The sequence below is a fragment of the Pantoea phytobeneficialis genome (assembly GCF_009728735.1).
GTDB classification, from domain to species: domain Bacteria; phylum Pseudomonadota; class Gammaproteobacteria; order Enterobacterales; family Enterobacteriaceae; genus Pantoea; species Pantoea phytobeneficialis.
Genome location: NZ_CP024636.1, coordinates 1,160,805 through 1,218,475, shown reverse-complemented (window position 1 = coordinate 1,218,475; position 57,671 = coordinate 1,160,805). Strand labels below are relative to the sequence as shown.

Annotated in this window: 55 protein-coding genes and 3 pseudogenes (1 of these 58 only partly in view); 34 read left to right on the top strand and 24 right to left on the bottom strand. The window is 52.9% G+C overall.

Going from position 1 to position 57,671, the window contains the following annotated elements; all coding sequences use genetic code 11:
* From lnt to CTZ24_RS05505, 5 genes are all read left to right on the top strand, one after another.
* Positions 1-878, top strand: partial view of an apolipoprotein N-acyltransferase gene (gene lnt / locus CTZ24_RS05525; protein WP_208725011.1) — the 3' portion only. The gene continues 649 nt to the left of window position 1, outside the view; the window shows 878 of its 1,527 coding nt (coding positions 650-1,527); the start codon falls outside the window, past its left edge; its stop codon occupies positions 876-878.
* A 435-nt stretch (positions 879-1,313) separates the two neighbouring features.
* Positions 1,314-2,240, top strand: coding sequence for a glutamate/aspartate ABC transporter substrate-binding protein (locus CTZ24_RS05520; RefSeq protein ID WP_021182377.1), 927 nt, complete (start codon positions 1,314-1,316; stop codon positions 2,238-2,240).
* Positions 2,241-2,413: 173 nt separating this feature from the next.
* Entirely contained in the window at positions 2,414-3,154 is a 741-nt protein-coding gene (locus tag CTZ24_RS05515) for an amino acid ABC transporter permease (RefSeq protein WP_021182376.1), read from the top strand.
* Complete coding sequence (gene gltK / locus CTZ24_RS05510) at positions 3,154-3,831, top strand: glutamate/aspartate ABC transporter permease GltK (RefSeq protein WP_021182375.1); 678 nt, start codon at positions 3,154-3,156, stop codon at positions 3,829-3,831. The genes CTZ24_RS05515 and gltK overlap by 1 nt, the downstream gene beginning before the upstream one ends.
* Complete coding sequence (locus tag CTZ24_RS05505; protein WP_013508259.1) at positions 3,832-4,557, top strand: amino acid ABC transporter ATP-binding protein; 726 nt, start codon at positions 3,832-3,834, stop codon at positions 4,555-4,557.
* Positions 4,558-4,604: 47 nt separating this feature from the next.
* Here the strand turns inward: CTZ24_RS05505 and CTZ24_RS05500 are convergent, their stop codons facing one another.
* Entirely contained in the window at positions 4,605-5,087 is a 483-nt protein-coding gene (locus tag CTZ24_RS05500) for a zinc ribbon-containing protein (protein ID WP_208725010.1), read from the bottom strand.
* 214 nt (positions 5,088-5,301) lie between these two features.
* Between CTZ24_RS05500 and leuS the strand changes: the two genes are divergently transcribed.
* The 13 genes from leuS (at position 5,302) to lipA (ending at position 18,875) form a co-directional block, all read left to right on the top strand.
* Complete coding sequence (leuS, locus tag CTZ24_RS05495) at positions 5,302-7,884, top strand: leucine--tRNA ligase (RefSeq protein WP_208725009.1); 2,583 nt, start codon at positions 5,302-5,304, stop codon at positions 7,882-7,884.
* 14 nt (positions 7,885-7,898) lie between these two features.
* Complete coding sequence (gene lptE, locus CTZ24_RS05490; protein WP_021182372.1) at positions 7,899-8,495, top strand: LPS assembly lipoprotein LptE; 597 nt, start codon at positions 7,899-7,901, stop codon at positions 8,493-8,495.
* Positions 8,492-9,523 (top strand): DNA polymerase III subunit delta, encoded by a 1,032-nt coding sequence (gene holA / locus CTZ24_RS05485; RefSeq protein WP_208725008.1) that lies wholly within the window; start codon positions 8,492-8,494, stop codon positions 9,521-9,523. The genes lptE and holA overlap by 4 nt, the downstream gene beginning before the upstream one ends.
* Positions 9,516-10,160, top strand: coding sequence for a nicotinate-nucleotide adenylyltransferase (gene nadD / locus CTZ24_RS05480; protein ID WP_208725007.1), 645 nt, complete (start codon positions 9,516-9,518; stop codon positions 10,158-10,160). The genes holA and nadD overlap by 8 nt, the downstream gene beginning before the upstream one ends.
* A gap of 201 nt (positions 10,161-10,361) precedes the next feature.
* Complete coding sequence (gene rsfS / locus CTZ24_RS05475; protein WP_036624423.1) at positions 10,362-10,679, top strand: ribosome silencing factor; 318 nt, start codon at positions 10,362-10,364, stop codon at positions 10,677-10,679.
* 3 nt (positions 10,680-10,682) lie between these two features.
* Complete coding sequence (gene rlmH / locus CTZ24_RS05470) at positions 10,683-11,153, top strand: 23S rRNA (pseudouridine(1915)-N(3))-methyltransferase RlmH (protein ID WP_013508252.1); 471 nt, start codon at positions 10,683-10,685, stop codon at positions 11,151-11,153.
* Positions 11,154-11,186: 33 nt separating this feature from the next.
* Positions 11,187-13,091, top strand: a complete 1,905-nt coding sequence (gene mrdA, locus CTZ24_RS05465) for a peptidoglycan DD-transpeptidase MrdA (RefSeq protein ID WP_021182367.1) — start codon at positions 11,187-11,189, stop codon at positions 13,089-13,091.
* Positions 13,092-13,099: 8 nt separating this feature from the next.
* Entirely contained in the window at positions 13,100-14,212 is a 1,113-nt protein-coding gene (gene mrdB / locus CTZ24_RS05460) for a peptidoglycan glycosyltransferase MrdB (protein ID WP_036624753.1), read from the top strand.
* A 10-nt stretch (positions 14,213-14,222) separates the two neighbouring features.
* The gene (gene rlpA, locus CTZ24_RS05455) at positions 14,223-15,314 is read left to right on the top strand and encodes an endolytic peptidoglycan transglycosylase RlpA (protein ID WP_021182365.1); all 1,092 of its coding nucleotides are present in this window, start codon (positions 14,223-14,225) and stop codon (positions 15,312-15,314) included.
* Positions 15,315-15,441: 127 nt separating this feature from the next.
* Entirely contained in the window at positions 15,442-16,653 is a 1,212-nt protein-coding gene (gene dacA, locus CTZ24_RS05450) for a D-alanyl-D-alanine carboxypeptidase DacA (RefSeq protein WP_021182364.1), read from the top strand.
* Between the two features lie 93 nt (positions 16,654-16,746).
* Positions 16,747-17,010: a DUF493 family protein YbeD gene (gene ybeD, locus CTZ24_RS05445; RefSeq protein ID WP_013508247.1), complete on the top strand. Its 264-nt coding sequence runs from the start codon at positions 16,747-16,749 to the stop codon at positions 17,008-17,010.
* A 69-nt stretch (positions 17,011-17,079) separates the two neighbouring features.
* Entirely contained in the window at positions 17,080-17,733 is a 654-nt protein-coding gene (gene lipB / locus CTZ24_RS05440; RefSeq protein ID WP_021182363.1) for a lipoyl(octanoyl) transferase LipB, read from the top strand.
* A 176-nt stretch (positions 17,734-17,909) separates the two neighbouring features.
* Positions 17,910-18,875, top strand: coding sequence for a lipoyl synthase (lipA, locus tag CTZ24_RS05435; protein WP_021182362.1), 966 nt, complete (start codon positions 17,910-17,912; stop codon positions 18,873-18,875).
* A 101-nt stretch (positions 18,876-18,976) separates the two neighbouring features.
* On the opposite strand, the gene tatE is transcribed toward lipA, so the two are convergent.
* From tatE to CTZ24_RS05405, 6 genes are all read right to left on the bottom strand, one after another.
* Complete coding sequence (gene tatE, locus CTZ24_RS05430; RefSeq protein ID WP_021182361.1) at positions 18,977-19,180, bottom strand: twin-arginine translocase subunit TatE; 204 nt, start codon at positions 19,178-19,180, stop codon at positions 18,977-18,979.
* A gap of 194 nt (positions 19,181-19,374) precedes the next feature.
* Positions 19,375-20,145 carry an amino acid ABC transporter ATP-binding protein gene (locus tag CTZ24_RS05425; RefSeq protein WP_021182360.1) on the bottom strand — a complete coding sequence of 257 codons (771 nt, stop codon included), beginning with the start codon at positions 20,143-20,145 and terminating at the stop codon, positions 19,375-19,377.
* Entirely contained in the window at positions 20,142-21,101 is a 960-nt protein-coding gene (locus CTZ24_RS05420) for an amino acid ABC transporter permease (protein WP_036624417.1), read from the bottom strand. The genes CTZ24_RS05425 and CTZ24_RS05420 overlap by 4 nt, the downstream gene beginning before the upstream one ends.
* The gene (locus tag CTZ24_RS05415) at positions 21,098-21,985 is read right to left on the bottom strand and encodes an ABC transporter substrate-binding protein (RefSeq protein ID WP_021182358.1); all 888 of its coding nucleotides are present in this window, start codon (positions 21,983-21,985) and stop codon (positions 21,098-21,100) included. Before CTZ24_RS05415 ends, CTZ24_RS05420 begins: the two co-directional genes overlap by 4 nt.
* Positions 21,986-22,005: 20 nt before the next feature.
* Entirely contained in the window at positions 22,006-22,800 is a 795-nt protein-coding gene (locus tag CTZ24_RS05410) for a deaminated glutathione amidase (RefSeq protein ID WP_208725498.1), read from the bottom strand.
* Positions 22,801-22,802: 2 nt separating this feature from the next.
* Positions 22,803-23,762, bottom strand: a complete 960-nt coding sequence (locus tag CTZ24_RS05405; RefSeq protein ID WP_021182357.1) for an ABC transporter substrate-binding protein — start codon at positions 23,760-23,762, stop codon at positions 22,803-22,805.
* 128 nt (positions 23,763-23,890) lie between these two features.
* Here CTZ24_RS05405 and CTZ24_RS05400 point away from each other — a divergent pair, with 128 nt between their 5' ends.
* A complete protein-coding gene (locus CTZ24_RS05400; protein WP_021182356.1) occupies positions 23,891-25,246 on the top strand; it encodes an aminotransferase-like domain-containing protein in 1,356 nt (451 codons plus the stop codon).
* On the opposite strand, the gene CTZ24_RS05395 is transcribed toward CTZ24_RS05400, so the two are convergent.
* The 4 genes from CTZ24_RS05395 to CTZ24_RS26965 form a co-directional block, all read right to left on the bottom strand.
* A complete protein-coding gene (locus CTZ24_RS05395) occupies positions 25,230-25,655 on the bottom strand; it encodes a GNAT family N-acetyltransferase (RefSeq protein WP_021182355.1) in 426 nt (141 codons plus the stop codon). The genes CTZ24_RS05400 and CTZ24_RS05395 overlap by 17 nt on opposite strands.
* A 348-nt stretch (positions 25,656-26,003) precedes the next feature.
* Entirely contained in the window at positions 26,004-26,213 is a 210-nt protein-coding gene (gene cspE, locus CTZ24_RS05390) for a transcription antiterminator/RNA stability regulator CspE (RefSeq protein WP_006118399.1), read from the bottom strand.
* 150 nt (positions 26,214-26,363) lie between these two features.
* Positions 26,364-26,936: a lipid IV(A) palmitoyltransferase PagP gene (pagP, locus tag CTZ24_RS05385; protein ID WP_369758259.1), complete on the bottom strand. Its 573-nt coding sequence runs from the start codon at positions 26,934-26,936 to the stop codon at positions 26,364-26,366.
* Positions 26,937-27,563: 627 nt separating this feature from the next.
* Positions 27,564-27,647 carry a small membrane protein YohP gene (locus CTZ24_RS26965; RefSeq protein ID WP_017346848.1) on the bottom strand — a complete coding sequence of 28 codons (84 nt, stop codon included), beginning with the start codon at positions 27,645-27,647 and terminating at the stop codon, positions 27,564-27,566.
* 259 nt (positions 27,648-27,906) lie between these two features.
* Here CTZ24_RS26965 and CTZ24_RS05380 point away from each other — a divergent pair, with 259 nt between their 5' ends.
* Positions 27,907-28,152, top strand: coding sequence for a hypothetical protein (locus tag CTZ24_RS05380; protein ID WP_021182353.1), 246 nt, complete (start codon positions 27,907-27,909; stop codon positions 28,150-28,152).
* A gap of 106 nt (positions 28,153-28,258) precedes the next feature.
* Positions 28,259-29,341 carry a malate/lactate/ureidoglycolate dehydrogenase gene (locus CTZ24_RS05375; RefSeq protein ID WP_208725006.1) on the top strand — a complete coding sequence of 361 codons (1,083 nt, stop codon included), beginning with the start codon at positions 28,259-28,261 and terminating at the stop codon, positions 29,339-29,341.
* A gap of 40 nt (positions 29,342-29,381) precedes the next feature.
* Here CTZ24_RS05375 and gntT read toward each other — a convergent pair whose 3' ends face one another.
* Positions 29,382-30,698 (bottom strand): gluconate transporter, encoded by a 1,317-nt coding sequence (gntT, locus tag CTZ24_RS05370; RefSeq protein WP_021182351.1) that lies wholly within the window; start codon positions 30,696-30,698, stop codon positions 29,382-29,384.
* Between the two features lie 271 nt (positions 30,699-30,969).
* Here gntT and CTZ24_RS05365 point away from each other — a divergent pair, with 271 nt between their 5' ends.
* Positions 30,970-32,133: an iron-containing alcohol dehydrogenase gene (locus CTZ24_RS05365; protein WP_437180272.1), complete on the top strand. Its 1,164-nt coding sequence runs from the start codon at positions 30,970-30,972 to the stop codon at positions 32,131-32,133.
* Between the two features lie 46 nt (positions 32,134-32,179).
* Here the strand turns inward: CTZ24_RS05365 and CTZ24_RS05360 are convergent, their stop codons facing one another.
* The 3 genes from CTZ24_RS05360 to CTZ24_RS05350 all read right to left on the bottom strand — a co-directional run bounded on the left by CTZ24_RS05360 (position 32,180) and on the right by CTZ24_RS05350 (position 34,653).
* Positions 32,180-33,007, bottom strand: coding sequence for a Cof-type HAD-IIB family hydrolase (locus CTZ24_RS05360; RefSeq protein WP_208725497.1), 828 nt, complete (start codon positions 33,005-33,007; stop codon positions 32,180-32,182).
* Positions 33,008-33,115: 108 nt separating this feature from the next.
* Positions 33,116-33,604 (bottom strand): RcnB family protein, encoded by a 489-nt coding sequence (locus tag CTZ24_RS05355; RefSeq protein WP_021182348.1) that lies wholly within the window; start codon positions 33,602-33,604, stop codon positions 33,116-33,118.
* A gap of 818 nt (positions 33,605-34,422) precedes the next feature.
* Positions 34,423-34,653, bottom strand: a complete 231-nt coding sequence (locus CTZ24_RS05350; protein ID WP_208725004.1) for a DUF1272 domain-containing protein — start codon at positions 34,651-34,653, stop codon at positions 34,423-34,425.
* Positions 34,654-34,855: 202 nt separating this feature from the next.
* Here CTZ24_RS05350 and CTZ24_RS05345 point away from each other — a divergent pair, with 202 nt between their 5' ends.
* A complete protein-coding gene (locus CTZ24_RS05345; RefSeq protein ID WP_208725003.1) occupies positions 34,856-35,959 on the top strand; it encodes an AI-2E family transporter in 1,104 nt (367 codons plus the stop codon).
* 32 nt (positions 35,960-35,991) lie between these two features.
* Here the strand turns inward: CTZ24_RS05345 and CTZ24_RS05340 are convergent, their stop codons facing one another.
* Entirely contained in the window at positions 35,992-38,724 is a 2,733-nt protein-coding gene (locus CTZ24_RS05340; protein WP_208725002.1) for a cation-transporting P-type ATPase, read from the bottom strand.
* A 491-nt stretch (positions 38,725-39,215) separates the two neighbouring features.
* Here CTZ24_RS05340 and CTZ24_RS05335 point away from each other — a divergent pair, with 491 nt between their 5' ends.
* The 5 genes from CTZ24_RS05335 (at position 39,216) to CTZ24_RS05315 (ending at position 44,170) form a co-directional block, all read left to right on the top strand.
* Complete coding sequence (locus CTZ24_RS05335) at positions 39,216-39,563, top strand: hypothetical protein (protein ID WP_208725001.1); 348 nt, start codon at positions 39,216-39,218, stop codon at positions 39,561-39,563.
* Positions 39,564-39,890: 327 nt separating this feature from the next.
* A complete protein-coding gene (locus CTZ24_RS05330; protein ID WP_208725000.1) occupies positions 39,891-41,408 on the top strand; it encodes a BglG family transcription antiterminator in 1,518 nt (505 codons plus the stop codon).
* Entirely contained in the window at positions 41,398-41,871 is a 474-nt protein-coding gene (locus CTZ24_RS05325) for a PTS sugar transporter subunit IIA (protein ID WP_021182341.1), read from the top strand. Before CTZ24_RS05330 ends, CTZ24_RS05325 begins: the two co-directional genes overlap by 11 nt.
* A 22-nt stretch (positions 41,872-41,893) precedes the next feature.
* Positions 41,894-43,306, top strand: a complete 1,413-nt coding sequence (locus tag CTZ24_RS05320; protein WP_021182340.1) for a PTS fructose transporter subunit IIC — start codon at positions 41,894-41,896, stop codon at positions 43,304-43,306.
* A gap of 3 nt (positions 43,307-43,309) precedes the next feature.
* Positions 43,310-44,170: a ketose-bisphosphate aldolase gene (locus tag CTZ24_RS05315; RefSeq protein WP_208724999.1), complete on the top strand. Its 861-nt coding sequence runs from the start codon at positions 43,310-43,312 to the stop codon at positions 44,168-44,170.
* A 90-nt stretch (positions 44,171-44,260) separates the two neighbouring features.
* On the opposite strand, the gene CTZ24_RS05310 is transcribed toward CTZ24_RS05315, so the two are convergent.
* Positions 44,261-44,662: a nuclear transport factor 2 family protein gene (locus CTZ24_RS05310; RefSeq protein ID WP_021182338.1), complete on the bottom strand. Its 402-nt coding sequence runs from the start codon at positions 44,660-44,662 to the stop codon at positions 44,261-44,263.
* 167 nt (positions 44,663-44,829) lie between these two features.
* Between CTZ24_RS05310 and CTZ24_RS05305 the strand changes: the two genes are divergently transcribed.
* Genes CTZ24_RS05305 through CTZ24_RS05290 form a run of 4 tightly spaced genes read left to right on the top strand, consistent with a single transcriptional unit; the run spans position 44,830 to position 50,559 of the window.
* Positions 44,830-46,008 carry an ABC transporter substrate-binding protein gene (locus CTZ24_RS05305; protein ID WP_208724998.1) on the top strand — a complete coding sequence of 393 codons (1,179 nt, stop codon included), beginning with the start codon at positions 44,830-44,832 and terminating at the stop codon, positions 46,006-46,008.
* 11 nt (positions 46,009-46,019) lie between these two features.
* Positions 46,020-46,883: a branched-chain amino acid ABC transporter permease gene (locus tag CTZ24_RS05300; protein ID WP_208724997.1), complete on the top strand. Its 864-nt coding sequence runs from the start codon at positions 46,020-46,022 to the stop codon at positions 46,881-46,883.
* A complete protein-coding gene (locus tag CTZ24_RS05295) occupies positions 46,880-49,348 on the top strand; it encodes a branched-chain amino acid ABC transporter ATP-binding protein/permease (protein WP_208724996.1) in 2,469 nt (822 codons plus the stop codon). The genes CTZ24_RS05300 and CTZ24_RS05295 overlap by 4 nt, the downstream gene beginning before the upstream one ends.
* Positions 49,345-50,559 carry an amidohydrolase family protein gene (locus CTZ24_RS05290; RefSeq protein ID WP_208724995.1) on the top strand — a complete coding sequence of 405 codons (1,215 nt, stop codon included), beginning with the start codon at positions 49,345-49,347 and terminating at the stop codon, positions 50,557-50,559. The genes CTZ24_RS05295 and CTZ24_RS05290 overlap by 4 nt, the downstream gene beginning before the upstream one ends.
* Positions 50,560-50,635: 76 nt before the next feature.
* Here CTZ24_RS05290 and CTZ24_RS05285 read toward each other — a convergent pair whose 3' ends face one another.
* A complete protein-coding gene (locus tag CTZ24_RS05285) occupies positions 50,636-51,322 on the bottom strand; it encodes a GntR family transcriptional regulator (protein ID WP_021182333.1) in 687 nt (228 codons plus the stop codon).
* Between the two features lie 228 nt (positions 51,323-51,550).
* Between CTZ24_RS05285 and CTZ24_RS05280 the strand changes: the two genes are divergently transcribed.
* Positions 51,551-52,984: an MFS transporter gene (locus CTZ24_RS05280; protein WP_208724994.1), complete on the top strand. Its 1,434-nt coding sequence runs from the start codon at positions 51,551-51,553 to the stop codon at positions 52,982-52,984.
* 32 nt (positions 52,985-53,016) lie between these two features.
* On the opposite strand, the gene proX is transcribed toward CTZ24_RS05280, so the two are convergent.
* Complete coding sequence (gene proX, locus CTZ24_RS05275) at positions 53,017-54,015, bottom strand: glycine betaine/L-proline ABC transporter substrate-binding protein ProX (protein WP_208724993.1); 999 nt, start codon at positions 54,013-54,015, stop codon at positions 53,017-53,019.
* Between the two features lie 826 nt (positions 54,016-54,841).
* On the opposite strand from proX, the pseudogene CTZ24_RS26920 reads away from it, so the two are divergent.
* Positions 54,842-54,931, top strand: a pseudogene (locus CTZ24_RS26920) (Rha family phage regulatory protein); the annotation flags it as partial.
* 504 nt (positions 54,932-55,435) lie between these two features.
* Here CTZ24_RS26920 and CTZ24_RS05265 read toward each other — a convergent pair.
* The 5 genes and pseudogenes from CTZ24_RS05265 to CTZ24_RS05245 all read right to left on the bottom strand — a co-directional run.
* Positions 55,436-56,061, bottom strand: a pseudogene (locus CTZ24_RS05265) (Vat family streptogramin A O-acetyltransferase).
* A 66-nt stretch (positions 56,062-56,127) separates the two neighbouring features.
* Positions 56,128-56,247, bottom strand: a pseudogene (locus CTZ24_RS05260) (helix-turn-helix domain-containing protein); the annotation flags it as partial.
* 311 nt (positions 56,248-56,558) lie between these two features.
* Positions 56,559-56,705, bottom strand: a complete 147-nt coding sequence (locus tag CTZ24_RS05255) for a hypothetical protein (protein ID WP_208724992.1) — start codon at positions 56,703-56,705, stop codon at positions 56,559-56,561.
* Positions 56,674-57,246 carry a hypothetical protein gene (locus CTZ24_RS05250; protein WP_208724991.1) on the bottom strand — a complete coding sequence of 191 codons (573 nt, stop codon included), beginning with the start codon at positions 57,244-57,246 and terminating at the stop codon, positions 56,674-56,676. Before CTZ24_RS05250 ends, CTZ24_RS05255 begins: the two co-directional genes overlap by 32 nt.
* Positions 57,247-57,411: 165 nt before the next feature.
* On the bottom strand, positions 57,412-57,671 hold a 260-nt coding region (locus tag CTZ24_RS05245), incomplete at its 5' end, for an integrase core domain-containing protein (RefSeq protein ID WP_208724453.1).

The following is a 57,671-nucleotide window of genomic DNA, read 5'->3' as shown; positions in this document are numbered from 1 at the left end:
TGCCGGAACGCAGTGTCAATGTCGCGATGGTACAGGGCAACATCCCGCAATCGATGAAGTGGGATCCCCAGCAACTGCTGAATACCCTGCGGGTCTACACCTCTTACAGCCAGCCGTGGATGGGCAAAGCGCCGATTATTATCTGGCCGGAATCGGCGATTACCGATCTGGAAAGTAATCAGCAACCGTTCCTGCGCGCGCTGGATGACGAACTGCGCGCACGCGGTAGCTCACTCATCACTGGCATCGTCGATTCACGTCTGGAAGGCGACAACCGTTACCACGATTACAACTCGGTGATTGTGTTGGGTGGCGAACAACCTTACAGCTATCAAAGCCAAAACCGTTACCAGAAAAACCATCTGGTGCCGTTTGGTGAGTTTGTCCCGCTGGAAGAATTGCTACGACCGCTGGCTCCGTTTTTCGATTTGCCGATGTCGTCATTCAGCCGTGGCGCTTATATCCAGCCTGCGCTGAAAGTGGCGGGTTATAACCTGACCACCGCCATCTGCTATGAAATCGTATTGGGTGAACAGGTTCGCGCCAATTTCCATCAGGACACTAACTTCCTGCTTACCGTCTCGAATGATGCCTGGTTTGGTCACTCCATCGGCCCATGGCAGCATTTCCAGATGGCGAGAATGCGGGCGCTGGAACTGGGTCGTCCGTTACTACGTGATACCAATAATGGCGTCACGGCGGTGGTTAACGCCAACGGAGAGGTTGAGAAGATGCTGCCGCAGTTCACGCGTGATGTGCTGACCGCCAAAGTGACTCCGACCACCGGTGAAACCCCCTATGCCAAAGCCGGTATTTGGCCGGTGTGGGTACTGACATTACTGGGCGTAGTGCTGGCGCTGTTACGACGTCGTCACTAACCTCCCACGTTTTACCAAGGCGAAGCTCATCCTTCGCCTTTTTTTATCGCATTTTTCCGCTCCCGTCCCGTGGCTTTACCACATTCTCTGCTGGCTTTTTACACTCATTAATCGCTTTGGCACGATCATTGCTATTTATTTCAGTGTTTTTCGCAAACATCAGCTTTTGTCAGCGTAATGCTCGCCATGAAGCACCGTAATAAGGCAATGATGCGCACCATTGTGGCGCACAGGTCAAATTTTGCTTTTTATTGGTGCGGAGCGGCTCGCAAAAAAGAAACTTTTCTGTTTCATTGCGTTAACAATTCGCTATGTTAAGCACTATCCTGCGCGCGGTTGCGCTACGGGATAATCAGAAAAGCAGCGAAAAATACACACAACATCACAATCTGCGCAGTTTATCTGCTGTGCACCAGCAATACGAAGGAGTTGGAGATGAAATTACGGAAACTGGGCCTTTGCCTGGCTCTGGCTGGCCTCGCCTCCGTGGCTCATGCGGAAGATGCTAAACCGGCAGCCGCAGCACCAGCCGACCAGCAAGTCAGCACGCTGGATAAAATCAGCAAAAATGGCGTGATTGTCGTCGGGCATCGCGAATCGTCTGTTCCCTTCTCTTACTACGACAATGAGCAAAAAGTCGTCGGCTATTCGCAGGATTACTCCAACGCGATTGTTGAAGCCATTAAGAAAAAGCTGAACAAACCGGATTTGCAGGTCAAAATGCTGCCAATCACCTCGCAGAACCGTATTCCATTGCTGCAAAACGGCACCTTTGATTTCGAATGTGGTTCCACCACCAACAACCTGGAACGTCAGCAACAGGCAGCCTTCTCTGACACCATCTTCGTGGTAGGTACACGTCTGCTGGTGAAAAAAGGCGGCCCGATTAAAGATTTCGCTGATCTGAAAGGTAAAACCGTGGTTGTCACCTCCGGCACCACCTCAGAAATTCTGCTGAACAAGCTGAATGATTCACAAAAAATGGGCATGCGTATTATCAGCGCCAAAGATCACGGTGACTCCTTCCGTACGCTGGAAACCGGTCGTGCCGTGGCCTTTATGATGGATGACGCCCTGCTGGCCGGTGAACGCGCCAAAGCGAAGAAACCGGATAACTGGGAAATCCTCGGCACGCCGCAATCGCATGAAGCTTACGGCTGTATGCTGCGCAAAAACGATCCTGAGTTTAAAAAGCTGATGGATGACACCATTGCCCAGGCGCAGACCTCTGGCGAAGCGGCCAAATGGTTTGATAAGTGGTTCAAAAATCCGATCCCGCCAAAAGGCATGAACATCAATTTTGATCTCTCGGATGATATGAAAGCGCTGTTCAAAGCACCAAACGACAAGGCAATGAACTAACAATCACAATAAGGGCGGCCCTGCTGCCCTCTCGATTGCTGAAAACACGGTGCGGACAGACAGACTCTCACAGGTCGTTCCCCTGAGAAGAGTAAGCAAGACACCGTTCATCAATCTTCCGGGTAACTTGTACCCTACAGGTATAAGTTACCCTTTTTTTACCGGAGCTCGTTATGGGTATCGACTGGAACTGGGGCATCTTTTTACAACCGGCCCCGTTCGGCAACACGACCTACCTCGGCTGGCTGTGGTCCGGATTTCAGGTGACCATTGCCGTCTCCTGCTGCGCCTGGATTATCGCTTTCTTTGTAGGTTCCTTCTTTGGCATTCTGCGAACCGTGCCTAATCGCCTGTTATCAACGATTGGTACTTGTTACGTGGAGTTGTTCCGCAATATTCCACTGATTGTGCAGTTCTTCTTCTGGTATCTGGTCGCGCCGGAACTGGTGGGGGAGAACCTTGGCATGTGGTTTAAATCGGAACTGGACCCGAACATTCAATTCTTCTCTTCATCGGTGATTTGCCTTGGGCTATTCACCGGTGCGCGCGTCAGTGAGCAGGTGCGTGCCGCAATTCAGTCGTTGCCGCGCGGCCAGAAAAATGCGGGGCTGGCGATGGGCCTGACGCTGCCGCAAACTTATCGCTACGTGCTGCTGCCAAATGCGTATCGCGTGATTGTGCCGCCGATGACCTCGGAAATGCTTAACCTGGTGAAGAACTCCGCCATCGCCTCAACCATCGGTTTGGTAGATATGGCCGCGCAGGCGGGTAAGTTGCTGGATTACTCAGCACACGCCTACGAATCTTTCACCGCCATCACCCTGGCTTACATTGGTATTAACCTGGTGATTATGCTGCTGATGAGTCTGGTGGAGCGCAAAGTGCGACTGCCCGGCAATATGGGAGGGAAATAATGTACGATTTTGACTGGAGTTCAATTCCTCCCAGCCTGCCCTACCTGCTAAACGGTATGGTGATTACCCTCAAAATCACGCTGACTGCGGTGGTGTTCGGTATCATTTGGGGCACCATCCTCGCGGTGATGCGCCTGTCGCCCTTCACGCCGGTCCGCTGGTTTGCCAAGTTGTACGTCAACCTGTTCCGCTCCGTACCGCTGGTGATGGTGCTGCTGTGGTTTTATCTGGTGGTGCCGAGTTTCCTGCAACAGGTACTGGGCTTGTCGCCGAAGACCGATATTCGCCTGATCTCCGCGATGGTAGCCTTTTCGCTGTTTGAAGCCGCTTACTACTCGGAGATTATCCGAGCCGGCATCATCAGTATCGCCCGTGGGCAATCCAGTGCCGCACTGGCGCTGGGCATGACCCACTGGCAATCGATGCAACTGGTGATCCTGCCGCAGGCGTTTCGTGCGATGGTGCCACTGTTACTGACCCAGGGGATTGTGCTGTTTCAGGATACCTCGCTGGTGTACGTACTCAGCCTGGCAGACTTCTTCCGCACCGCGTCCACCATTGGTGAGCGTGACGGTACCCAGGTAGAAATGATTTTGTTTGCCGGACTGGTCTACTTTGTGATCAGCCTGAGCGCTTCGCTGTTGGTTAGTTATCTGAAAAGAAAAAGGACGGTTTAAATGATTAGCCTGAAAAATGTATCTAAGTGGTATGGGCACTTTCAGGTGCTGACCGACTGCTCCACCGAAGTGAAAACCGGTGAAGTGGTGGTGGTATGCGGTCCGTCCGGCTCTGGCAAATCAACGTTGATCAAAACGGTGAACGGTCTGGAACCTATCCAGCAGGGCAGCATTCAGGTCACCGGCATCGAAGTCAACGACAAGAAAACCAACCTCGCACAGCTACGTAGCAAAGTCGGTATGGTGTTCCAGCATTTCGAACTGTTCCCGCACCTGAGCATCGTCGACAACCTGACGCTGGCGCAGGTCAAAGTGCTGAAGCGCGATAAGAAGGCGGCGCGCGAAAAAGGGCTGAAGCTGTTGGCGCGTGTCGGCTTATCCGCGCATGCTGACAAGTTTCCCGGCCAGCTCTCCGGCGGCCAGCAGCAGCGTGTCGCGATCGCCCGTGCGCTGTGCATGGATCCGGTGGCCATGTTGTTCGATGAGCCAACTTCAGCGCTCGACCCGGAAATGATCAATGAAGTGCTTGACGTGATGGTGGAACTGGCGCAGGAAGGGATGACCATGATGGTGGTTACCCACGAAATGGGCTTTGCCCGCAAAGTCGCCAATCGCGTGATCTTTATGGACGAAGGCAAAATTGTTGAAGACACCAACAAGGATGATTTCTTTAACAATCCGCAATCAGATCGCGCCAAAGACTTCCTGGCGAAGATCCTGCACTAACGCATAACCCGTCGTGGCGCGATAAATCGCGCCGCGACGAAATAGGATCAGGGTTCAAATGGCTGGCGCTGGAACTGATCGTGGCCGCATTCCGGGCAACGGGTTAAGGTCTCCGGGGTATAAATGGCGCGGGTGAAATGACACTTCTCGCATACCAGATTCCCCAGCCCCACCACTTCGCCGCTTTGATAGACGCCATGATGACGCAGATCCTGAAACACTTCGCGCCACTCCAGTTGGCTCTTATCGGTGATATCAGCCAATTCCTTCCAGATGCTCTCACGGATAACACGCATAAAGACCGAGTCACCCACTGCATCGGATGACTCCTCATAGCTGAGTGCGAACTCCTGGAGATCCCGCCGTACTGCACGCATCACTTCATCGACCTCTGCCGACGTCAAATCCTGCTGCGCCAGCAGACGCAGACGTGCACTGGCAACCAGCGCCTCAATATCACGCTCGCCACGCTCCAGCCGTTGGGTTAATGCCGCTACCGTCGCACGATAGACCTGCGCCACGTTATTCATTTTGTTCTCCTTTCTGCTGCGAATGCCCTGATTAAGTTTAGTCACTGGCAAGTCCACGCGTTGAGGAAATCACAAAAGGGTGAATGTGGCGGCGCATTCAGTAGAAATCGCGCGGGCAAAGGCGCGAAGTGTTGTTGAGGGGCAGCCTTATGGGTATGCTATGCGGATCTAAAAGTACGCTTAGAGCGATATTCATTAAGGACCACAGGCAGCCATGCAAGAGCAATACCGCCCGGAAGAGATAGAATCCCGCGTCCAGCAGCACTGGGACGAAAATGAAACCTTTAAAGTGACCGAGCAGGAAGGCAAAGAGAAATACTACTGCCTCTCTATGCTGCCCTATCCTTCCGGCCGCCTGCACATGGGCCATGTGCGTAACTACACCATCGGTGATGTGATTGCCCGTTATCAGCGTATGCTGGGCAAAAACGTGCTGCAACCCATTGGCTGGGATGCATTTGGTCTGCCCGCCGAAGGTGCGGCAGTCAAAAATAACACCGCCCCTGCCCCCTGGACGTACGACAACATCCAGTACATGAAAAACCAGCTCAAACTGCTGGGTTTTGGTTATGACTGGAGCCGTGAACTGGCAACCTGCCAGCCGGAATATTATCGCTGGGAACAATGGTTCTTCACCAAGCTGTACGAAAAAGGCCTGGTTTATAAGAAGACCTCGGCGGTCAACTGGTGCCCAAATGACCAGACCGTTCTGGCGAACGAGCAGGTCATTGACGGCTGCTGCTGGCGCTGTGACACCAAAGTGGAGCGTAAAGAGATTCCACAATGGTTTGTCAAAATCACTGACTACGCTGAAGAACTGCTGAACGACCTCGACAAGCTGGAAGATTGGCCGGAACAGGTCAAAACCATGCAGCGCAACTGGATTGGCCGCTCTGAAGGCGTGGAGATCACTTTCAACGTTGCCAACAGCGACGAAAAAGTGACGGTCTACACCACCCGCCCTGACACTTTTATGGGGGCGACTTACGTAGCCGTTGCCGCAGGACATCCTTTGGCGCAGCAGGCTGCAACCAGCAACCCGGCGCTGGTGGACTTCATTGACGAATGCCGCAACACCAAAGTGGCAGAAGCCGATATGGCGACGATGGAGAAAAAAGGTATGGCCACCGGCCTGCATGCCATCCATCCGCTGACCGGCGAAGAGATCCCGGTGTGGGTCGCCAACTTCGTCCTGATGGAGTACGGCACCGGTGCGGTGATGGCAGTTCCGGGTCATGACCAGCGCGACTGGGAATTTGCCACCAAATATGACCTGTCAATCAAACCGGTCATTCTGAACCTCGATGGTACGGCACCCGACCTGAGTGCAGCCGCGATGACCGAAAAAGGCACGCTGTTTAACTCCGGCGAATATGACGGGCTCGACCATCAGGCAGGCTTCAACGCCATCGCTGATGCGCTGACCGCCAAAGGCGTTGGCGTGCGCAAAGTTAACTACCGTCTGCGCGACTGGGGTGTTTCCCGTCAGCGTTACTGGGGTGCGCCGATCCCGATGGTCACGCTGGAAGATGGCACCGTGATGCCAACCCCGGAAGATCAATTGCCGGTGATCCTGCCAGAAGACGTAGTGATGGACGGCATTACCAGCCCAATCAAAGCGGATCCTGAGTGGGCGAAAACCACCGTAAACGGCCAACCTGCGCTGCGTGAAACCGATACTTTTGACACCTTCATGGAGTCATCCTGGTACTACGCGCGTTACACCTGTGCCAACTACAACGAAGGTATGCTGGACCCGGCTGCTGCGAACTACTGGCTGCCGGTCGATCAGTATGTTGGCGGTATCGAACACGCCATCATGCACCTGATGTACTTCCGCTTCTATCACAAGCTGCTGCGTGATGCGGGCCTGGTGAACTCTGACGAGCCAGCCAAACGCCTGCTGTGTCAGGGCATGGTGCTGGCAGATGCCTTCTACTACGTGGGTGCCAACGGCGAGCGTAACTGGGTTTCTCCGGTTGACGTCAACGTCGAGCGCGATGAGAAAGGTCGCATCGTAAAAGCTATCGACAATCAGGGCCGCGAAGTGATTTACGCTGGCATGAGCAAAATGTCGAAGTCGAAAAACAACGGTATCGACCCGCAGTTGATGGTAGAACGTTACGGTGCAGATACCGTACGTCTGTTTATGATGTTTGCTTCCCCGGCAGAAATGACACTGGAGTGGCAGGAATCAGGCGTGGAAGGCGCAAACCGCTTCCTGAAACGTGTCTGGAAACTGGCCTGGGATCACGTCGCAAAAGGTGCCACCGTTGCGCTGGATGTGAACAGCCTGAACGACGATCAGAAAGCGCTGCGTCGCGATCTGCACAAAACCATCGCCAAAGTGGCGGATGATATTGGCCGTCGTCAGACCTTCAACACCGCGATTGCAGCGATCATGGAGCTGATGAACAAGCTGATCCGCGCACCGCAGGAGAGCGATCAGGATCGCGCCCTGTTGCAGGAAGCGCTGGTGGCTGTCACGCGTCTGCTGTACCCGTTCACACCGCACACCAGCTATGCCCTGTGGGAAGCGCTGGGCGGTGAAGCGACTATCGACGATGCCAGCTGGCCGGTCGCTGACGAAGCAGCTATGGTTGAAGACTCACTGCTGGTGGTGGTTCAGGTTAACGGCAAAGTGCGCGGCAAAATCACCGTTGCGCCCGATGCCACCCAGGAGCAGGTGCAGGCGCGTGCCGCGCAGGAGCATCTGGTGGCGAAATATCTGGAAGGCGTCACCATTCGTAAAGTGATTTATGTCCCCGGCAAACTGCTTAACCTGGTCGTGGGTTAAGTTCAGGAGGAACTGTGCGACAACTGATTATCAGGCTGTTTGTCCTGCTGGCGGTGATGATCACCGCTGGCTGTGGTTTTCATCCGCGTGGTACGACACAAATACCTGCGGAAATGAAAACGTTGATCGTCTCTACCGGCGATCCCTATGGTCCACTGGCTCGAACCGTTCGTCAGCAGTTGCGTCTGAATAATGTGCGCATTGTTGATGACACCAAAGATGCACGCGCCACTATTCCGACGCTGCGTCTGGGTGCTGAACGCCAGGGCCGTGATACCGCATCGGTGTTCATTAGCGGGACCACCGCGGAATACTCGCTGGTGATGACCGTCACCGCGCAGGTATTGCTGCCAGGCAAAGGGATCTACCCGATCAGCACCACGGTGTATCGTTCGTTCTTCGACAACCCGAATGCCGCACTGGCGAAGGATGCCGAGCAGGACAAGATCGTGCAGGAGATGCGTCAACGTGCAGCCGAGCAACTGGTACGTAAGCTGCTGGTGGTGCATGCCGCACAGGAAAGCCAAAAAGACACGCTGCCAGAACCTGAGGTCATTGTCCCTGGAGAATCACCGGAAGTGCCCTCCTCGTCAGCTACCAGTCTGCAATGATCAGGATCTATCCTGAACAACTCAGCGCGCAGCTCCGTGAGGGGCTGCGCGCCTGTTATTTTCTCACCGGCAATGAACCGCTGCTGATTCAGGAGAGCGCCGACGCCATTCGAGCGGCGTCGACGACTCAGGGATTTGAAGAGCATTTCAGCGTGGCGCTGGATGCGCACACCAGTTGGGACGATTTGTTCGCCAGCTGTCAGTCACTCAGCCTGTTTACCCAACGCCAGACTTTAACTCTGCTGTTCCCGGATAATGGCCCGAATGCGGCGATGGCCGAACAGTTGGTCAAACTTGCCAGCCTGTTGCACAGCGATATTTTGCTGGTGCTGCGTATGGCAAAACTGACTAAAGCGCAGGAAAACAGCGCCTGGTTTAAAGCCCTGAGCACTCAGGCAGTGCTGGTGCCCTGCCAGACGCCCGAGCAGGCCCAGTTGCCGCGTTGGGTGATGAATCGCGCTAAAGCGATGAAGCTTCAGGTGGACGACGCCGCCATCCAACTGCTTTGCTACTGTTATGAAGGCAATCTGCTGGCACTGGCGCAGGCACTGGAACGGCTGTCGTTATTATGGCCGGATGGCAAGCTGACGCTGCCTCGCGTGGAAGAAGCAGTGAACGATGCCGCACACTTTACCCCGTTTCACTGGGTAGATGCGCTGCTGGCTGGCAAAAGTAAACGCGCCCTGCACATCCTGCATCAGCTGGAGAAAGAAGACAGCGAAGTGGTGATCCTGCTGCGCAGCCTGCAACGTGATCTGCTGACGTTGCTGCATTTGCAACGCCATCAGGCGCAACAAGCGTTGCGTACCCTGATGGATCAACAGCGTATCTGGCAGAATCGGCGGGCGTTGTTTATGGAGGCGTTACAACGGCTGGATGCGCGCCGTCTGCAACGTGCTATTCATCTGCTGGCGGAGATTGAGCTGTCGATGAAACAGGATTACGGTCAAAATCTGTGGCCGCAGCTGGAAACCTTATCCCTGCTGCTGTGTCACCGCGATTTCCCGATGAGTTTTGCTGATGTCTGAACTTTATGCCCTGTTTGGCGGCACCTTTGATCCGATCCACTTTGGGCATCTGCATCCGGTTGAAGCGCTGGCGCAGCAGATCGGCCTGAAAAAAGTCACCCTGCTGCCGAACAATGTTCCCCCCCATCGCCCACAACCACAAGCCAGCGCCCGGCAACGTGTTGAAATGTTACGCTGTGCAATCGCTGACCGACCCTTGTTTGACATTGATACGCGCGAACTGGAACGCGACACACCGTCATGGACAGTGGCAACGCTGGAAGCATTACGTGCGGAACGCGGAGCGCAGCAGCCTCTCGGATTTATCATCGGTCAGGATTCTCTGCTAACGTTATCCAAATGGCACCGCTGGCAGGACTTGTTGTCGCTGTGTCATTTGCTGGTGTGCAAGCGTCCTGGCTATCCGACGCAGATGGACACCCCTGAGATGCAACAGTGGCTGGATCAGCATCTCGCCCGCGATGTGCAACAACTGCATCGTCTTCCGGCTGGCCATATCTGGCTGGCCGATACGCCGCTTTTCGACATTTCAGCCACAGAAATTCGGCAACGCCGTCATCTGGGCGTTTCCTGTACGGATTTATTGCCTGCATCGGTCATCAACTATATCGATCGTGCTGGCTTATACCTTGAATAATTCAGGTTGACGCCGGGCATTCCCGCCCTGTCTGGGCCGGGAGAATATTCGCCACGTATCTTCCGACAACCTGAAAGATGGGCGGAATATATCTATATTTCGCCGACCGATCGCGACATGCTATACTGCGCCGCTTCATATTTTGGCTGCGTTTCCAGGGCATTCAGCCTGCCCGTAATCACCTGTTTTGAGGGGAACCTTTTGCAAGGTAAAGCACTCCAAGAATTCGTTATTGATAAGATTGATGATCTCAAAGGCCAGGACATCGTCGCACTCGACGTTCAGGGCAAATCCAGCATCACCGATTGCATGATTATCTGCACAGGCACGTCAACCCGCCATGTGACCTCCATCGCTGACCATGTGATGCAGGAGTCACGCGCTGCCGGGCTGGCGCCATTAGGCGTGGAAGGGAAAGCCGCCGCCGATTGGGTGGTTGTCGATCTCGGCGACGTGATTGTGCATGTTATGCAGGAAGAGAGCCGCCAGCTGTATGAGCTGGAAAAGCTCTGGAGCTAAGCGGTGAAACTGCAGCTTGTGGCCGTCGGGACCAAAATGCCCGACTGGGTTCAGACCGGATTTACCGAGTATCTGCGCCGTTTCCCGAAAGATATGCCGCTGGAACTGACAGAAGTGACAGCAGGCAAACGCGGCAAAAATGCCGACATCAAACGCATTCTGGAAAAAGAAGGTGAAGCGATGTTGGCTGCCGTAGGGAAAGGCAACCGTATTGTGACCCTGGATATACCCGGACAGCCGTGGGAAACCCCACAGCTGGCACAACAGCTGGAACGCTGGAAACAGGATGGGCGCGATGTCAGCCTGTTGATTGGCGGGCCAGAAGGTTTGGCACCGGCCTGTAAGGCCGCGGCAGAGCAGAGCTGGTCGTTGTCGGCACTGACGCTGCCGCATCCGTTGGTGCGTGTGCTGGTGGCTGAAAGCTTGTACCGAGCCTGGAGCATTACCGCCAATCATCCTTATCATCGTGAATAAACACCAGGCCACACCGGATATTAAACACAGCGGATGAAATTACAAACCAACGCCTTTCGCGATTACACAGCCGAACAAAAACTGTTTGTCCGACGTGCTTTAGTCGCCTTTTTCGGCATCTTCCTGCTTTCAGGCATTTTGGTGGTCAATTTGTACCACCTGCAAATTTTGCGTTTTGCCGATTACAGTACCCGTTCCAATGACAACCGGATCAAGTTGGTACCGGTCGCACCGAGTCGCGGCATTATCTTCGATCGTAACGGTGTTCCCCTGGCACTGAACCGCACCATTTATCAGGCTGAACTGGTGCCGGAAAAAGTCGATAACCTGAAGCAAACGTTGCAGGATCTGCGACCGATACTCGACCTCACCGATGACGATCTCGATGCTTTTGAGAAAGAGCGGAAACGGTCACGTCGTTTTACCTCGATCCCGGTAAAAACTGCGCTCAGTGATGTGCAGGTGGCCCGCTTTGCCGTTAACCAATATCGTTTTCCTGGCGTAGAAGTAAAAGGCTATCAGCGCCGTTACTATCCCTATGGTCAGACGCTCACCCATGTCGTCGGTTATGTTTCAAAAATTAACGACCGCGATGTTGCCCGCCTCGATCAGGAAGGCAAATGGCCGAACTATGCCGCTACCCACGATATAGGCAAGTTAGGTATCGAGAACTATTACGAAGACGTATTGCACGGCACCACCGGCTATGAAGAAGTTGAAGTCAATAACCGTGGGCGTGTGATTCGCCAGTTGCATGAACAATCGCCGCAGGCCGGGCGAGATATCTACCTCACCATTGACCTGAAATTGCAGCAGTACATCGAAACGCTGCTGGCCGGGAGCCGAGCGGCAGTTGTGGTCAGCGATCCACGTACTGGTGAACTGCTGGCGCTGGTTTCAACGCCAAGCTATGACCCGAACCTGTTTGTTGAAGGCATCTCCAGCGCAGATTACAAGTCATTGCTTAATGACGAAAACCGCCCGCTGTACAACCGCGCGTTACAGGCCGCTTATCCGCCAGCCTCAACGGTGAAACCCTATGTCGCGGTTTCGGCGCTCAGCGCCGGGGTGATCAATCGCAATACCAGCCTGTTTGACCCCGGCTGGTGGCAGTTGCCGGGTTCGGAAAAGCGCTATCGTGACTGGAAAAAATGGGGACACGGACGTCTTAACGTCACCAAAGCGCTGGAAGAGTCCGCCGATACCTTCTTCTATCAGGTCGCCTATGATATGGGCATCGATCGCCTGTCAGAGTGGATGACCAAATTTGGCTACGGCCATCGCACCGGTATTGACCTGCCGCAGGAAAGTCCCGGTAACATGCCGACACGAGATTGGAAGCTGAAGCGCTTTAAGAAACCCTGGTATCAGGGCGATACTATCCCGGTCGGCATTGGTCAGGGTTACTGGACCGCAACGCCGGTGCAGATGAACAAAGCACTGATGATTCTGATTAACGATGGTGTGATCAAAGTGCCGCATCTGCTGCGTGCCACCCGTGAAGGTCACACTATGGTGCCGTATCGCCAGGCCCCGGATGAGCCGATTGGTGATATTCACTCCGGCTACTGGGAGATTGCTAAAGATGGGATGTTTGGCGTAGCCAATCGCCCAAACGGCACTGCGCATAAAAGTTTTGCCGACGCGCCGTATAAGATTGCGGCTAAATCCGGTACGGCGCAGGTTTTCGGTCTGAAAGCGAACGAAACCTATAACGCACACAAAATTGCTGAGCATCTGCGCGATCACAAACTGATGGCCGCCTTTGCCCCTTACGATAAACCGCGCGTAGCCGTCACCATGATTCTGGAGAATGGCGGCGCAGGCCCGGCTGTCGGTTCGGTGATGCGCCAGATTCTCGACCACATTATGTTAGGCGATAACAATACGGTGCTGCCAGAAGCAGCGCCGACGCCACCTGGTTATGAAGGTGATTAACAATGTCCATGAATGATAGCCCGCAGAAAAGATCAATCTGGATGCGCATCCATATTGACCCACTTTTTATGCTGGTGATCCTCGGCTTGCTGACTTACAGCGCCATCGTTATCTGGAGTGCCAGTGGTCAGGACCCGGGCATGATGGAGCGTAAAATCGGCCAGATTGTCATGGGGCTGGTGATCATGATTGTGCTGGCCCAGGTCCCCCCCCGCGTTTACGAGAGTTGGGCACCCTATCTCTATATTGTTTGCGTCATCTTGCTGATTGCGGTGGATGCCTTTGGACAGATCAGTAAAGGGGCACAACGCTGGTTGGATCTGGGTGTGGTACGCTTTCAGCCCTCGGAGATCGCCAAAATCGCGGTGCCGTTGATGGTGGCACGCTTTATCAACCGCGATGTGTGTCCCCCAACCCTGAAGAATACCGGTATCGCTCTGATCCTGATTTTCGCCCCGACGCTGCTGGTCGCGGCGCAACCGGACCTCGGCACCTCAATTCTGGTCGCGGCTTCTGGTTTGTTCGTGTTGTTCCTGTCGGGCATGAGCTGGAAATTGATTGGCGTCGCCGTTGTACTGGTGGCAGCCTTCATCCCGGTGCTGTGGTTCTTCCTGATGCATGATTATCAGCGCGCACGCGTGATGATGTTGCTCAATCCGGAAAGCGATCCCCTGGGGGCCGGTTACCATATTATCCAGTCCAAAATTGCCATCGGCTCCGGTGGACTGCGCGGTAAAGGCTGGTTGCATGGCACCCAGTCACAGCTGGAGTTTTTACCGGAACGCCATACCGACTTTATTTTTGCCGTCCTGGCTGAAGAATTGGGGCTGGTTGGCGTATTGGTCCTGCTGGTGCTTTATTTGCTGCTGATTATGCGCGGATTAGTTATCGCTGCGCGGGCACAAACCACTTTTGGTCGCGTGATGGCTGGTGGTTTGATGTTGATTTTATTCGTTTATGTTTTCGTTAACATTGGTATGGTTAGTGGTATCTTACCGGTGGTTGGCGTACCGCTGCCCCTGGTCAGCTACGGCGGATCGGCATTGATTGTATTAATGGCCGGATTTGGCATTGTGATGTCGATCCATACTCATCGAAAAATGTTATCTAAAAGCGTTTAAGAGGCTGCACATGCGTAAGGACTGGCTTGGGATTGCTCTGGCATCATTGGTATTGGCTGCCTGTTCCTCCCAGGAGGAACCGCAGAATACCGCCCCACCACAACCGGCCTACAATGGCCCGGTGGTTGAAATTCCTGGGGTGGAACCACGCTATGAACCGATTAATCCGTCGACCAGTCAGGATTACAGCGTCAATGGCAAAAGCTATCGTATCGTTAAAAACCCCGCTAACTTCAGCGAAGTTGGTTTAGCCACCTCCTACGGTGATGAAGCCAAAGGCAATCGGACTGCGATCGGTGAAACTTTTGATCCTGATGCCATGACCGCCGCGCATCCAACCCTGCCACTGCCAAGCTACGTACGTGTTACTAACCTGGCGAATGGTCGCCAAATCGTCGTGCGCGTCAATGATCGCGGGCCATATACCCCAGGGCGCATTATCGACTTGTCACGCGCCGCCGCTGACCGTCTGAACATCTCGAACAATACCCGCGTTCGCGTTGACTATATCAATGTCGCACCGGATGGCACGCTGTCCGGTCCTGGCACCATCGGCACGACGGTAGCGAAGCAGAGCTACGCCTTGCCCGCTCGCCCAGAATTGGGTGGCGGTACGGTGATGATGGGCGGAAGCACCAGCGCAGTCAGCGCACCGCCCGCGCAGGATGTCCGTGCGGTCGATAACAACACCCTGCAAAGCAGTGACAACATGGGTGCGCCCGTTCACAGTAACGGTTTCCTTGGCGCACCTCAGCCACTAGCCAGTGGCGTGCTGGAAGGCAGCGAACCGCAACCGACGGTCGCAACACCGACCCCAGCCCCTGCTGCCGCGGCACCGGTAGCGGCCTCATCCGCACCGGCAAGCGCAGGCAGTTATGTGGTGCAGGTCGGCGCCCTCAATGATTCCGCCCGCGCGCACCAATTAGCCGCCAGCCTGGGTCACCGTTTTGGCGTACAGGGTTTCGTTGAAGCCAACGGTAACGTTTATCGCGTGCAACTGGGTGGCTTTAAAACCCGTACCGAAGCGGCAGCGCTGCAACAGCGTCTGAGCAACGAAGCACAAATGAGTTCTTTTATCACCACTTCCCGTAACGGAATGTGATAATACCCACCAGGCATAGTTATGCCTGGTTACAACAGTTTTGCAAAGCAAGATGCCGCCAGATCAGGTGTTTGCTATAGTAAGGCACTTTTTTCACTCTAAACCCACGGATGTTGTAGTCCTGAACATGAATACGCTGAAACCTTCTCGTTTTCTGAAACGCCTGACAGTGGGATCACTGGTCGCCCTCTCTCTCAGCCATGCCGCCTTCGCGGATGATGTAAACCTCAAAACCATGATTCCGGGCGTGCCGGACATTGATGCTGAAGCCTATGTGCTGATCGACTATAACTCGGGCAAAGTGCTGGCCGAGAAGAACGCCGATGCACGCCGCGACCCGGCCAGTCTGACCAAAATGATGACCAGCTATGTCATTGGTCAGGCGGTAAAAGCAGGAAAAATCCATCAGGATGACATCGTCACCGTGGGTAAAGATGCCTGGGCCACCGGCAACCCGGTGTTTAAAGGTTCTTCACTGATGTTCCTGAAACCGGGCGATCGCGTACCGGTTTCGCAGCTGACGCGCGGTATTGTGTTGCAATCCGGTAACGATGCTTGCGTGGCGATGGCGGATTATGTCGCTGGTAGCCAGGATGCGTTTGTTAACCTGATGAACAACTACGTTCAGGCGTTGGGTCTGAAAAACACCCACTTCCAGACCGTGCACGGCCTGGATGCAGACGGCCAGTATAGCTCAGCCCGCGATATGGCGCTGATTGGTCAGGCGCTGATTCGTGACGTACCCGATGAATACGCGGTTTACCACGAAAAAGAGTTCACCTTTAACAACATCCGTCAGTTGAACCGTAACGGCTTGCTGTGGGATACCAGCCTGAACGTTGACGGCATCAAAACCGGCCATACCGATGCGGCGGGTTATAACCTGGTGGCATCTGCTACCGAAGGCCAGATGCGTCTGATCTCTGCGGTGATGGGAGGTCATACCTACAAAGGCCGTGAAACCGAAAGCAAAAAGCTGCTGACCTGGGGCTTCCGTTTCTTTGAAACCGTCGCACCGTTGAAGGCCGGTAAAGAGTTTGCCTCCGAGCCGGTATGGTTCGGCAACAGCGATCGCGTCCAGCTTGGCGTGGAAAAAGATGCTTATCTGACCATTCCGCGTGGCCGTATGAAAGATCTGAAAGCCAGCTACGTGCTGAACAACACCGAGCTGCACGCACCGTTGCAGAAAAACCAGGTGGTGGGCAGCATCAACTTCCAGCTGGATGGTAAAACCATTGAACAGCGCCCGCTGGTGGTGCTGAACGAAGTCCAGGAAGGCGGTTTCATCAGTCGCATCATCGATTACATCAAACTGATGTTCCACCACTGGTTCGGCTAAGGCGCGATTGAAAAAACGCCACTTTGCCCCTATATAAGTTAATATTATTGCTCCCGCCCCGGCGGGAGCCTGTTTTTATGCACCGGAGTCAATATGAAAACCAAACTGAATGAACTGCTCGAATTCCCTACCCCCTTTACCTATAAAGTGATGGGTCTGGCGCAACCGGAGCTGGTTGATCAAGTGGTTGAAGTGGTGCAGCGTCATGCGCCTGGCGACTACAAGCCGGATGTGAAGCCAAGCAGCAAAGGCAATTATCACTCCGTTTCCATCACCATCATCGCCACCCACATTGAACAGGTTGAAACCCTGTACGAAGAACTGGGCAATATCGATATCGTACGTATGGTGTTGTAATGCTGACGCTGGCAAAGGGTTCTTTGCCAGCGTTATACTTTTCCTCTCACTTCTCTACCGGACTTCGTTTTGTCAGCCAATACGCTTCTTGTTCGTCAACTGGGTCAGCGCGACTGGCAACCCATTTCTGACGCCATGCACCGCTTTACCGATCAACGCGACAGTGACACCCCGGATGAAGTCTGGCTGGTGGAGCACAACCCGGTGTTTACTCAGGGTCAGGCAGGCAAAGCCGAACATTTGCTGATGCCCGGCGATATTCCTGTGGTTCAGAGCGACCGTGGTGGTCAGGTGACGTATCACGGGCCAGGTCAGCAGGTGATGTATGTGCTGATTGATGTTAAACGTCGCAAACTGGGCGTTCGCCAGTTGGTGACGGCGCTGGAGGAGACGGTGGTGGCCACTCTCGGCGATTACGGCGTCACCGCGCACGCCCGCCCCGATGCGCCCGGCGTGTACGTTGGAGAAGAGAAGATTTGTTCGCTCGGTTTGCGCATCCGTAAGGGGTGCTCTTTCCACGGTCTGGCCCTGAATGTGGCGATGGATTTGGCCCCCTTCCTGCGTATCAACCCTTGTGGTTATGCCGGGATGCGCATGGCGCAATTGGGACAGTTTCAGCCCGGCGTGACCACCGCTGATGTGCAACCGCGCCTGGTGCAACACTTTGCCCGTTTGACGGGTTTTGCACAAAGTGAGTGGTTAAATGCCGATGTGCCGGGTTGACCTTGTCCGTCAGTGCGGATTTACAATTTTGTAACCTAACGGCATACACAGCGGCTGATTCCCGCGCTGCGAGATGATATAATTTTTGCAATTTTTTCAAATAAAGTTGAAAGCCTGGTTCTCAGTTTGAGTGAGGAAGCTTTCAAATCGCAATCCCGACCGGAACCTGCAGATTTATGAGTAAACCAATTCAGATGGAACGTGGCGTCAAGTATCGCGATGCCGACAAAATGGCGCTGATTCCGGTGAAAACCGTGGTCACCGAACGCGAGGAGATTCTGCGTAAGCCGGAGTGGATGAAGATCAAACTTCCTGCGGATTCCAGCCGTATTCAGGGCATCAAGGCTGCGATGCGCAAGAATGGCCTGCATTCGGTCTGTGAAGAGGCGTCCTGCCCTAACCTGGCAGAATGTTTTAACCACGGTACCGCTACCTTTATGATCCTTGGGGCTATCTGTACCCGTCGCTGCCCGTTCTGCGACGTGGCACATGGTCGCCCGAATGCCCCTGATGCCAACGAGCCGGTAAAACTGGCACAAACCATCGCCGATATGGCGCTGCGTTATGTGGTTATCACCTCAGTGGACCGCGATGACCTGCGCGATGGCGGTGCCCAGCACTTCGCCGACTGCATCAGTGCCATTCGCGAAAAAAGCCCGTCAATTAAGATTGAAACTCTGGTACCCGATTTCCGTGGTCGCATGGATCGTGCGCTGGAAATCCTTACCGCCACCCCACCGGATGTGTTCAACCACAATCTGGAAAACGTGCCACGCGTCTACCGTCAGGTGCGTCCGGGTGCGAACTACGAGTGGTCACTCAAGCTGCTGGAACGGTTTAAAGAAGCGCATCCGAACGTGCCGACCAAATCCGGTCTGATGGTCGGTCTGGGCGAAACCAATGCAGAAATCATTGAAGTGATGCGCGATCTGCGTCGTCATGGCGTCACCATGCTGACGCTGGGTCAGTATCTGCAACCAAGTCGTCACCACCTGCCAGTACAGCGTTATGTCAGCCCGGCAGAGTTTGATGAGATGAAAGAAGAAGCGATGGCAATGGGCTTCACCCACGCGGCCTGTGGCCCGTTTGTGCGCTCCTCTTACCATGCAGACATGCAGGCTAAAGGATTGGAAGTGAAGTAAATTCGTCGCGGCGCGACACAAAACAAAAAACCAGACTGGCGACAGTCTGGTTTTTTTATAACGTAATAAATTTTTACACTTATTGACGTTAACCGTAAAGATTACTCTTTATGGGTGACACGTTCTGCTGGTGCTTCTTCAGCAGTGCTTTTGGTTGCGGTGGATTCATCATCTTTCATGGCTTTTTTGAAGCCTTTGATTGCGGAACCCAGATCGCCACCCAGTGAACGTAACTTGTTGGTGCCAAAGAGCAGTACGATGAGAGCACCGATGATCAGCAGTTTGGCAATACTGATACCTTCCATAATTAACCTTTCAACCTTAGCGAAAAACGGTGACTGTTATTTACGCGCAGAAAGCTTAGCGGCTCAACTGCAATCTGTAACAGATTAAGATCAGGACGGCACACATTTGTAGCGGCGCGATTTATCGCGCAATAAATCGTGCACCGGATATTGCGCGATAAATCGCACCGCTACAGGGTGTCCCCAATCCTTGATCAGATAAAACGGCTCAAAAACGCCTGGGTACGCGGGTGCTGCGGATTACCTATCACTTGCTCCGGGCTGCCCTGCTCCACCACAACGCCACCGTCCATAAATACTACCCGGTCAGCGGCTTCACGAGCAAAGCCAATTTCATGGGTGACGACAATCATCGTCAGCCCCTGATCCGCCAGCGTGCGCATGGTTGCCAGTACTTCACCCACCAGCTCAGGATCAAGTGCCGAAGTGGGTTCATCAAACAGCATCAGCGCGGGTTTGATTGCCAACGCACGGGCAATCGCCACACGCTGTTGCTGACCACCCGACAGATGGCGCGGCCAGGCATCGGCTTTATCACTTAACCCCACGGTAGCCAGCAACTCGCGGGCATGCTGTAACGCTTGCTGACGCGGAAACTTGTGCACGCCAATCGGCGCTTCAATGATGTTCTGCAACACCGTCATATGCGGGTAAAGATTGAACTGCTGAAACACCATGCCAATCTTCTGGCGCTGGTGGGCAATCTTGCGTGGCGACAGGCGATGCAAAATACCTTTCTTCAGCTCATAGCCAATTTGTTCCTCACCGACCATGATTGAACCGGCGTTCATATCTTCCAGATGATTAATGCAGCGCAGAAAGGTCGATTTACCCGAACCCGACGGCCCGAGGATCACCACCACTTCCCCCGGAAACACATCGAGGTCGATGCCCTTCAGCACCTCATTGTCACCATAACTTTTCTGCACATTGCGGGCGCGCACCAGCGGCTGAACGTGACTCATACATCCTCCTTCTGCACCAGGGCACCACGACCGATATCCTCGCCCTGTGTGCGGCGTTTGGGCGCGACCACCGTGCGTTTGGTTCCGCGAGCATAGTAACGTTCGATCGCCGACTGACCGACATTCAGAATCGAGGTGATGATCAGATACCAAATCACCGCCACCATCAGCATCGGAATGATTTCAAAGGTACGGTTGTACACCGCCTGCACCGAATAAAGCAGATCGCCCATCGCAATCACGCTCACCAGCGAGGTGGCTTTGATCATGCTGATTAGCTGGTTGCCGGTCGGTGGAATGATGGAACGCATCGCCTGCGGAATAATGATGCGACGCAGTGCCCGCGTCCGGCTCATACCAAAGGCCTGGGTGGTTTCCACCTGGCCGTTATCCACCGACAGCAAACCAGCACGAATGATCTCCGCCATATAGGCCGCTTCGTTCAATGCCAGCCCGGCAATCGCTGCGGTTAACGGGGTGATCAGATCATTGGTGTTCCAACTGGCAAAGGTAATACCGGTCCAGGGAACGGTAATCGACAGCGTCGGGAACAACGTTGACAGGTTGTACCAAAAGATCAATTGCACCAGCAACGGCGTACCGCGGAAAAACCAGATGTAGAGCGATGAGATGCCGCTTAACAGTTTGTTCTCCGACAGACGCCACACCGCCAACAGCAGACCCAACAACGTGCCGAGGATCATCGACACCACCGTCAGTCCAAGCGTGACCTGCAACCCCTTCAATACCGAGGCTTCCGTGAACCATTTCAACACCACGGACCACTCAAAGTTTGGGTTGGTCGCCACCAGCCAGAGAAAGTTGGAGGCGATCACCAGCACCACAATCCATGAGACCCAGCGTCCATATGTGGGCGCGCTGCGGGCAAAAGCCACGTCGCGCTGCTGCACGTCGGCCTTATCCCTGGCTCGCGAATCGTTGGTGTTCAAACTCATTTTGCCGCCCCTTTCGCCAGGTTACGCCCCGGTGCCTGCAACATGTTTCCGTCCAGCTTCCACTTCTTCATGATGGCTGCATAAGTCCCGTTGCTGAACAGCTCCTTATAAGCATCCAGCACCACGTTACCTAACTCAGAACCTTTCGGCACAACGGTGCCCTGGAAGATATCGCCAAAGCCGTTTTTCTGGCCTTTGCCGGACAACTCCAACTGACCATTCGCCTGCTCAACGAAGTACGTCAGCGGTGCCTGTGATGAGAAGAAGGCATCAGAACGTTTTGAACGCACGGCAAGAATCGAAGAAGGCTGATCGGTAAAGGATTGCACCACAACCGCCGGTTTACCCGCCGCCACACAGGCATCGGATTGCTTGCGGATCACCTGTTCAGCAGACCCCGCCGCCATCACCGCGATACGCTTGCCGCAGGTATCCTCCAGACCATTGATCTTCGCCGGGTTACCTTTCTGCACGCCGAACACCACAAACTCCTGCACAAAATCGATAAAGTCGACTTTTTCCTGGCGGTCCGGGTAATCGCCAATCGGACCAATCGCCAGTTGGTAACGACCAGAGTTAATCCCGGTCAGCACGCCAGACAGGCCGCTGACGGTCGCATGTTCGATTTTCACCCCGAGCAATTGACCCAGCGCGTTGGCAAGATCGGCAGATGCACCGTCCATTGAGTGCGGGCCATTGACGATCTCATACGGAGGAAAAGATCCGTTATTCACGGCGATCATTTTGCCCGCGCTTTTAATCTCAGCAGGCAGACGGTCATGCAGCGCCTGATCCACTTTTTGGCTTGGAATAGCGTCAGCAGCCTGGGCGAACGATGCCGTCAGCCCTAAAGCCAGCGCGATTGCGGTTGTGATTTTTTTCATGCTCGAGTTTCCCAGTGCTGTCAGTGTGTATTCAATTCAGGTCGGGCAAAACGGCGGTTCTCAAGAACCGGCAAAACGCTGCGTGCGTAAGCGATACGTTGTGGATCGAGGTCGGCGAACACCAATGCCGCTGATTCAGGCGCTTTCGCAATCGCCACGCCGAGTGGGTCAATCACCAGGCTGTTACCGATATTGCGCGGGCCACATTCGCCTACCGCTACCATGTAGCAGGTATTCTCCAGCGCGCGGGCGGTGGTCAGCAGCTCCCAATGCATCTCCTTCAGTGGCCCTTTCACCCAGGCTGCGGGCAGCACCAGTACATCAGCACCATCCAGCACCAGGCGGCGTGCCAGCTCCGGGAAGCGCACGTCATAACAGGTCATCAGGCCCACTTTCATACCGGCAACCTCAACCAGCGGCGGTATGACATGACCAGGATTGACGCGTTGTGACTCCTGCATGGCAAAAGCATCGTAAAGGTGGAGTTTTTGGTATTCGGCAATGATTTCGCCATTGCGGATAGCAATCAGCACGTTCAGCGCTTTCTGTCCTTCAGTCGGGACATGCACGCTCATCATGGTCGTCAGATTATTGCCTTTACTGGCGGCCAGCAGTTGTGTGACAAACGGACCATCCAGCGGTTGCGCCGCTTTCAGTACCAGATCCGGGTCGGCGATATCACGCGCCAGCACACCTTCCGGCAGCACCAGCAAATCCGCGCCACCCGCCAACGCTTTGTTCATCAAACCAATGCAAATATCGGTGTTTTCCTGCCATTCGCGGCTGACCGCAAATTGTCCCATCGCAACTTTCATCATCACTCCCCCTGAGCCGCCGCCGGGAAAATCGCTTCCGGCGTCAGCAATGTTTTGGTTAAGCCCTGTTCGAACAGCTCACTGGCGAAATCCGCAATCATCTTTTTGTTAGCGGTAAATCCGTTTTGATTCCAGTCGGCCGGTAATTCCTGCGCGGTACGTCGCAAATCATCCAGTAACCACGGCGTGGTGTCGGCATATTTCTCGCGTTTCTTCATCCACAGCTGGTACGAACGATCGATAATCTCACTCAATGCCTGCGGCAGCCACGGATGTTCCGCTGCCAGCGCCGGTTTCATTGCCAGAATATGGATGCCCGGGACATAGCCCACACGGTTGAAGTAATCACGCTCGGCGCTGGCGAAATCCGGCTGCAACTGGCGCAGGCCCGATCCCGGCAGGAAGAAACCTTCCGGCATAAAGGGGGTGAAGACGGCATCCAGCTCACCGGCTTTCAGCAGTTCAATCAGAGGACGTTCACCCGGAGCCACTTCAATGCGTCCCGGACGCCCAAAACCTGCCAGACGATCAACAATCGGATGATCCGCCGTCAGACGGCCCGCAAACCAGTATGCGTCATCAATGCCGACCCCGGCTTCGCGCAGTACGGTGCGTGTCCAGGTATTGCCGGAGTCCTGCCAGCCGGTGACACCAATCTTCTTCCCTTTCAGCTGGGCCGGCGTCGTGATCGGGCTATCCGCCGTGGTGATGATGCAGCGCTGGCGGAAGCCACGCATCAGAAAATGGGGCAGACCAAGCAGCGAGGTATCACCTTTGGCACGCGCCTGGGCATAACGGCTGAACGAGACTTCACCCGCGTCATATTTTTCGCTGGTGCCAAGGTTATCAACCAGCGTGCCGACGCGGTCAATTTCCAGCTGAAATCCTTCCGGCTTGATGTCGCCGAGTGCCAGCGGTGTGAAGTAATCCCAGTCACGAACCGCCAGTCTGATGGTTACCATATTCGTCGTTTCCCCGTGTGCAGCCACGCTGCGTTTAGTTATTCAGCAAATAGTGCTTGAATTTGATACTAAATCGGGAATACTAATCTGAACAATAAATACTTTGTTACTGAACAAAGGTTTTTCTTATGACGCAAACGGTAGATATCGACTGGTTCAGCGCGCAAATTACCGATGCGTCGGTAAAGGGCATCACGCTCACCGCTTCCACCTTAATTCGCGATGGTCAGATTGCCGTAGGTATGCAAATGCCCGCGGTGCGCGAGCTGGCGGAACTGCTGGGAGTGAGCCCGGCGACAGTCTCAGCAGCCTGGTCACAGTTAAAAAAACAAAAAGTGCTGGCGGGTAAAGGGCGTAGCGGCGTCTGGGTGTGCGGTAATACGGTGATGCCGCGACCGATTCGTTTTGAGAAAATCGGCAACTACGGCGATAACATTCAGGCAGATTTGGCGATGGCCTCCCCCGATCCGGCGCTGCTGCCGAATCTGCATGCAGCGATGCTGGCAGGCATTCAATCACCCCAGTTGAATAGTTACCATCGTGAAGCCATTTCACCGCAGTTGCTGGCAGCGATTAAGCCGCGCTGGCCCTACCCGGCGGAGTCATGGTTGGCGACGGATGGCGGTTTTGATGCCATGAATGTCATCGTGCAGACGCTGCTGTCGCCTGGCGACAGGGTGGTGCTCGAAGATCCCACCGCAACCCGTTTGCTGGATATGCTGGACAACATTGGCGCAGAAATTCTGCCGCTGCCGTGCGATGAACAGGGACCCATCCCTTCTGCCTTAGCCGCACACCTGCATAAATCCCCGGCGATGTTTATCTACCAACCCCGCACCCATTCGACCACCGGGCATACCGTGACGCAGCAACGCAGCGCTGAACTCGCGCGCGTGTTAGCCAATAGCAAAACGCTAATCGTTGAGGATGACGGAATTGGTGATCTGTCACGCTGGCCGGTGTGGAGCCTGGGTTTCCACTTTCCTGAACGCGTGGTGCATGTGCATTCGTTTTCCAAAGCCTATGGCCCGGATTTGCGACTGGCCGTACTCTCCGCCCCCGCAGAACTGGTGAAGCGTATTCAGGCCTGGCGTAACTTCGGCGTCAGTTGGACCAGCCGAATTTTGCAGGATGCGGTGGCGTGGATGCTGACAGACACCACCACCCAGCAGCAAGTGGCGCAGGCGAAAACAATCTATCGTGAACGTCGTCAGCAGTTGTTGAACGCCCTGCTGGCACGCGGGCTGGCGCTGACCGATCGCGATGGCCTGAGCCTGTATATTCCGGTAGCGTCAGAACAATATGCCATGATTACGCTGGCGGCCCGAGGAATCGCCGCCGTGCCAGGTGAACGTTACAGTATCAATGCCGAACAATTTATCCGCGTCAGCACTGCCATGTTCCCTTTGCAACAACTTGACAGTATTGCTGACGCGCTGGTGATTGCATCCGGACGGGAAATTAACCTTAACCCAGATCTTTGATGTGATAGCGTGGGGATTCGACATAACCTTCACGCGCGTAAAACTGGTTAGCTTTCAGGCGTGATGCGTGGCAGTGCACCTCCATCCGGTCGCAGCCGCGCTCACGCGCCAGTTGTTCGGCATAGTTAAGCAATTGCTGACCACTCCCCTTACTGCGCTCACCTTCCGCGATACAAAAGTAGCTGATACGGGCGAAATCGCCGGCCAGCGCCAGTTGCGGAATGAAATGAAGCGAGAGAAATCCGAGGACCTGCGTACCATGCTCCGCCACCAGCAAGACTTCATCCGGATGGCTGGAAAGCTGTGCTAAACGTGAATCAATAAACTCTTCCGTACCTGCGTAACCCAGTTCAGTGAGCAGGGCACTCAGAGCAAAACTGTCTTTCGCCTGTGCCTGACGTATGTTCATCCAGCCTCCTCATTAATCCATTTCCAGCTGTTATATAGCGTTGTCAGCAAAAAAGCTGCAAGTAAGGATTGTTATGGGGATGTTACGAGAATTATCTGTGAGTTATCCCGCAGATCGTGCCCTATCATGCGCCTGTCATCAGGGCTTAAGGATGCGTTAATATTGCTTTGCCATCCTGACCTGGAGCTTACAGGAGGCAGAAATCATGAAGAGTATGATACCCCGTACAATGGATGAAATGCTGGCAATCACCATCAGCAGTTTCGCCATCATTGCCTGGGCCATTATTTGGTGGCAGGCATAAAAAAACCCGCCAGAAGGCGGGTTTTTAGAATTCTGCGTGTTAACTTACAGGCTGATAACGTTAGCAGCAGATGGGCCTTTAGCGCCGTCGGTGATTTCAAACTCAACGCGCTGACCTTCAGCCAGAGTTTTGAAGCCGTTGCTCTGGATAGCAGAGAAGTGTACGAATACATCTTTGCTGCCATCTTCAGGAGTAATGAAACCGAATCCTTTAGATTCATTAAACCACTTAACGTTACCTTTGATCTTGGACATCTATATTACCTTTACATGAAAAATGGACACTAAACTGTGTCGGCGCCTAGTACAGCAATTGCGGTGACATTTGTCCAGTGCGAATTGATGAAAAAGTGATAAATATCGCCTTTTTCGTCAGCCTTTACACTTTTCATCCGTCTTCCCAGGTCAGAACTGAAATCTCAACCAGGCAAAATAGACATTTCCATTGTTGTAAGTACCTGGAATATAAGTCATTTGAAAGGTAACAGGCCCATATCCCACTGAAGCCATCGGCAACAAAACCGGAATCGGGATATAGTTCCAGTTATCCCTGGCCGTTACACCGGCCGTGAAGCCTGCGCCAAAGTGAAAATTATCATCCCTCAGAGGACGCCATGTAGCTTCCCAACCGTATCCGCCGATCGGTTCCCATTTGTTAAATGAGTCCTTAAACGCCATCAGGTAGAGGCCATGCCAGTTCCCTTTGTCATCCCAACGAGAAATACCACCGCCAGCGCCCCAGGGCCGCTCATTGTACCTGTCGATATGTTCCTGATCATAGGTCCAGCGGTTATGCCAGGTAATGGCAGGCAAGTAGAAGTCATAGTTTTGTGGCTGCGACCATGTCTGGGCCACATTGTCAGTGAAAGTATTCCAGCCAGACTTGATAGCCTGCGTGGTGGTGTCAGCCTGAGCAGAAGAAACGCCCGCAACGATCAAAAAACAGCCGGCAAAGGCTGTAGAAACGTACCGATTCACAACAATCATTCCTGTAACACAATTCTTATGATGGCAAGACATCAGGCACTTATCTGAAATCTGCCCAAAATTAATGCTATTACCTGAAAAGCATAATAAAAATGGACCTGATACTCTCCAGGCATTATCTGGATTGATCCAGGGATCGTCTGCATGGTCAGACGCATGAAGGGGCATGTTACCGATAATGCGATGAGATAACTGGAACAAGAGATAAACGAAACCAGCATTATCGCCATTGATAAAATGTGCACTCCTGCCCTGTTGGCAATTGCTTAAAATTGCTTAATTTTCAGCAAGCTGAATTTGATTGTTGATAACGTAAATAAATTAACGAAATTTATTGTTTGAACTGATGCGGGGAATGAGATAAATCTCAGGGTTCCAGGAAGGAGATGAGGAGGAATGCTGATGACTATCCGTTGTAGCCGTTGTGGATGCGCACGATTCTTTTATACATTGAACGGTACCAAGCTAACCCGAGAGCAGCATCACGGAGCCTGCTGTGCTGCCTGCCGCAAACCGCTAAATCTGCGGGATGTGGTTCTGCCGATACCTCGTACTTTTCCTGCGGCATTCACCAATGCAGATTGAGTCTGAAGCGGCACCCGCAGGTGCCAGATAGCGTCAGAAAATCAATTTAAACACGCCAGTAATCGTCAAGAGTCCAACAATGAAGATGATAGCGATGATCCACAGGATTATTTTCATTTTCAGCTCCTTGTTACGTCATAAATAGCGCCTGCTCACTCCAGTATAGATGAAAATTCTACCCCTGCTGCCAGGTGCGATGCCTGTCACGCCATCTTGCTGTCGTTTCGTTTACCTGAAGATTATTTCTGCGACCGGGATCGCAGCTGAAGATTTTTCTTAAGTTTGCCGCTTCGTTCTCCGCCTCAGCACTGTCTAAACTTACAGCGCCTGTAGCAGGCCTCAATTGTTATCACTGCCTAAGTAACAAGGAGATTCTATGAGCACGATAAATACCAGCATGGGACGTTATAGCCTTAAGGCAAAGGACTATGGCAATCATATCAGTGGCAGCATTGCCATAAACGATGAAGGTGGCACGCAGCTCACCATGCAGGAGTTTAAAGAGCATTATCTTGACGATGTCGTCAACAATGTCATTTATCCTGTCACCGGTGGTAACCGTGAGATTACTCGCGCGCTGCGAGATCAAATGGTAAAAGCGGGATTTGAACAACCGCACTGAGTTTTTGGGCCACGGTTTGTGGCCCTTTGCTTTGCATAATCCTCACTTGCCGTTATTACGCAATCGTCGCAGGATGGAGTCTCCATTTTTCAAGGAGATCAACCGCGTGAGTGCCCTTCATCGTATTCCGTCTTCCCCTCTTCATCAGTTTGTGCAGGCTATCTGGTTGCATGCTGGCAGCAGCGCCGACGAAGCACGACTGGTGGCCGATCATCTGGTCGCTGCAAATCTGGCCGGCCACGATTCGCATGGCGTAGGCATGATTCCCAGTTATATGGTTTCGCTCTCGCAGGGCTTTTTACAACTTAACCAGCACACCACTATCGAAAAGGATGTTGGCGCAGTCATTACCTTGAGCGGCCATAACGGCTTTGGTCAGGTTGCCGCATGGGAAGCGATGCAATTGGGGATTGAACGCGCCAGTAAATTTGGTATCGCTGCTGTGGGCCTGCATGATTCACACCATATCGGACGTATTGGTCACTGGGCGGAACAGTGTGCGGCTGCCGGGTTTGTCTCTTTTCACTTCGTCAACGTCGCGGGCGACCCGATGGTGGCGCCATTCAACGGCAGCGACCGCCGTTTCGGTACCAATCCGTTCTGCGCCGTGTTCCCACGAAGCAATGGCAAACCATTGCTGTTGGATTTCGCCACCAGTGGCATTGCCTTCGGTAAAACCCGTGTCGCCTGGAACAAAGAGCAGCAGGTAGCCGCAGGCTATCTCATCGATCATCAGGGCAAAGCCACCACCGAACCGGGCGTGATGCATCAGGAGCCGTATGGTTCACTGCTGCCATTTGGCCTGCATAAAGGCTATGCGCTGGCGACCATGTGTGAAATCCTCGGCGGTGCGCTCTCTGGTGGCCGCACCACCCATGAAGAGACGCTGGTGACCTGTCATGACGCCATCTTCAACTGCATGACCACCATCATCGTCAACCCGGAAGCCTTCGATGCCCCGGCGATGCAGCAGGAAGCGGAGGCTTTCCTCAATTGGGTGAAACGCTCACCACAAAGTGGCGATGCCCCGATTCAGGTGCCGGGCGAATGGGAAGAGAGTAATCGTCTGGAACGTGAGCGCGACGGCATTCCGCTCGACAGCAACAGTTGGGAAAAAATTTGCCAGGCGGCATTGCAGGCAGGTATGCCTGAAGATGAGCTGGCGGCGTTCCGCGCCCTGGCGCAGTAGGCCGCCCCACGCTGAGGCTTAACGCCTCAGCGTTTCCACATCAAATCACCATCGACAGCAGCAAACAACCCACCAGACCGCAGACCGAAATGATGGTCTCCAGCACTGACCAGGATCGGATGGTTTCACCGATAGTCAGGTTGAAATACTCTTTGAACAACCAGAATCCCGGATCGTTGACGTGGGAGAAAATCACGCTGCCCGAGCCAACGGCAATCACCATCAATTCCGGGCTTGCACCGGAGGTGACAATCAGCGGAGCCACAATACCGCCTGCCGTAATCGCCGCCACGGTGGCAGAACCCAGCGCAATACGCAGGACAGCCGCAATGGACCACGCCATAAAAATCGGAGAGACATTGGTTTCATGCATCATGCTGGCGATGTATTTATCCACGCCGCTGTCCACCAGCACCTGCTTAAATGCCCCGCCACCGCCAATAATCAGCAGCATCATCGCGATGATTTTGATCGAGTCACTCAGCGTGCCCATCACCTCATCCATGCTACGTCCACGGTTCAAACCAAAAGTGAAGATCGCAATCAACACCGCAATCAGCGTTGCCATGATCGGATCACCAAAGAACTCGGCGTAAGGCAGCACCACATGGCCTTTCGGCAGTACCATCTCCGCCACCGCACGCAGAGCCATCAGGATCACCGGTACCAGAGCCGTCGCAACGCTGACACCAAAACCCGGCATTTCTGCTTCGCTGAAGGTTTTCGGGTTCCACAGTCCTTCCGGAATGGGTTTATCAATGCCTTTGAGGAAACGTGCATACACCGGTCCCGCCAGAATGACGGTAGGAATGCCCAGCAGGGTACCAAACAACAACGTTTTACCCATGTCAGCATTGAACAGGGTGGCAATGGCGGTTGGCCCCGGATGCGGCGGCAGGAAACCGTGGGTGACAGACAGCGCAGCCGCCATCGGCACACCGACAAACAACAATGGAACGCGCGCTGAGGCCGCGATGCTGAACACCAGCGGCAGCATCAGCACAAAGCCCACTTCATAGAACAGTGCGAAACCGACGGTAAAACCGGTCAGTACCAGCGCCCACTGAATATGTTTTTGACCAAATTTAGCGATCAGCGTGGTCGCAATGCGCTGCGCCCCGCCACAGTCAGCCAGCAGTTTGCCCAGCATGGCACCAAAACCCATGATCAGCGCCAGACTACCCAGCGTGCCGCCGACACCCGTTTTGATCGATCCAATCACTTTGTTGACCGGCATGCCCTGCATCATACCGACGGCCAGCGCCACCAGAATCAGCGCAATAAACCCATTCAGTTTGAAACGAATCATCAGCAGCAGCAATAACGCCACCCCGATAGCCACGTAGAGTAATGGCATAATTTTTCTCCACTTTTTGCCAGATCTTTCACCGGCAGCGGTTTGTTGTGATAAGTCCTGAGGACGATGGATAAAGCAGCGTTTGATATGTTGTTACATAGCGTCGCATCTTGTTACCGGTATCATGTTAAGGGTAACACGATGAAGAAATCACCTGCCGCGCCAGGTGAATTTCGGATTTGAGAAGGTGATCAACTTTTTACCCACTGGTTATCAGAATGTTTGCCCCGGCAGCAGGAAGTGATTTGGTTACACTAAGGTCTTTCCGCCCATGAAAAAGGATGTGCAGGTGAGTGAGAATCTGATCGAGCTGTACAGTAATCAACAAACCCTGTTTGCCCGAGGCAGTATTGATCGGCTGGTGCCGTTGCTGGCCGCCAATCCGCAGCCGACATTGTTGTTCTGTGGTCGCTCGTTTCTGAACGGCCCTACCTGGGCGCGCCTCGGGGCAGCGCTCAACGAGAACATCCTCGGCTATGAGATCGTCAGCCATGAGGCTTCGCCAGATGAAATTGATGGCTGGGTCAATCGCTGGCGCGGCCATGTTGATCGAGTGGTGGCGATCGGTGGCGGCAGCGTGCTGGACGCAGCCAAAGCCTTTAGCGCCATGATGCAACATCCGCTACCCACCGCGCGCTATCTGGAGAAAGTAGGTGATACGCCGGTACAGCCTGCCACATTGCCGCTGATTGCGGTTCCGACCACGGCTGGCACCGGTAGCGAAGCGACACAAAACGCGGTAGTGACTGACCAACAACATATCCAGGTGAAAGCCTCACTGCGCCACCCGGTGTTTGTGCCGCAGGTGGCAATTCTCGATCCCGATTTACTCAAAGGGACGCCAGACCCTGTCCTGGCCACCTGCGCCATTGACGCTTTTACCCATCTGTTTGAAGCCTATTTATCGCGCAAGGGCAATCTGTTCAGCCAGCAGATGGCGTTGAGCGGCTTGCGCTTGTTCTTTCAAGCCTGGCCCGCACTGAATCGCACCGATCAGGCAGGTGATAATGCCCGCGAAGCGATGATGATGGCGTCATGGCTGGGCGGTGTCTGTCTGAGTAGCGCCGGATTGGGGGTGATTCACGGTATCGCCGGGGAGCTGGGGGCGATTAAGCCTTTCCATCATGGCGAAGTCTGTGGACGTCTGCTGTTTCCGTTCCTCGATGTGCTGGCCGAAAGCGAACATCCCGAGCAGCAGCGACTGATGGCGCAACTGGCGCAACAACTGCTGCCGGATGATCCGGCACCACCGGCACTGGCGTTAAAAGCCTGGCTGCAACAGCACGCCATCATGCCGTTCTGGCAGGGCGGCCCAACGTTGACAGCGACGGAAGTTGAGTGGATTGTGGCGCGAGCCAACAGTAAAAACGGCTGGGTCAGCTACACCAAAGAGACGTTGACTGACATGATCGCGGCAGCCTGGCAGATCGCATGATCCGTTACGGCGCGATCTATCGCGCCGTTTCGTCCCGGATATGCGTTCAGGCGTGGAATGGCCCCTGCCCTGCCAGCATCTGCTCAATGACCTGCAACACGCCCTCGTCATTATTGGACGGTGCCTGATAACGTGCCGCCTGCTTCACACGCTGTGGCGCATTCTGCATGGCAAAGCTGAAACCAGATTGCACCAACATTTCGAGGTCGTTGCCACCATCGCCAAACGCCATCACTTCCTCATCAGCAATGCCCCAACGCGCCTGCAACAGGCGTAATCCATTGGCCTTATGCAGACCCGGCACAATCAAATCAACCGACCCATGCCCGCTGGACGTCGCCGCTGCGGCACCATGATGCAAGCGTTCAATATCGGCCATCAAAATCGACACATAGTCGTCGGAGAGATTGAGCGCAAATTTAAACAACTTATCGTCACCGGTATCACTCAGGCTATCGATAGCCTTCAGGCGATGACAATAGTGCCGCATTTTCGTCAACCATGACTCATCGGCATCGGTGAAGTAGTAAGCGCTGTTACGACCGGCAATCAAATACTTCAGATCGGGATAGTGACCACGCTGTAGCGTATCCATCACCGCATGAACGTCATCACGCGAAAACGCCCCACAGAACAACTCCTCATCCCGGTCAATAATCCACGCGCCATTCTCCGCCACAAAGGCGATCTCGCTGGCGATCTCAGGGAAGAAGGATTTGAGCTGATAATATTGGTTGCCGCTGGCGACCACGAATTTGATGCCACGTTGTTTCAGTTGGGTGTAACAGGCGTGAAAACGTGCGCGATTGTACTGTTTTTTGTCGTCGAGAAAGGTGCCGTCCATATCTACCGCCACCATTTTTACCACGGCCATCATGACTCCTTAGCGCATTGAAAGGAAAACAGATCGCTATAGAGGATAACCTGGCGGGGAGGAGAAAACAGCGAAAAGACGGATGGCAATGGCCATCCGTCGGCAGGATTAGTTGAAGGCGTTATTCAGCAGAATCGCGGTGATGATACCGGTGGCTGCGGCTACAAGGACGTAGTTACCGTCGATATACGACCAATATTCACCGCGTGGCGGTGCATACAGGCCGTGTCCACGCCAGTCATCGACACGATAATGCGGGCCACGGAATTCCGGCGGCGCCGGGTAACCACGACGGAAATCATGGCCGTTCCAGGCGAAGCGATCACCACCGTGATGGCCTTGCGGCATCGGACGTCCAGCATAATGATCATTGCCACGGCCAGGACCACGATCTGCGCCGCGATCAGGGCCACGGTTGTTGCCGTGGTCAGGGCCACGATTACCACCACGATCCGGACCATTACCGTGGTCCTGATGTTGATTACCACCGTGTTGCTGCCAGCGCTGGTCACCGGGGCCGTCAGCCCAGGAAACGCTGGAAATCAATGTGCTGCATGCAATAAGCGAAGCGACTAAAGTCAATGTTGTTTTTTTCATGGTGTTACCTCCAGGGATAACGGCAGTGATAGCGCCGTTAAGCGATACTATTAATGATATGGAGGCTAAAGCGCATTTCCAAAACTCCTAAAAAACTACCGACTTACAATATATTACCTCGAATTATCGCTTTCTTAACGTTTGTGTCAGGCGTGACATTAAATGGACCGAAAATGCAGCATTCTACGGGGAGAGTAATCAATGAAAAAAACCCGATCGCGAAGATCGGGAGGAATCAATTTCCATTTATTGCATAAAGAGGGGTAACCCTACAAAAGCGAGGGTAAAACTGAAGCACACAACGCCACATCACTAGCATTGCCGGTAAACAATACCATTTCAAAATGAAAAATTCTTTTAAAAATGACTTTTTTTCAGAAAAATACGTAAGGAGTTAGATGCTGAGGTAAATAATCCTCTGCACAGAATAAAATTCTTTTAAATAAGGTCTGTGCTCTGACCAGAGTAGCCAACAAGATATTTCTTGCTATCAAGACATTATCAGACACCTCAGGTCATTCCGCATAAAAAAACAATCAAAATCAAACAGGTAAAGAAAAACCACTCTCTTGACTATCAGCATTTCTTAACGAAACACAGCTTTCATGGATAATTTTCATCTGGCGAAAGCCGTAAGGTCCCACAAAAAACCAATTAATACCAAACCGTGATTAATACATAATTCAATATTAGCGTTATTAGAAATAACTCATGCGATCAGATTATTCTGCCCGGGAAATGCGAGCGGAGACTTCTTTTGTTTTTACTTCTGTATACCGGAACGGATAATTACCTGTTGAATACCTCATCATTGGTATTTACCTTGTTGCCAGATGGCGTGTCGTCGATGCCGGATAACGCAGTAACTTAGCTGCGGGTCGTATCGGGCGGCGTACCAGCTCTCCACCACAGTTCGGGCAATGTCCATCGAGCGCCCCGGTGACGCAATCAATGCAGAAGGTGCACTCAAACGAGCAGATATGCGCTTCTCTTGACTCCGGCGGCAAATCTTTATCGCAGCATTCACAGTTAGGACGAAGTTCCAGCATGGTGTTCTCCTGTACGAAAAAATCCATCATCGCCGCTGCAATCGTTTATGACCAGATCGCAGGCAGACACTACAGGGACAAATCAGGACATCAACAGATTCCACATCACGCGATAAATCACGCAGCTGTCCTGCCGAATATGTGACGCTCATCACCAGACCTTCTATAGTTCATGCGTTCCCCTTTTTAAAGAGACGTATTGATGCAAGTTAAAGGTTTGAATATCGGCTTTTTCATCGTCATCCTGGCGATTGTCACGGTGGCGTTTTTTGACGTGCTCACCCCTTACTTCTCCGCCATTTTATGGGCAGCGATTCTGGCGGTGATTTTCCATCCACTGAAATCCGTGTTACGGCAAAAAATGGGGGATCGTAACGGCCTGGCCTCGCTGGTGACATTGCTGATCATCTGCCTGATCGTCTTCACACCGCTGGCTATCGTCACCTCATCGCTGGTGGTGGAGCTCAATACCGTCTACACCAAACTGCAAAACAACTCATCGCAGTTTCCGACGGTCTTTGCCGACCTGTTCCAACATTTGCCAGCGTGGGCACGTAATTATCTGTCTGAACATCATCTGAACAACGCCACGCAAATCCAGGAAAAACTCTCCGGCTTTGCCCTGAAGGGCGGCCAGTATATGGCGGGCAGCGTGTTCATCATCGGTAAAGGCACCTTCACCTTTACTGTAGGTTTTGGTGTGATGTTGTATCTGCTGTTCTTCCTGCTGAAAGATGGTGCCTGGCTGGTAAGCCTGATTTTAGAGGCGCTGCCACTCTCCACCTATGTCAAACACCATCTGCTGTTGAAGTTTGCGGCGGTGTCTCGCGCGACGGTGAAAGGCACCGTGGTGGTCGCCGTGGTACAAGGGGTATTGGGTGGATTGGCATTCTGGATCACCGATATCGATGGCAGCCTGCTGTGGGGCGCGTTAATGGCGTTTCTCTCGCTCATTCCGGCGATTGGTTCGGCGATCATTTGGGTGCCCGCCGCCATTTTCTTCTTCGCTACCGGCGCGCTGTGGAAAGGCTTGTTCCTTGTTAGCTTCTTTGTGGTGGTGGTCGGTCTGGTGGACAATATTCTGCGCCCGCTGCTGGTGGGTAAAGACACCAAAATGCCGGACTATCTGATTCTGATTGCCACGCTGGGTGGCATGGAAGTTTACGGTATCAACGGCTTTGTCATCGGTCCGTTAATTGCCGCGCTGTTTATCGCCTGCTGGAACCTGCTTTCCGGACGTGATAACCGTGACAACGTGGAAGAGATTGATGAAGAGTTTATTGAGGAAGGGAAGCAGCGCGACTGATAGCGGGTGCCGTCTGGCACCCGACTTAAACGTTAACTCGCCATCACCTTGTCGCCTGATGTGCGCCAGCCGCGCGTCAGGCGTTTTTCAATTTCCACCAGCACAAAGATCCCGGCACTGACCGCCAACGCGATAAACCAGTATTTCAGCGGTAACGGCTGGGTGCCAAACAGGGTATTCATCAGCGGAACATAGATGATCAGCGCCTGGAGCAGGATCAACACCAGCGTCACCAGCCAGATTCCCCGGTTCTTCAGCAAACCAGCATCCAGTGAGAAGCCCTCGCTGTTGCGGCAATTAAGCATATACACCCACTGCGCGGTCACCAGCATCTGCAACAATACGGTGCGAATAAACTCCGGGCTGTAACCACGCGGTTGCAACCAGGCTTCCAGCATAAAAGCACTGACTGAGATCAGCAGCCCCACAAACAGCACACGCCAGATGGCAAATCCATCCATCACATTGCTGCGCACATTGCGTGGTGGCCGCCGCATGATGTTCTGTTCCGCAGGCTCAAACGCCAGACCAAACGAGAGCGTGGCAGAGGTCGCCATATTCATCCACAGAATCTGTACCGGCGTCAGTGGCAACAGGTTACCCATTAAGATAGCGATGATGATCAGCAACCCCTGAGCAAAGCAGGTTGGCATCACAAACAGGATGGTTTTCTTCAGATTGTCATACACCCGACGTCCCTCCTTCACCGCTGCCGCGATGGTGGCGAAGTTGTCATCGGCGAGGATCATATCAGCTGACTCTTTGGTCACTTCTGTCCCTTTGATCCCCATAGCAATACCGACATTGGCCTGCTTCAGCGCCGGGGCATCATTGACGCCATCGCCGGTCATACCGACAATTTCCCCGCTCGCTGCCAGCGCTTTCACCAGCCGTAACTTATGCTCCGGGCTGGTACGAGCGAAGATGTCGTATTCCTGTGCTGCCTGCGCCAATGCGGCATCATCCATATGTTCCAGTTGATAACCCGTCACCGCAGCGGTGCTGTTGCCAATACCCAGCATCTGCCCAATCGCCATCGCCGTTTCCTGATGATCGCCGGTGATCATCTTCACGCGGATACCCGCCTGCTGGCAGTCGCGGATAGCGGTAATCGCTTCCGGGCGTGGCGGGTCCATCATGCATGCCAACCCCAGCAACGTCATACCCTCGCGCAAATCCTCATGGTCGAGTCGATGCTTCACGGTCGGCAACCAGCGCCAGGCCGCCGCCACGGTACGTAACCCCTCGCTGGCGTACGTCGAGATGGCGTTCTCCCAGTAATCCCGATCGATCGCCGTAACGCCCTGCTCCCCCTGCTGCTGCTGGCACAGCGCCAGCAACACATCCGGCGCACCGGTCAGCAGGATGCAAGGTTTCCCATCCATCACCGCACTCACCGCCTGATATTTGTAGAGAGAATCAAACGGCAGCTTGCTAACCACTTCAATCGCATCAGACTTCACGCCCGCTTTCGCGGCCAGCACCTTCAGCGCACCCTCGGTGGGGCCACCAATGATGCCCCAGTGGCCCTGTTCGTCCTGGCGCAGTTGGCTTTCATTGCAGCGATCAACAGCCCCGAGAAAGGCCTGCAACACGCTATCTTCTCCCGCAGCATGACCACTGGCGCTGATAACAGGATGAAACTCACCTTGTGGTTCATAGCTGTTGCCGCTGATACGCCACTGGCTGTCCGCCAGTACCACCGCTTTCACCGTCATCTCATTCATGGTCAGAGTGCCGGTTTTGTCTGAACAAATAACGGACATCGCACCCAGTGTTTCCACCGTCGGCAACTTGCGAATAATCGCCTGATTGCGCGCCATTGATTGCACACCCAGCGACAAAATGATGGAGATAATGGCCGGCAACCCTTCCGGCACCGCTGACACCGCGAGGCTGATTACCGACAGCAGCAGTTCCCCCAGAGGAATGTCGCGCAGCAAAAAACCAAAAACAAACAGCGCCACCATCATCAACAGGATGATGGCAAAAATCGCTTTACCCAATTTATCGATTTGCACCAGCAGCGGTGTTTTGGCTTCCTCAATTGAGGAGATCATCGCATTGATATGGCCTAACTCGGTATCGCCACCGGTGGCGATCACAACACCCATCGCCGTTCCAGAACTTACCGTAGTGCCCGAATACGCCAGATTGAGCCGGTCACCCAGGGATTTCTCACCTTCCAGCGCCGCGGTGCTTTTTGACACCACGGTGGATTCACCGGTCAAAATCGCCTCTTCAACCCGCAAATTATGGACTTCAAACAGGCGCAAATCGGCCGGGATTTTGTCGCCAGGCCGTAGCATGACCACGTCACCCGGCACGATATTCTGCGTGGCAACGGTAGCCTGTAATCCTTCACGCAGCACAATGGCATCGCTCGACAGCATATTTTGAATGCTTTTCAATGACTTCTCGGCGTTACTTTCCTGGATAAATCCAATCAGTGCGTTGATGACAGCAACGCCGAGAATGACAAAGGTATCGACCCAGTGGCCCATCATGGCCGTAACTAGCGCCGCCGCCAGCAGAATATAAATCAGCACATCTTTGAAATGGGCGATAAAACGCATCAACACCGATTTCTCGCGCTTCTGCGGCAGAATATTTGGACCCTGAGTATGCAGTCGCTGCTGCGCCTCTTCACCGCTTAATCCTTGTGGACAACTGTTAAATGCAGAGAACGCGGCTGCGCTGTCTTGTTGATACCAGGGACGCTCGGCGGAATCCGTTCGCCTCATGGTAAAAGGAATGACATTCATAATTACCCCGTGGGACTGAATCAATAAATTATGACCAAAATAAAAATCACACTTTAATAAAATCTCCAGCCATCGCGATGACCAATATCATGTTTTTCTCAGTTTTAAATCCGCAGGTAATTCACCCAAAGCTAGTCACAAAGGTAAATTATTATCACGATAAGAAAATTCTAATCCGACAATATTTAGAGATTTTCAGATTTTATAACCATTTTTAACCTCTAACGCCAAAACAAAATAAAATATTAAAAAACAATAATTTATATTTATTTTATTGTTTTATTTTGATGAGGAAATCGCCTTTCCTGTCACAGGATTGTTGATCTTTAATATTCCATCCAGCCTGGATCCATCGCGCAGAAGACATTAAACGAAACCTTAACGAAAGTTGAAAAAGTTAACTCCCGCCATAAAGATTGCGGGCAATCAGTATTTAAGCTGAATTCGTGATGCATATTTGACCCGGTAGTTAATTGATAAGGGCAAGGAAAATGAACAACTGGCCGGTGTTGGGTGCGTTGCTGTGCTGTTTGATTCTTATTGGTTGTAATAATAAAAAAATCACGGAGATGATAGTACCTAACGTAATTAAGAGTTCTGTATTCAAGGATAATAATGTTGAAACCCTGCGCATCTTCGCGACACCGGGTAAAGATGGCCTGGCACTGAAAGGTGTCGGATCGTGGCGAGAACATGACGCTCAGAGCAGCCTGAAACTCAACGAGCATCCATACCCACTCGTCTCTTCCCCGCTTCACCGCGGCGATGCGCTGGAGGTGATTTTCAGCGTGCCGGAAAATCTGTTTATCAGCCTGGAGGGGCAAAACGCCAGCAGCTAGTCCTCCTTTCCGTAGCGGCGCGATTTATCGCGCATTTTTTGGTTGTCAAAAACCCGCGCGATAAATCGTGCCGTTACGGAATTATATTCTGTGAAGTAACTCCCAATTCTAATTCCTTGTCGAAATATTTCTGTGATCTCACTGGCAATAAATTCGCCATCATCCATTAGCGTCTACCCGGCAATGCCCTGACATTATTATTCTGATTTAACTGTGTTCATCATTTTGAACATATTCCGTTCATGTTTTGGTATTTCTCCCCTCCTGATTTCTGGCTATAACAACCACAGAGCCAGCACCGACATAAATTCTGCGCAGAGGATAACAATGACAGTGCTCAACAAAAGACAAATAGAGTTAGTTAACTTACTGGCACTGGAGAATAGCTGGTTGCCGATGACTCAGGTGGCGCAACAGCTCAATATTTCTATCAGTACCATCCGTCGTGATGTGGAAGTGATTAACTTGTATTACCTGGGAAACAATAAAGTTATCAGCAAACCGGGACTGGGATTGAAATTAGATGTCAGTAGTACCCTTTCCGTACCACATGATACTAACGATGATGCCATGCTCGGCATTCTGAAAAGTAAGCGGCTGATCAGTATGACCACCGATTTACTCTCAGATTCGCCCGATCCTTTATCCATCAGTGCACTGGCGGAAAAATATTTTATCAGTCGCTCATCTATCGTTGAAGATTTGAAAAAGATTGAAATCTGGATCGAAAAATTTTCCCTTGCGATCAGAAAAGACCATTCAGGAACTTTTATTTCCGGAACCGATTATAACATCAGAATGGCACTGAAAGAGATTATTACCCATAGCGTGCTGAGCAATTATCAGATGACCGACAGCCGCATCGACCGTTTTTCCAGGGTGCAACTTATTACTGAGTTTGGTCAGGAAAATGTTGCCAACTGTATGAACCTGATTGCCCTCATTGAGGAAGAGTTGCAAGGTTCAATCAGTGAGCCTTATTACACGAACTTATTTTCTCATCTGCTGGTCACGCTGCGCCGCAACTTACATCCCGGCAGAAATATGGCGGAACAAACGGTTTTTATTCGTTACGATAACCGGGAATGGCGCATTGCCGAAAATGCTATCCTCTGGCTGGAAAATGAATACCAAACCCGTTTTCCGGCTATCGAAGTCAATTATATTTACCAATATATTATTTCATCTGGCATGCACCCTGTCACCGTGACAGAAACTGAGAATAACCCTCATGATTGCACCGCGATGGAATATGCCGGTTTGCTGGTTAACCGACTCTCCGCCTCACTGGATATCGATTTTTCCCGTGATAGTGGATTAAAAAAAGCGCTGGCTTCCCATATAAAACCGATGTTGAACCGTCTGGTTTACGGGATTGTTATCCATAATCCGTTGCTGGAAGAGATCCGTAACGAATTTAATCAGGTATTTACGGCGGTGAAACAAACCGCATTCGCGATCCATCAGGAGCAGCATCTTGCTCTGCCTTCTGACGACGAAATTGCCTGGCTGACTATCTATATTCAGAACGCGCTGGAAAAAACCAAAGCAAAAAAACGGGTCATTCTGGTCTGCTCCAGTGGTATCGGCACTTCACAACTGTTATCCAGCCGTATTAATCGTGCCTTTCCCGAATGGGAGATTATCGACATTGTCCCTGGCGCCCGTCTCAAACAGACACTGCAAAGCCAGCACTGCGATCTGATTATTTCCACCATTCGCTTAGACGATATTGAATTGCCTGTCGCCTATGTTTCGGCGCTCTTTTCCAGAAATGATATTGCTCGCGTTGTTGAATGCCTGGGAACCGATATAACCCGTAAGGAGAAATGTGATGCTCGATAAAATTGTGGTCGCAGATTTGTTAAGCCGTTCCTGTGTGCTGACCGATTTGGTTGCTAAAGACAAACTCGAAGTTATTGAGAAAATGACAGATTGCCTTTACTCCGAGCAGGTAATCACCAATAAGGCCGGTTTTATCCATGATGTACTGGCGCGCGAGGAATTGGGTTCCACTGGATTTGAAAACCAGATCGCGATCCCGCATGGGAAATCATCCTGGGTGAAAGAAACCCGTATTGCGGTTGCCAAACTCAGCTCCCCTGTCGACTGGGAAACGATGGACAGTTCCGACGTCAAATTGGTTATTCTTTTTGCTGTCAAAGATGCTGACAGCGGTGCAGGTCATATCCGGGTACTGGCTAAAATATCGATCGCCCTCGGTGACGATGACACTGTGGATAAACTTATCAATTCGCAAACTAAGGAGGAGCTTTATGATTTGATCGTCAATCATAGCGAAGAATAATAATTTTCATCAGGAGAGCATAATGAACATCATAGCCATTACCGCCTGCCCTACAGGCGTTGCTCACACCTATCTTGCCGAAGCAAATTTAAAAAAGAATGCCAAAAAGATGGGTGTCGATATCCTTGTCGAAACACAAGGTGCGGTTGAAAGTGAATATATCCTGACCTCGGACGATATTAAAAAGGCTGACACGGTATTAATTGCTGCGGATAAAGTGATTGACCTTTCGCGCTTTAGTGGCAAGAAAATTATTCGAGTGCCTGTTACCCGTGCAGCAAAAGATGCACAGGGATTATTAAATGATATTCTGTCAGGAAAAATAAAATCAGAGTTACTGGAACTCAAAAATAGCCGTAGCCATAGCGAATCTGAATCAACGGATCAAAGCCGGTCATGGTTATCACAAATCTATGTCCATCTGATTACTGGCGTAAACCTGATGATCCCGTTTGTGGTCGCCGGCGGTATTTTAATTGCCCTGAGTTTTTCATTCGGTATTACCGCGGCGACACCAGGCGATCCGCATTTCAGTCCACTGGCGAAGATGTTTTCTGATATTGGCGGCGGCGCGGCTTTTGCCCTGATGCTACCGATACTTTCTCTCGGGATCAGTAAATCGATCAGCGGCAATATGGGGATTGTGTCGGGTGCCGTCGGCGGGATGTTGGCCATTCACACCGGGTCGGGCTTTCTCGGCGCGCTGTTGGCCGGTTTCCTCGCTGGTTACGTTACTTTCGCCATCGTGAAATATGTCAACCTGCCCAAAGCGTTGGCGGGCCTGAAACCCATTCTGATCGTGCCATTGCTCAGCGTGTTGATTACCGGCGCATTGATGATTTTTGTCGTCGGTGAACCGATCAAAGTGCTGCTTCAGGCTCTGACCACCTTTCTGGAAAATCTCGGCAATACCAACGCCGCGATTATGGGGCTGCTGATTGGCATGATGGTGGCGTTTGATATGGGCGGCCCGTTAAATAAAACCGTCTGCATGTTTGCCATTGGCTTAATGTCCTCCGGAATCTATGAACCGATTGCTGCCTGTATGGCCGCCGGGATGGTGCCGCCGCTGGGTATTGCGCTGGCCACCCTGCTGTTCAGACAGAAATTCACCCATCAGGAGAGAGAAACCGGGAAAGTCACCTGGGTGTTGGGCCTGTCATTTATCACTGAAGGGGCCATCCCCTACGCCGTGGCCGATCCGCTGCGCGTGATCCCCGCGATTGTGGCCGGTTCAGGTCTGGCAGGCGCGCTCTCTATGGCGCTGGGTTGCGGTTCCCGCGCCCCGCACGGCGGCATCTTCGTGATGTTTATCCCGAATGTCATCACCCATGTCGTTGCCTATGCCTGCGCCATCGCCGCCGGTGCCATTTTGACCGCGCTGATTCTCCGTTTTGTCAAAAAAGATTGTCAGGAACTTCCACAAGAGGGTTAAGTAATGTTGATGAATATGAAAGATTTACTCCAGGTTGCGCAGCAGAATAAGTTTGGCGTCGGCGCCTTCAATATTGCTTCCGCCGAATTTGCGCGCCTGGTGATTGAGGTCGCGGAAAAACTGCAATCTCCGGTGATTTTAGAGGTACACCCGGATGAGCATGAATTCGTCGGCGATGCATTTATTGTCTATTTGCGCGAACTGGCGAGCAATGCATCGGTGCCAGTGGTTATCCATCAGGATCACGGCCAGTCGCTGGAACAGGTGATGCGCGCCATTCGCACCGGCTACACCTCGGTGATGATCGATGCCTCTGCGTTCCCGCTGGAGGAGAACATCGCCATCACCCGCAAAGTGACCGAGGTGGCGCACACGGTGAATGTGTCTGTCGAAGCCGAACTCGGCACCATTGGTGTGGCGCAGGGCAGCGCAGAAGGTGGACACAATGAAATCCTCTACACCGATCCCGCGCAGGCTGAACGTTTTGCCCGAGAAACTGGCGTCGATACCCTGGCGGTGGCGATAGGCACGTCACATGGCCTCTATCCGCCAGGTATGCAACCCAAACTGGATATTGATCGCCTGAAAGCGATCCAGCAACGCCTGTCGATTCCGCTGGTACTGCATGGCGGTTCCGGTAACAAAGACAGCGAAGTGGCGGAGTCGATTCAATATGGCGTCGGCAAAATCAATATCTCCAGCGATATGAAAAAAGCCTTCTTCGTGGCGCTGGAAGAATCCATGAAATCACCAAGCCATGAGCCAAGCAGCCTGTTTATTCAACCAATGGCTTCGGCACGCGCGGTAGTGGAACATAAAATGAAGCTGTTTTCTTCAGTGGGTAAAGCGGAGCTTTATCATTAATTAAAAGCACATGCCGTAGCGGCACGATTTATCGCGCGGGTTTTGGTTACGAAAAAAACGCGCGATAAATCGCACCGCTACGGATCATGACTACTCCACGCGCCCAATCTCCGGTGCCAGAATCCATTCGGCGCTGTCGTTCCACACGTCCATTTTCACGATCAATCCCTCTCGCACTTCATAACGATCCAGATAACGATTACCGGCAAAGGGTCGACCATCCGGCCACTCGCCATACAGGGTGCCGTTGGAGTACACCACAACGTGATCGCCGCGATCCATCCAGTCAAATTGTCCGACGGACTTCTTCACCCATTTATAGCGTGCACCGTTGAAGTCCGTGATGCCTTTGGTGGTGGGAAACTCACGTTTCCCGGTAAAGGTGATGCTTACCTGCGGATGCATAAAGGTCGCTGCCAGCACCGCATCGGGAGCCATAGATGCTGCTAAAAACCCCTTAACCACCTCAACCGCTTGCTCAATCTCAGACATAAAACCTCCTGATGTGAATTTGCACAACCCTGGCGCATCAGCACCACAATGGCGCAACTTTGCCGCTAACTTGCGGGATAAACCGCCTGTTTTTAAGCAATAACAAACTGGCATCGTAATTGCTAGAAATAAAAATATTATTGCTAGCAATCCACATGAGGTGAGTGATGTCCGGAAAATCGTTACTGAAAAACTGGCGTTTATGCGCTGCCGCCACCCTGATGACCATGATGTCAGCGAGCGTGTTGGCAGCCGATCCGATCAAAGTCGGTCTGGTCACGGCATTGTCAGGTCAATCGGCTAAATCGGGCGAGGCGTTGACCCGTGGGCTGACCATCGCCATCAACGAGATCAATGCGGCAGGTGGTGTGAAAGGCCATCCGCTGGAGCTGGTGCGCCGTGATGATGAAAGCAACCCCGGCAAAGGGATGCTGGCTGCGCGCGAATTGATCCAGCGTGAAAAAGTTGCCGTGCTGTTCGGCGGCCTGGACACCCCCGTCTCGCTGGCGATCGTACCGCTGGCGAATCAATTGAAGACCCCTTTTGTCGGCTTGTGGGCCGCAGGCACCGGCATCACCCATAACGGTGCGAAGGAGAACTACGTGTTCCGCGTCTCCGCAGTGGATGAACTGGTGGATGAAGCACTGGTGGAATACGCCAGCGAAAAGAAAGGCATGAAAAAAGCCGGCATGATCCTGGTAAACAATCCGTGGGGGGAATCGAACGAGAAGGGTTTCCGCGCGGCATTGCAGAAAAACAACATCCCGGTAGCCGGGGTTGAACGTATCGAAGACAGTGATGTGGACCTGGTGCCGCAACTGACCCGCCTGAAAAATGACGGTGCCGATACTCTGCTGATGGTCGGCAACGTCGGACCTTCGGCGCAGGTAGTGAAATCGCTGCACAAGATGAACTGGCAGGTACCGGTCGTTTCACACTGGGGACCCGCTGGCGGTCGCTTCAGCGAGCTGGCTGGCCCGGGTGCCGATCAGGTGACCTTTATCCAGACTTTTGTCTTTACCGACCATAACTCGGCCAAAGGCAACCAGGTGATGGATGAACTGAAAAAACAGTATCCACAAATCAAAGGGTTGGCAGATGTCACACCGGCGGTGGGCATCGCCAATGCTTACGATGCCATGCACCTGACCGCCCTGGCGCTGAACAACGCCACCAGCCTCGATGGCACCGCCATTCGCAATGGTTTCTACGCCATCAAGGAATATGACGGCCTGATTAAACATTATCAGCAACCGTTCACCGTGCAGCAACACGATGCCCTGGGACCGAAAGACTACGTGTTTGCCCGGTTTGAAGGCGAGCAGATCCTGCCAGTTACCCAGTAAGGAGAAGGATAATGTGGAGTACCGCCCTGTCCACCGGACTTAGCCTCGGCAGCATGTATGCCCTGCTGGCGCTCGGCTTTCATATCACCTGGATTGTGTCCCGCACCCTGAACTTTGCTCAGGGCAGCGCCATGATGGTGGGCGCAACCCTCGGTTACAGCCTGTACGTGACTTTCGGCTGGCCGTTGTGGCTGGCTCTGCCCGCCACGTTGCTGTGCTGCGCCTTGTATGGCGTGGTGATTGAGCGCCTGCTGGTGCGACCGTTTGTGGCACGCAATTCGGAAGCCTGGCTGATGGCGACGGTGGCGGGCGGGATCCTCGTCGATAACCTGGCGATGTTTACTTTCGGCAAAGAGCCACGCCAGTTCCCGGTGACCGACGTTACCTTTACGTTCTTTGGCAGCTCATGGTCGCTAATCAACCTGCTGATCCCGCTGACCGGCGTGGTGATCGTGGTGGCTCTGACCGTGATCCGCCGTTACAGCCGCATCGGCAAAGTGCTGGAAGCCACAGTACAGAACCCGCGCGCTGCGCAGTTAATGGGCATTCGGGTGAATACCGTGGTGGCAGTGGCGTTCGCCCTCTCCACCGTGTTTGCCGCGCTGGCTGGCCTGCTGATCGCGCCGTTGTTCAGCATCCAAAGCGATATGGGTACCTTATTCGGCCTGAAAGCCTTCGCGGTGGCGATCCTCGGCGGTCTTGCCAGCAGCAGCGGCATCTGGATCGCCGGGTTGCTGTTTGGCCTCAGTGAAGCGCTGGTTACGCTGTGGTTTGGCTCCGCCTTCACACAAATCTTCACCTTCTCGCTGGTGATTCTGGCACTGGCGCTGCGCCCGAACGGGTTGTTCGGGCAAAAATTAAGGGTCAAAGTATGATTAAAACCCTCCCCCTCGCTGCGCTGGCGCTGATCAGCCTGCTGCTGCCCTTCGTGCTCGGCAGCTATGCGCTGCTGGTGTTCTCCCTGTTTGCCCTCGCCGTCACCACGGTGGTCGGGCTGAATATTCTGCTGGGGCTAAGCGGACAAATCTCCTTCGGCCACATCGCCTTCTACGCGCTCGGAGCCTACATTTCGGCGGCGCTGACCATGAATGGCGTGCCGCTCGGCGTCGCCATGTTGGTGGCGATGGTGGTGTGTGGCGTGATTGGCGGTTTACTGGCCATCCCGGCGCTGCGCGTCAGCGGTCCGTTTCTGGCGATGATTACCATCGCTTTTGCGCTGGTGGTGCGCCATGTGTTGATTGAATGGCGTGAGGTGACCGGCGGCTCGAATGGATTGATGGGCATCCCGATGCCCGACTTTGGCCCGCTCGATCCCAATATCGGACTGGCCTTATGCTGCGCCGTGCTGATGCTGGCAGCTCTGGCGCTGTTTGCCCGCCTGCAAGGCAGCCAATGGGGACTGGCGATGCGTGCCGTCAAGGCCAGTGAGATTGCTGCCCGTTCGCTGGGCTTTAACCCGGTGGTCAGTAAAACGCTGGCGTTCGCGCTTTCTGCCATGCTCGCCAGCGCCGCCGGTACTTTCGTTGCGCCGTTGATGATGTTTATCAACCCGGATTCTTTCCCCTTCGCACAGTCGATCCTGTTTGTGTTGGCAGTGGTGGTTGGCGGTAGCGGTACGCTATTCGGCCCACTGCTGGGCGCGTTATTGATTGTGGTGCTGCCGGAGCTACTGTCCTCGTTCGCGGAATATCGCCTGCTGATTTTTGCCGTGTTGCTGCTCAGCGTGCTGTGGCTGGCACCGCGTGGCCTGCTCGGTACGCTGGCGCGCTGGCTGGCGAAACCCGCTGCGCAATTCGCCCCTGCAACACCCGACGAAGCCCTGCTGCAACGTCACTTCCAGCGTGGCGGCAATGATGTGTTGAATGTCGAGGGGATCGGCATCCGTTTTGGTGGCGTCCAGGCGGCCAACGATGTCAGCTTCAAAGTGCGTGCCGGTGAGATCCTCGGCCTGATGGGGCCAAACGGCGCCGGAAAAACCACGGTGCTGAATATGATCAGCGGCTTTTATCGTGCCGACAGCGGCAGCATTCGCCTGCAACAGGAACTGCGTGGTCAGCCTGCCTGGCGCGTCGCACGCGCCGGGATCGCCCGCACCTACCAAACCACCCAACTGTTCGGCGGAATGAGCGTGCTGGAAAACCTGCTGGTGGCCCAGCAGCGTGGCCGCCAGGGACTGCCGTGGCGTCACCCGGCGCAGCAGCAACGGGAGGTCGCGCTGGCACTGCTGGCGTTGGTTGGTTATCGCGGTTCGGTGCATACCCCGGCAGAAGATCTGCCGCATGTTGATCGTCGGCTGGTGGAGATTGCCCGTGCGCTGGCGCTCGATCCTGCCCTGCTGCTGCTGGATGAACCCGCAGCCGGACTGAGTCGGGAAGAAACGGATGCCCTGATCCCGCTGTTGCGCCGACTGGCAAAATTTGGTCTGGCGGTGATCGTGGTTGAACACGATATGGCGCTGGTGATGGCGGTCAGCGATCGTCTGCAAGTGCTGGATGCCGGTAAACCCCTGGCACAAGGCAGTCCGGCAGAGGTGCAGCGCAATCCGGCGGTGATCGCTGCCTATCTCGGCGGCACCGAGTATCGCGGCAAACCTCGCGTGATGCCGTTGCGCAACAGCGGCGAACCGGGGCTGGTGGTGGATAAACTGACGCTCGACTATGGCGCTGCGCCGGTGGTGCGTAATGTCAGCTTCACCGTCAATCCGGGCGAAACCGTGGCGATTCTTGGCGCCAACGGAGCCGGGAAGTCCACCATTCTGCAAACGCTGGCCGGGCTGCATCCGGCACACAGCGGAGCCATTTATCTGCACGATCATTCGATCAAAGAACTCAACGCCGCCCAAATCGCCGCTCGCGGTCTGGCGCTGGTGCCGGAAGGACGCCAGTTGTTCCCGCAAATGACGGTGCTGGATAACCTGCTGATCGGCCAGTATGCCTGTAGCGAACGGCTCGATCCGCAGGCGGAAGTGGAGGCGATCCTGCGCCGCTTCCCGCGCCTGCGCGATCGCCTGCACAGCCAGGCTGGGCTGCTCTCCGGCGGCGAACAACAGATGGTCGCGATTGGCCGTGGCCTGATGTCGCGCCCCTCGATTTTGCTGCTGGATGAACCCAGCCTCGGCCTGTCACCTGCGATGATTGGCGAACTGTATGACGCGCTGGCCGGGTTACGTAATGAAGGCGTCACGCTGCTGCTGGTCGATCAGATGGCAAATCTCGCCCTGACCATTGCCGACCGTGCGCTGGTGCTGGAATCGGGTGAAGTGGTGAAAGCCGGACGCGCACAGGATCTGCTGGCACAGGCGGATCTGGCAGAAGCCTGGCTGGGAGCAGGGAACGCATGAAACGGCTGAACATCATCAATGCCCGATTGCCGGGCGCAGAGGCGTTGCAAACGCTGTACATCGCCAACGAACATTTTGTCGCTGCACATAATGAACCGGCGGAGACGCTGGATTTGGCGGGTGCGCTGGTGCTGCCCGGTCTGCTGGAAACCCATATCCACCTCGATAAAGCCTGCATCATCGATCGCTGCCGCCAGCAGGAGGGTACGCTGGCGGAGGCGATACGTGAAACCGCGCGCGCCAAAGCCGATTTCAATGAGGAGGACGTTTATCAACGTGGTGCCCGCGTGCTGGAACAAGCCATTATTCAGGGCACCACGCGCATGCGTACCCATATCGAGATCGATCCGGTGATTGGTCTGACCGGTTTTCGCGCCATTCGCCGTTTGCAGGCAGATTACGCCTGGGCGCTGGATCTGCAACTTTGCGTATTTCCGCAGGAAGGGATGCTGAATAATCCAGGCACCGAGACGCTGCTGTGCGAAGCACTGGCATCGGGCGCGGATCTGCTGGGCGGCTGCCCGTATACCGACAGCGATCCAATTGGTCAGATCCAGCGGCTGTTTGTCTTAGCCCAACGCTATGATGTCGATCTCGATTTTCATCTCGATTTCGATCTGTCGCCAGAAAACCGGCTGATCGATAGCGTGATTGAGGAGACAGAACGTGCAGGCTGGGGCGGTCGGGTTACCGTCGGGCACGTTACCAAGTTATCGATTCTGGATATCGAACCACTGCGTGCATTAGGCCGGAGGCTCGCTGATGCGGGGGTGCAGGTCACCGCCCTGCCCGCCACCGACCTGTTTCTCACCGCGCGCGATCGCTTTGCCCTGCAACCGCGCGGCGTCGCACCGCTGGATGAGCTGGATCGCTGTGGCGTGGTGTGTTCCCTCTCCACCAACAATATCGCCAATCCCTTTACCCCGTTTGGCGATGCCTCACTGGTACGCCAGGCCAACCTGTTCGCCAACGTGCGTCAATTGGGAACCCAGGGAGATTTGCTGCGATGCCTGAGCTGGATCTCCAGCCAGTCGGCAAAGCTGTTGCGCTTAACCGACTATGGCCTGACGCCGGGCTGCCTGGCCGATATGGTGATATTTGATGTGACACACGCCGGGCAGATTGTGGCGCAGATTGCCCCGCCAATCGCCGGTTTTAAACGTGGCAGACAAACCTTCAACCGCCCGCAGGCTGTGCTCAATAGACCTTAACGGGTATGTGGCCCCCCTCCTTCTCCCGCTTACGGGGGAAGGTCGGGATGAGGGCGACTGACCGCTCGTACCCCGTTTACAGCAGTGCCTGGCTCAGCGACAGCTCCTCGGATACCACTTCGGTTAAATCCAGTTCCGCTTCCAGTTCATTCAGATGCGCCAGCATGATTTGCTGCGCTTCTTCGGTGTTGCCCGCTTTTAACGCCGTAAGGATCGCACCGTGCTCGGCGCACTGGCATGACGGCACATCATTACGCTGATACAGCGCGACAATCAGCGAACTGCGCACCATCAGGTTTGACAGAATTTCACTCAATACTTTGTTGCCGCTGACTTTTGCCAACAACAGGTGAAAGGCACTCAACTCACGCACGATATCACGACGATCCTGCTGCCCGGTGGCGGCATGTTCGGCCTTTTGCTGCGCATCGATATCATCGGCAAACTGCGCCATCTGCGTGGGGGTTATCGACGCCACAATCGCGCTCTCAATCGCCCGCCGGGCAATAAAGATCTCCCGCGCTTCCTGCGCTTCAGGATGCGCCACCATCGCACCGATATTGGGTTCGATAGTCACGATATGCTGCAACGCCAGACGTTGTAGCGCCGCCTGCACATGGTTGCGATTGGCTTTTAGCGCCTCGACAATTTGCGCCTCGACTAACCGCCTGCCTGGCTTTAGACGATGCTGCGCGATAGCGAGCGAGAGCGCATCAACGATACGCTGCACTTCACGCTGCTTCGCGGTGGCGACCTGACTCATTCTGACCTCATCCGGGGGTGTTAATGCCTCGATATTAACATCTCAAGGGCTGCTTGCTGAACAGGTTGTAGGGGAAATTGCGTGAAGGAAATTGTTGTCGAATATCAATATTTAGCCAACAAGTTTGACATGGGTATTCATCCGCGTTTTGTTTTTTTGGTATAACAACTTTACAAACCTATCACACCTCTCCCAAATGATTGGGCGTTGTTATGCTAAGGGCACCGCATGGCTTTATCTGATTCAACCGGGGAAGACGTCTCCCGCTCGGGCCGCATCTCCGGCCTGGCGCTACTGGTTGCCAGCGCATTTTTCATGGAGTTTCTTGATGGCACGGTGATCGCCACCGCGTTGCCGGACATGGCCAAAGCGTTTGGCGTCTCCGCTATCGATCTGAACATCGGCATCAGCGCCTATCTGCTGACGCTGGCGGTGCTGATCCCGGCCAACGGTTGGGTGGCGGAACGCTTTGGTGCGCGTAATGTCTTCAGCCTCGCGTTAACCATTTTCACCCTGTCATCACTGTTTTGCGGCCTGACGCACAACGTCACTGAATTTGTGTTGATGCGTATCTTGCAGGGCATTGGCGGTGCCATGATGGTGCCGGTTGGCCGTCTGGTGGTACTGCGCACCACGCCTAAAGATCAGCTGATCAAAGCCATCGCCACCCTGACGTGGCCCGCGCTGGTCGCCCCGATCATTGGGCCGCCGCTCGGCGGGTTTATCACTACCTACGCCAGTTGGCACTGGATCTTTTTCCTCAACGTGCCGCTGGGGATTATCGCCATCATCCTGGCGCTGCGCATGATGCCAAATGACTCGGCTCACCAGCATCGCCCATTCGATGTCACCGGTTTTATCGCTACCGGTGTCACCATGCTGTGCCTGGTGGCTGGCCTGGAAATGTTGAGCCAGCAAAGCGCCAGCCTGACTGCCGCAGCCGTGACGATTGCACTTGGACTGGCAACGCTGGTGTGGAGCATCCGCCATTTGCGCCGCAGCAAAGCGCCGCTGATTAGTCTGTCATCGCTTTCCGTGCCCTCTTTCCGCATCACCATGCGTGGTGGTTTCCTGCTACGCGCCACTATCAGCTCTGCTCCTTTTATGCTGCCGCTGATGTTCCAGATCGGTTTCGGCATGAATGCCTTTCAAGCCGGTTCGTTGGTGCTGGCGGTGTTTGCCGGTAACCTTGCGATGAAACCCGCCACCACGCCACTGATTCGCTATTTTGGCTTCCGTAAGCTACTGATTGGAAACGGTATGGTTTGTGTGCTGACGCTGCTGCTGTGTGCGTTTTTGACGCCGGCTTCACCGCATGTGATTACGCTGGTACTGCTATTTATGGGCGGATTAAGTCGTTCGATGCAGTTTACCGGGATCAGCTCACTGGCTTTTGCCGAGGTGCCCGCGCAGGAGATGAGTTCGGCGAATACGCTGTTTAGTACCTCCTTACAGTTGGCGAGCGGGCTGGGGGTAACGCTGGGAGCACTGTGTATCCGGCTGGGGACGGTGTTGGGGGATGAGTTTGGTTACACGGCGGTGCCAGGGATAGGGTTTAAAGTGGGGTTTGGGGTGATTGCCCTGATTACGCTGATTGGGGTGTGGGATATGGTGCGGCTGGAGCCGACAGCGGGGGAGCGTGTTTCTCAGCGACAACGTTAATCCCGACCTGAGAACAGGTCGGGATAGTCTGGTTATCGCACCGCTGCTTTCGCCTGTTTGATCCAACCATCGAAAGTAGCCTGGTGTGCCTTGATCCAACCATCTACGTGTCGTTGAATATCGGCTGAAGAGGATTCACCTTCATGCATACGTTGATTTTGTGCATTGACATCAGCAAGGGGTAATTTCACGATGGCAAACAATTTCGCTGCTGCAGGGTTTTTAGCCGCCCATTCTTTGTTAGCAACAACATGCTCATTATTAGGTTTGAAACCGTAATTTTTCCCATTAGGCAATGCAGTATCTTCATTTTTCTGAGAACCTGGCGTAACAGAAAAAGGCACGGTCAACCAGACAACATCTTTTCCTGGTTTTAATTCATCACTGACCCAATATGGCGTCCAGGTGAAATACAGAACTGGTTTCCCAGACTTATAGCGCGTCATGGTATCTGCGATGATGGCGGAATAATTTCCTTGATTCTGCTGCACTGTACTACTTAAACCATAAGCTTTAATTTGTGCATCAATCACCTGTCCACAAACCCAGCCAGGATTACAACCCGCCAGATCCGCTTTTCCATCGCCATTCGCATCAAACAATTTAGCTATTTTCGGATCTTTAAGCTGTGAAATATCTGTAATGTGATACTTATCTGCCGTTTTTTTATCAATCAGGTATCCCTGTGCTGCACCTGTTATATAGCTACCTTCGCGATAAAATTTATTATCACCACCGGCAGCATTGTACATGTCCTTCTGCAACGGCTCCCAGTTTACCGCCATGTAAGTTGCATCTCCGGCAGCGATAGCGGTATACGCAACGTTATAGTCCACTTCCTCAGTGGGTTTGACATCATAACCCAACTTTTCCAATGCCCGGTTGATTAACTCAGTCTGGAAAGATTCTTCAGGCAATGTACTCTGTACCGGGTGTACGTCTACTCCTTTCCCTGGTAAATCTGCGGCAAAAACCACAGATGAAGAGAATAAAGCAGCGACGGGTAATAATATTAATTTTTTTCTGGTCATAATAATGGCCTTTTTTCTGACTATGATATGGCGGGAGAATCTTTCCATACAGAAAGAGAATTGAATGATGACAAACAACCTGATGGGATAGCGCGTAGCTGATAACGGCACATGAAGTAAATAAAGACAGTGGGAAATTTTAAAAGCAAACCAAGGCAACCTGAAATCATCATTGTTATTTCCTTCCAGATGCTTTCGCTTTCAGTTATTTGCGAAGCCCTGAATCCACCCTCAAATAATTCAACATCCATTTACCATAACACATAAATCACATCATGCAACCTCTAACGGGGATAATGAGAAAAACAGCGGTATATTCTGGTGTGCATATTACTGATTATCCATGCTATAAAAAATAGATTCAGGAGCAGTACTCCGCATCGTTTCGGAGGCCATCCGGCAGGGCTTTAATAATGGCCGTATTATCGCTGAAAGGCTTAATGAAGCTGCTGGATATGATGCCTAAAGGGCATTGGTTAAACATTCAAAATCCAGGGTTCTGTCACATAAACAGGCAGGTCAAATTATGAACAAACGAGGAATTCTCTTGCCCAACTTGTTGGTTTAAAGGAAACCAATAATGGAGCGCAATGAAATGGATGAGACTAAGATGAATGTTAAAGATGTTATGCAAACACTTAATATTACATCGAAAAAAGATTTCGATCTGGTGATCAACTACCTGGCATCAGTGTTACAGTCAAAGAATTTAGGTCGTGAGTCAGAGAAGAAAGATGTGCTTAAATTTACAGATAACAGGAAGCCGCCTTCGGAACGCGAGAAGAATTTATACAACATCAACGCATTAGGTATTCATTACGATTTTATTTATAACATCTGGCGAAGTCAGCTCTATCCCTCACTTAAAGCTATAGACTCACCACTTGCAAGCAAACTATATGACCGCTTTACCGATGGCGCGGTATTCCTGTCGAACATAAAAAAAACAGCGGAAAAACAGCTTCTTCCAGGGGAAGAAGCCCGGATAGACTAATATCTGGTGTGACAGTAGCAGCGAAAAAGTCTGTCAGAATTAGCCTGAGTGCGAAAGGATTACACACCTCTTAACAAAAGACAGGAATAAAAATGAATAAGATCGCAGCACTAATCATGCTAACCGCGGTGTTCGCTTTCTCAACCTCAGCTATGGCATGTCCTAAAGGTACGCATCCGCATGGTGGAACAGGCTCGCATCATGCTGGTGGGTCTTGCTACTGATATTCATGGCTCACATCTGCGGGACATTTTTCCACTACAGGATTGAAAAGTAAGGTGTAGCTTGATGATTTATGGGGGTAAATTCTGTTCAATTTACTTTAAATGCCCCCGGAAGTGCCCCCGATTTTTTGTGCGATAGCTGGTATCGCACACAACACACTGCCAAAAGTGGGACATTCAGCGCGCCTGGTAGCAGATGCCATCAATCGCGAAATGCTTCAATGTCACTGGACATTATTGCAGAGAGGTTTTCAGTGATCTTTTCTACAGGCCAATCCCACCACGCCAGCTTTTGCAGCGCCTCTATGGTTTCATCGGAAAAACGTTGTTTAATCACTTCGCGGGATTACCGCCCACAATCGCATAAGCAGGTACATCGGAAGTCACCACTGAACGCGAGGAGACAATCGCGCCGTTGCCTATCTTCACGCCGGGCATGATTAATGCCTGATATCCAATCCACACATCGTTACCAATTACCGTATCCCCCTTGTAAGGCAAATCCCCTGCCTTTGGCATCGATTTTTCCCATCCATTACCGAAGATATAAAACGGAAAAGTGGAGAAACCAGAGAGTTTATGGTTGGATCCGTTCATTATGAATTGAACACCTTTGGCAATCGCGCAAAATTTGCCAATGATGAGCTTATCGCCAATAAATGGAAAATGATAAAGAACATTACGTTCAAAGTTTTCCGAGTCTTCTGGATCGTCGTAATACGTGAAATCACCAACGATGATATTGGGATTATTAATCGTATTTTTAATAAAGCAAACCTGGGGAAATTCCTTCATAGGATGCTTATCAGACGGTTCTGGTCCATGCATACTTACCTCCTTACTTATTTGGATCAATGTTACGACTGCCGGATCATTATTTTAGCCAGTGCTTTTGCAGGTTGCATCAAAGCTGCGCATGGTTTTCTGTGAGATCACACCCGCTCTCAACATACCGGCTGCTGCGCTATGAATTGCTTCAAATGCGGGGCTTTTGAATTTAATTTTTGCTGTCATGACAAATCTCCACACGTTCTTTGCTCATCATTATTGGTGTAATTTTCTGTTTTGAGAAAACAGTTTAATGCTTTTCCAGTTCACAGAATCGAGATAGTTCTTGAGAATCAATGTCCGTCATATCCTGCTGGCAAACAGGAAAGCATATATACGACACGTCCCGACTTTAGCCAGAATGATGAAAGAGCTTGCTGCCCGAATTTTCTGGATAGTTGGCTCCACGCGTTGAGGCATTAAACATGCACTTATGACTGTTTGGACATAAAAAAAGACCTGAACAGGTCTTTTCACTTATGACGCATTGCAAAAGATTAAAGAGCTTTGTAGACCACTTCACCTTTGCGCTCTGCTTCAGCTTTAGCGGCCATAAAGCGTTTCATCATCTCGACTTTGCTATCATGGATCGCTTTGAAATCAATCTTACCCTTATCGCGGGTAGTGCTGTGTTCGTATCGCATAAGCAGCTCCGTCATTGATGTAAGTTAAGCCACGCTCTTTGGTGAGTCTTTTCACGTACCTGGAGTATGTGGCGTGTAGTTCTTCGCGTTCTGCGGTAAAAAACAAAACCTGAATGCTGAAATTGTCAGCAACTTTCAACATGAAGTCAACCAACGTAACGTAAAGATATTGCAGCTCTGACAGGTCTAAATCGAACGAATCTGCCGGTTTATCAAACATGTTAAGAGGTACTTCCCCTGATACTGGATTCTCCCGTTGCCATTGTTCTCTTTCAAGTTGGACGATATCTGCAAAGCTCACCACTGATACACATAACACAAGGATTTCAGGGCCAATCATTCTGTGCATCGTTTCAGCAGCTACTGGGTCTAATGAAGGTGGGCAGAACGCCAGACGATATGTGGCTTTACGCCCGAAATTGCCAGAAAAGGTAAACTCAATATCAAGATATGAGAGATCACCGAATGTTGCTAAACCCGGTGTCACTAACTTATACGCATGCATCAATCCTGAATCCTTCATAATTGATTTAAGTGGCACGATTTTACCCTATTAATACCCAGCACGCATACTCGATACAAATAATTTTATGAATTAATAGAACAAGTTAGTTCAACTTCAAAATCTGCCGTAAGTGTTTATAAAATATCTATGGGTTGCCCTGTTAGTGGATTTGACCCTATATATCCAGACGCCTTTTCTCTCTTACGGTTGTGATAACTTTCTGCGTATATATTCCCGCGGCGAGCGATATCCCAGCGCGCTGTGCGGGTGATGTTCGTTGTAATGACTGAACGCCTCCGCCAGGTTCATCACCGCTACCTGGCTGTCCGGTTTTGGCATCACACTGATGTAATCCCGCTTTATCGTTTTCACGAAGCTTTCTGCTATGCCATTGCTTTCCGGGCTACGAACTGCGGTCGTACATGGCTCAAGCCCCAGCATCCGGGCGAACGCCCGCGTTT

Excerpts from the sequence above, each read along its gene's own strand:
- dacA (WP_021182364.1), top strand. The coding sequence starts at position 15,442 with ATGAATACGCTGAAACCTTCTCGTTTTCTGAAACGCCTGACAGTGGGA.
- CTZ24_RS05380 (WP_021182353.1), top strand. The coding sequence starts at position 27,907 with ATGAGCACGATAAATACCAGCATGGGACGTTATAGCCTTAAGGCAAAG.
- CTZ24_RS05315 (WP_208724999.1), top strand. The coding sequence starts at position 43,310 with ATGTTGATGAATATGAAAGATTTACTCCAGGTTGCGCAGCAGAATAAG.
- CTZ24_RS05420 (WP_036624417.1), bottom strand. The coding sequence starts at position 21,101 with ATGAGTTTGAACACCAACGATTCGCGAGCCAGGGATAAGGCCGACGTG.
- rlpA (WP_021182365.1), top strand. The coding sequence starts at position 14,223 with ATGCGTAAGGACTGGCTTGGGATTGCTCTGGCATCATTGGTATTGGCT.
- holA (WP_208725008.1), top strand. The coding sequence starts at position 8,492 with ATGATCAGGATCTATCCTGAACAACTCAGCGCGCAGCTCCGTGAGGGG.
- nadD (WP_208725007.1), top strand. The coding sequence starts at position 9,516 with ATGTCTGAACTTTATGCCCTGTTTGGCGGCACCTTTGATCCGATCCAC.
- CTZ24_RS05400 (WP_021182356.1), top strand. The coding sequence starts at position 23,891 with ATGACGCAAACGGTAGATATCGACTGGTTCAGCGCGCAAATTACCGAT.
- ybeD (WP_013508247.1), top strand. The coding sequence starts at position 16,747 with ATGAAAACCAAACTGAATGAACTGCTCGAATTCCCTACCCCCTTTACC.
- CTZ24_RS05415 (WP_021182358.1), bottom strand. The coding sequence starts at position 21,985 with ATGAAAAAAATCACAACCGCAATCGCGCTGGCTTTAGGGCTGACGGCA.
- CTZ24_RS05395 (WP_021182355.1), bottom strand. The coding sequence starts at position 25,655 with ATGAACATACGTCAGGCACAGGCGAAAGACAGTTTTGCTCTGAGTGCC.
- CTZ24_RS05285 (WP_021182333.1), bottom strand. The coding sequence starts at position 51,322 with ATGAGTCAGGTCGCCACCGCGAAGCAGCGTGAAGTGCAGCGTATCGTT.
- CTZ24_RS05355 (WP_021182348.1), bottom strand. The coding sequence starts at position 33,604 with ATGAAAAAAACAACATTGACTTTAGTCGCTTCGCTTATTGCATGCAGC.
- CTZ24_RS05330 (WP_208725000.1), top strand. The coding sequence starts at position 39,891 with ATGACAGTGCTCAACAAAAGACAAATAGAGTTAGTTAACTTACTGGCA.
- CTZ24_RS05255 (WP_208724992.1), bottom strand. The coding sequence starts at position 56,705 with ATGCGATACGAACACAGCACTACCCGCGATAAGGGTAAGATTGATTTC.
- CTZ24_RS26965 (WP_017346848.1), bottom strand. The coding sequence starts at position 27,647 with ATGAAAATAATCCTGTGGATCATCGCTATCATCTTCATTGTTGGACTC.
- CTZ24_RS05500 (WP_208725010.1), bottom strand. The coding sequence starts at position 5,087 with ATGAATAACGTGGCGCAGGTCTATCGTGCGACGGTAGCGGCATTAACC.
- gltK (WP_021182375.1), top strand. The coding sequence starts at position 3,154 with ATGTACGATTTTGACTGGAGTTCAATTCCTCCCAGCCTGCCCTACCTG.
- CTZ24_RS05360 (WP_208725497.1), bottom strand. The coding sequence starts at position 33,007 with ATGGCCGTGGTAAAAATGGTGGCGGTAGATATGGACGGCACCTTTCTC.
- CTZ24_RS05365 (WP_437180272.1), top strand. The coding sequence starts at position 30,970 with ATGAAAAAGGATGTGCAGGTGAGTGAGAATCTGATCGAGCTGTACAGT.
- CTZ24_RS05425 (WP_021182360.1), bottom strand. The coding sequence starts at position 20,145 with ATGAGTCACGTTCAGCCGCTGGTGCGCGCCCGCAATGTGCAGAAAAGT.
- CTZ24_RS05520 (WP_021182377.1), top strand. The coding sequence starts at position 1,314 with ATGAAATTACGGAAACTGGGCCTTTGCCTGGCTCTGGCTGGCCTCGCC.
- CTZ24_RS05505 (WP_013508259.1), top strand. The coding sequence starts at position 3,832 with ATGATTAGCCTGAAAAATGTATCTAAGTGGTATGGGCACTTTCAGGTG.
- lipA (WP_021182362.1), top strand. The coding sequence starts at position 17,910 with ATGAGTAAACCAATTCAGATGGAACGTGGCGTCAAGTATCGCGATGCC.
- CTZ24_RS05300 (WP_208724997.1), top strand. The coding sequence starts at position 46,020 with ATGTGGAGTACCGCCCTGTCCACCGGACTTAGCCTCGGCAGCATGTAT.
- proX (WP_208724993.1), bottom strand. The coding sequence starts at position 54,015 with ATGACCAGAAAAAAATTAATATTATTACCCGTCGCTGCTTTATTCTCT.
- CTZ24_RS05340 (WP_208725002.1), bottom strand. The coding sequence starts at position 38,724 with ATGAATGTCATTCCTTTTACCATGAGGCGAACGGATTCCGCCGAGCGT.
- CTZ24_RS05325 (WP_021182341.1), top strand. The coding sequence starts at position 41,398 with ATGCTCGATAAAATTGTGGTCGCAGATTTGTTAAGCCGTTCCTGTGTG.
- CTZ24_RS05410 (WP_208725498.1), bottom strand. The coding sequence starts at position 22,800 with ATGAAAGTTGCGATGGGACAATTTGCGGTCAGCCGCGAATGGCAGGAA.
- CTZ24_RS05335 (WP_208725001.1), top strand. The coding sequence starts at position 39,216 with ATGAACAACTGGCCGGTGTTGGGTGCGTTGCTGTGCTGTTTGATTCTT.
- CTZ24_RS05350 (WP_208725004.1), bottom strand. The coding sequence starts at position 34,653 with ATGCTGGAACTTCGTCCTAACTGTGAATGCTGCGATAAAGATTTGCCG.
- CTZ24_RS05290 (WP_208724995.1), top strand. The coding sequence starts at position 49,345 with ATGAAACGGCTGAACATCATCAATGCCCGATTGCCGGGCGCAGAGGCG.
- tatE (WP_021182361.1), bottom strand. The coding sequence starts at position 19,180 with ATGGAAGGTATCAGTATTGCCAAACTGCTGATCATCGGTGCTCTCATC.
- CTZ24_RS05310 (WP_021182338.1), bottom strand. The coding sequence starts at position 44,662 with ATGTCTGAGATTGAGCAAGCGGTTGAGGTGGTTAAGGGGTTTTTAGCA.
- CTZ24_RS05345 (WP_208725003.1), top strand. The coding sequence starts at position 34,856 with ATGCAAGTTAAAGGTTTGAATATCGGCTTTTTCATCGTCATCCTGGCG.
- leuS (WP_208725009.1), top strand. The coding sequence starts at position 5,302 with ATGCAAGAGCAATACCGCCCGGAAGAGATAGAATCCCGCGTCCAGCAG.
- gntT (WP_021182351.1), bottom strand. The coding sequence starts at position 30,698 with ATGCCATTACTCTACGTGGCTATCGGGGTGGCGTTATTGCTGCTGCTG.
- CTZ24_RS05515 (WP_021182376.1), top strand. The coding sequence starts at position 2,414 with ATGGGTATCGACTGGAACTGGGGCATCTTTTTACAACCGGCCCCGTTC.
- CTZ24_RS05280 (WP_208724994.1), top strand. The coding sequence starts at position 51,551 with ATGGCTTTATCTGATTCAACCGGGGAAGACGTCTCCCGCTCGGGCCGC.
- mrdA (WP_021182367.1), top strand. The coding sequence starts at position 11,187 with ATGAAATTACAAACCAACGCCTTTCGCGATTACACAGCCGAACAAAAA.
- mrdB (WP_036624753.1), top strand. The coding sequence starts at position 13,100 with ATGAATGATAGCCCGCAGAAAAGATCAATCTGGATGCGCATCCATATT.
- CTZ24_RS05320 (WP_021182340.1), top strand. The coding sequence starts at position 41,894 with ATGAACATCATAGCCATTACCGCCTGCCCTACAGGCGTTGCTCACACC.
- CTZ24_RS05405 (WP_021182357.1), bottom strand. The coding sequence starts at position 23,762 with ATGGTAACCATCAGACTGGCGGTTCGTGACTGGGATTACTTCACACCG.
- cspE (WP_006118399.1), bottom strand. The coding sequence starts at position 26,213 with ATGTCCAAGATCAAAGGTAACGTTAAGTGGTTTAATGAATCTAAAGGA.
- CTZ24_RS05295 (WP_208724996.1), top strand. The coding sequence starts at position 46,880 with ATGATTAAAACCCTCCCCCTCGCTGCGCTGGCGCTGATCAGCCTGCTG.
- CTZ24_RS05305 (WP_208724998.1), top strand. The coding sequence starts at position 44,830 with ATGTCCGGAAAATCGTTACTGAAAAACTGGCGTTTATGCGCTGCCGCC.